Here is a 54,049-nt window from a genome sequence, read left to right as displayed (position 1 = left end):
TGCCCTTTGACCCGCAAGGCGGTGAGCGTCCGGCCCGATCAGCGCCAAAACGCAATGGTGAATGCGCTGGCCTCGGATCACCTGTGGCGTCATCGTCGAAATTGAGAACCGCGAGCGTCCGGTCTGGCATGGCCGTCCACTCCCGATGGACGAAGGGAGCATGGGCGGCCTTGTAAACGTCCCCAAGTAGAATCATAGCATTCAAAGGCCACCTTTTGTAAGCCGGATCATACGCCTTTTGAGTTTTTGACGGCCCGACCCTAAGGATGCAGGCTGGCGGTCTCGCGGGGAAGTGCAACGATGGTCGTGGATCGTGAACTGTTCAGACAAGCCCTCAATGAGCTCGTCCGGTTGAAACGCAGCGCGGACAATCCGACGCGTTTCCGAGCCCAGCTCTATGGTTGCGCACTCACGGAATGGGCCGGACAGCTTGGCGTGAACCAGCTTAGGCTCGACAGGCTGGTTCACGTCAGGGAGACGGCCGCGGGCCGCTAGTCTGGATTTGAATCTCATTGAGCAGGCCTGCTCACAGATTAGATCTTACCTGCACAGAGCCGAGGCTGGAACTCTCGATGCGCTCTGGCGTGCCATCGTCGACATCTGCGGCCCGGCGCAGGTTGTAGGCGCGCCCGACCAGGTTGGCCTTGTTGGTCCCGGCATTGATTGTGCCGCAGCTCCCGCTCAGCCTTAGGACAGCGGCATGACGCTGTCGATCCCCTTCACCGCCATGGTCGGCGTCTGAGATACACGGTCGCCTGCATGCACGTCCATGTCGATAGCACCCGGAACTCGTACCACTCGCCGTCGGGTGCCAAATGCCGTCGCACGTCATAGTCGGCGGCGGCATTGCAGCCACGTGCTGCGATGGCAGACGGATCCAACTCTCCTCGCCCTAGGTGTTGAGCATGCCGTCGCACGGACCTCCGACACAGCGATAGGTCCTCTCACCGTTGAGGCGGAATTCGGATCGGGTCGATCCGGTGGCATAAGAGTTCACAGGCTTGAGCGATTGCGCCATTCATCCCGACCTCGCTGTACGGAAAATAAACCGCCCGCCTCATCGTGACATGAGGTTCCGCGCGAGCATTACCGCCGCGGCGTCGGTAGAACCTCCCCGTGTTGTTGGCATGTGGTTCCCAGCTTTGAGCATGAGCTCAGTCATGACGCTAAGGATCTGCTCGTCCGACTGGATCACACCTGCGACGTCAAAGTCCTTGCGGATCTGGCTGAAGACGTCGCAGCGCTGGGGATCAACCGTGCCTCTGGCGAGGGCGTTCGAATAGGTTTCGGCGTCCTGGCCTTTCATGCCCAACTTTTCGGCGGCCCATCTGCCGAGGAGCTTGTTGCGGAGGATTGTCTTTCCTACTTCGTCGGAGCTGGTCATTCGCAATTCTCCGATTGCCGACCGCTACATGCCATCTGGTCAGCGAGTTCTATGGCCTGAATGAGTTGCGCCGTCGGGATCGATTCAAGTCCAGATTATGGTACTCCAACGGAGTCGCCAACGACAGCTGAAACGGGGTTGTCACGTTAACCCGCATCGGCCGCATAACGGTTTCAAGAGGCAACACCGGCTCATTGCCTGTGCACCACTGCAAGCAGCCTTCCTATGAGCAACCTACCGGCTATACAATTCGGATTGGCTCGCTGCTCGGGTACGAACGGCGGGTGGAGACTTCAGTGGGGTGGGGATATTGCCAGTCGCAATGAAGCCATCCAGCTGTAAAGCTAGCGATCCGCGACAGTCTGTCTGCGTCCGACCAAATCCGAGGATAAATATTTCACGACCTGAACCACAATCGAGCTAAGTGCTTGATTTTGTGGCGCTCCCTAGGGCAGCATGAATTTTATTTAATTTCAATGACTTACTAGAGGTTAGCCAACGAGAGTTTCCCGTATGTTTCCGTATCATGTGGCTAACCTTTAGGTCTATTTGCTAAGCTACTGCCTAGTCGCAATTGCATAATTTTTGTACTACATTAATTAGCGTCATGGCTAAAGTGAAACCTAACCCTGCTGTTATCAGCAAAGATAACCCAGAATGGACCGAAGCGAATTTCGCTCGCGCGAAGCCTCTAGCCGAAGTACTGCCCGAACTCGCAGCAGTGGCCAAACGGCCTGGCCGTCCGCGGTCCGAAAACCCAAAAGTGCTGGTGTCGCTCCGTCTCGATCCCGATGTGGTTGCAGCTTACAAAGCGACTGGCCCTGGCTGGCAGGCCCGGATCAACGAAATACTGCGCAGAGGCATGCCCGAGCCTCCATCTATCGAGCGGAAGAAAACCTAATGGTGATCTGAGCTTCTAAACGTCTAGCTGCTTGATGACTCAGATGGTCCACGCTCCTCATTCACTTTAACACCCGCCCCACCTTTGCTCCCTCCATCAAGTCGAAATCTCGGTTTGAAAGGCGGGTAGAGAGAAGCTAGCCGTTCAAGACAAAGGTTTAGAAGTTTCACGATGTCAGGAACTGCATCCTGAGTGAACTCTCGTGGAGGAAGGGGAATTCTGTGAAATCTATGAAGCGGGTTAAGACACTCTCCAAAAACAGAATGCCGGACGGCCATCCAGTTCCCATGAACATACCCAGATAAGGTGTCATAGTAGCGATCGTAAACGTCCTTTACACCGGCCTCTTCTGCCATCTTCCGCAGGTTCTTATCAGACCAAGCCCCGAGTTTGATGTCTTGGAATTCGATCCACATGTCCTCATTAGCTATGCTTTCCAACAACTCTAATGTCAGAAAGCTCGGTATATCAGTGACGCTGATATTTTTCAGATACGCCAACTTTGTCTGGCCATAGCCATAGTTTCTGTACTGAAGCCATACGGTCTCATCATCCTTAGCCACTAGGAAGCTCAGCGTGATATAAACTTCAAGGCAAGTTCTAAGCAGCGACCTGCTGGCGACTGTCTGTCCAGTTGAGGCTTTGATGGCATACATCAAATGATGGATCGCATAAAATACTAGACCAAAGCATCCATCATGACGAGAATCGACTGCTGTTGTTTTAACCGTTTTGAAGAAGTGGTCCGTCAGACTATTGTGAATTTCGACTATTTGATCGAATAAGTAGCGGTAGTTTGCACGCTCGATATCCTCGTCTCTGTGAAACGGCATGCATAGCGTGTTCTTCCAACACTCGTCCCAGAAAGCCTCAGACCAAGGTGGAGGCGCTTCCTTGTTGAACTCTGGATTCCTAGTGGTCATTTCAATTGAACGAATGCTTGGACGCACTGATCTCATATCCCCTCGATTGGGGTACTCGATGATCTCCTGAACCCTCTCCTCGAACTTCTCTGCAAAAAAGAGCTTCTCCTGAGCGAGTAGGGTCATCACACGCAGCCAGCGACAGTCAGTCGCTTCCTGGGATTGATGATCGAAACAATGGGCAATCGCCGCAGCTAAGCGCTCACCGTGTTCTGTCCAGGGTGCAGTTTCAGTTCCGATTACACGTTGCCAATGATGGCGATCAGGGAGGGTTTCAAAAACCAGCAAAGCGGACAGGATTTCACGGGTTTCATCATCTTGGCACAAAGGCTGAAACAGCAGATCAAATAGATCTGGTGTAAGCTGGGCAAGCTGGGAATGTACGAGCATTGTCGTACCAAATGCCTGATGATTTTTCTTATAGATCGTAAGCACTACGCGGAAAGTAGCCAAAGCTTTATCGCGAGGAAGCAACCCAGCGATCAATACAGACCAAAGCGCATCAGCGAGTACTTCATTCACCCAAGATGAAAAGCTCATCATGCCAATCTTTTTGAAGGGTGACTCAATGACGTTCTTATTCCGTTGAAGCTTATCTAGTGGTGTCGCTTGGATGCCCGACTTAGCTGGCTTCTTCTTCGATCTCCCCACCATGTCCCCCATCAGAATCCACAAGACATCTTTCTTATAGGAATGTTATTAAAGCGCATTCAGACGATCCTACAAGGCGATATAGGATGTGCAGGCTTACATCAGCCGATTTGGATTAGCGCAGTCTCTGGGATTTCTTTAGCTTATCAGATAGGTGCTGCACTGCAGTAGATTCAGAATTGAGCAGCGTTATCCTGGCACGTGAGAGTGAGTCTTTGGCTGCAAGCTGCAACAAAGGTGATTTAGAGTAATAAGCCCTGCGGAGGTTCGATAGATCTGCAAGCCTGCCAAATTGAGAGCTGCCGCTCAATCTACTTGGCAACATACCTTGCTAAGTCTTTGATAAATAAAGACTTTGGCGCTCCCTAGGGGACTCGAACCCCTGTTTTCGCCGTGAGAGGGCGACGTCCTAGACCGCTAGACGAAGGGAGCTAGCAAGGTGGAGGCCGCTCGTATAACCACCCTTATGATTTGCATCAAGCCCTTTTGCTGGAAAAAGCGAAGGACGACCGAAAATGAGGATGCGGTGAACGACGCGACACAGCATGAATGGACGGTGGAGGATGGTCTTGCGCCCGAGCGGCTCGATCGCGTGCTGGCGCGGCTCCAGGGAGACCTGTCGCGCAGCCGCCTGCAGGCGTTGATCCGCGATGGCCGGGTGACCGTCGACGGCGCGCCGGTGCTGGACTCCAACCGCAAGGTGGGCGGCGGCGCCCGCATCGGGTTGAGCGTGCCGCCGGCGGTGCCGGCGGAACCCGCCGGCGAGGTGATGGCGCTCAGCATCGTCTATGAGGATGACGACGTGATCGTCATCGACAAGCCCCCAGGCCTCGTGGTGCATCCTGCCGCTGGGCACGATTCAGGCACGCTCGTGAATGCGCTCATCGCCCATTGTGGCGAGAGCCTGTCGGGCATCGGCGGGGTCAAGCGGCCGGGGATCGTGCACCGGCTCGACAAGGATACGTCGGGCCTGCTGGTGGTGGCCAAGAACGATGTCGCCCATCAGGCCCTCTCGGCGCAGTTCGCCGACCATGGCCGCACGGGCCCGCTGGAGCGAGCCTATCTCGCCATCGTCTGGGGGGCGCCGGAGCGGCGGCGCGGGACCGTGGAGGCGGCGCTTGCCCGCTCCACCCACAACCGCGAGAAGATCGTGGTGGTGGGCGAGGAGCGCGGCCGCTATGCCATCACCCATTACGAACTCCTCGAGAGCCTGCCTGCGGCTCAGCCCCTCGCAAGCCTCGTCCGATGCGAGCTGGAGACCGGACGCACTCACCAGATCCGGGTCCACATGGCCCATCTCGGGCATCCGCTCTTGGGCGATGCAACCTACGGCTCCGGCTTCAAGACGAAGGCGAACCGCCTCTCGGAGCGGTCGCGGGAGGCGCTCACGGCTCTTGGCCGGCAGGCCCTGCACGCGACCATCCTCGGTTTCGAACACCCGCGAAGCGGTGAGTTCATGCGGTTTGAGAGCTCTCTCCCGGCCGATCTGGCGACCCTGCTCGAGGCTCTGCGGGCGGAAATTTAGCGTCAATGGGTCGCAAAATCCGGCCACGCTGGCACCCTTGCGATTCTGATGCGTTCACCACGTCTTGAAGCCTGACGCCTCTATTCGGACGAGATTGAACCGATTATATGAAGAGGTTGGGCGGCCAGCCATGGGAGGGGGTCGCCACAGGCTTGCCTCGCGGTGAGGGAGCCAAAGGAGGAGACACGATGGCTACAGCGCTTCCGGTGCTTGCCAATGAAGGAGGCCTTTCGCGCTATCTCGACGAGATCCGTCGCTTCCCCATGCTCGAACCGCATGAGGAATACATGCTCGCCAAGCGTTGGCGTGAGCATGGAGATCGCGAAGCCGCCCACAAGCTCGTTACATCCCACCTGCGCCTGGTCGCCAAGATCGCCATGGGCTACCGTGGCTATGGTCTGCCGATCGGCGAGGTGGTGTCGGAAGGCAATGTCGGCCTGATGCAGGCCGTCAAGCGCTTCGAGCCCGACAAGGGCTTCCGCCTCGCCACTTATGCCATGTGGTGGATCAAGGCGGCGATTCAAGAATATATCCTGCGATCCTGGTCCCTCGTGAAGATGGGCACCACTGCGAACCAGAAGAAGCTGTTCTTCAACCTGCGCAAGGCGAAGGGCCGCATCTCCGCCTTCGAGGAAGGCGACCTGCACCCTGACAACGTCAAGCGGATCGCCACACAGCTCGGCGTGACCGAGCAGGACGTGGTGGACATGAACCGCCGGCTCGGTGGTGACTCGTCCCTCAACGCTCCTTTGCGGGATGAGGGCGAAGGCGGCGGCGAATGGCAGGACTGGCTCGTCGACCAGGGCCAGACTCAGGAGCAGGTGCTCGTCGAGGAAGAGGAAGGTCAGAACCGGCTCAAGGCCCTGCGCAACGCGCTCTCCGTCCTCAACCCGCGCGAGCGCCGCATCTTCGAGGCGCGGCGCCTCTCGGATGATCCGATCACCCTGGAGGAACTCTCCACGGAGTTCGGCGTCTCCCGCGAACGAGTGCGCCAGATCGAGGTGCGCGCCTTCGAGAAAATCCAGGATGCGGTCAAGAAGAACCTGACCCAGATCGAGACCTCGGAGGCCGAGGCCTAAGCCTTCATAGGCATGCCCAACAAAAAAAGAGCCGCGCTTCCTGCGCGGCTTTTTGCTTTTTAGGAATTGCCTCGCCTACTGCCATTGGCTGAAGGCGTCGTTGATCACCTGTTCGCCGGAGCCGCCCTTCTCGAAGCTCAAGATAGCCCTCTGGCCCGACGCCATCCGCACCGGCAGGTCGATCCAGTTGCGGCGCACGAACAGCTGGGTGTTGCGCGCCACATCGGCCTGCAGGTTGGAAAGGCCGATCAGGAACAGGTTCTCGCGCACGGGCACCGGCAGGCCGGCGACCGGGGTGCCCCGTGCGGCCTCCTCGCTCTTGAACTGCAGCAGGCCCACGTCACGGATCACGCGGTTCGTATCGCTGGCGCGGGTCGTGAAGGTCAGCTCGACCGTGTGGGAGGCCGGAAGCGTGGAGTCGAGATTGCGCCGCAGCACCATCTTCATGGTGAGCCCCGCATCCGGGATGTCCACATTGGCGATCACGGCCCGCTCCAGGGGCTGGCCCTGGCCCGGATTGACGTCTTCGAGGCGCCACGTCACGCGCCCGACCTGGGCCTTGGGGGCTTGAGGATTGGCGGGATCTTCCTCGTAGAAGACCGCACGCTGCACGACGCCTGTTTCCTGGCGCGGTGCGGGGTTAGGGGTGGCGGCCGGGGGTGAGGCCTGCCCTCCGCCGACGCGTTCGTTGATTTTGGAATCGGCCGGCGGCGTTGCCGGCGCCTCCGCGACAGGGCTCTCGGGGGCGAGGTTCTCGGGCCTGTCGCGCCACAGGAACGCGAAGGCCGCAATGGCCGCGATCACGAGTGCCAGGACAGAGCCGAACACGATGGTGCGCGCCCGTCCCTTGTTCTGCATGGCCGGGTGAGGGCGGCTGTCGATCTTGGGCCGGGCCACGGCGGGCTCGGCATAAGACTCGTCGATGCCGTCATCCTGAGCCGCCTGAGGAGCAGGCGCCCGCAATCCATGAACTGAGGTGGCGCCCCGCGAGCCCTCAGATTCCGGCTGAGCTGGTTGCTCCTCTGTCAACATGGTCGAGAAGGCATCGGCATCGAACCCAGCCAGCGGCGCATAATCCGCCTCGACCCGGTTGATGGCGTCATCCAGGGAGCGGCTTTCCTTCTGGATCTCGGCCTCGGACAGGGGCGGGTTGAGCGAGCGGAGCTGCGCGATCAGCGCCGTACGGGCACGCTCGTAGACAGCGTGCCGCTTATCGGCGTTCTGCTCGGGCAGGCCTTCGACGGCTCGGGCGATGAGAGGGTAATAATCTGCCATTTCTCTTCGCAAATGGACCCGCTAAGGCCTCGCCGTCAACCCTCAAAGGGGTTCTTCATGAGGATTGTGTCGTCACGCTCCGGCGAGGTGGAGAGCACCGCGACGGGCGCGCCGATCAACTCCTCGACCCGGCGGACATACTTGATGGCCTGCGCCGGCAGGTCCGCCCAGGAGCGGGCACCCGCGGTCGAGCCGCTCCAGCCCTCGAACTCCTCATAGATCGGCTCGACGCGCGCTTGCGCGCCCTGACTCGCCGGGAAGTAGTCGATGGTCTGGCCATCGAGTTTGTAGCCGACGCCGATCTTGATCGTCTCGAAGCCGTCGAGGATGTCGAGCTTGGTGAGCGCGATGCCGTCGATGCCCGAGGTGCTAACAGTCTGGCGCACCAGGGTGGCGTCGAACCAGCCGCAGCGGCGCTTGCGCCCCGTGACCACGCCGAACTCCTTGCCCTTCTGGCCGATCAGCTCCCCGGTCTCGTCGAAGAGCTCGGTCGGGAACGGCCCCTCGCCCACGCGGGTGGTATACGCCTTGGCGATGCCGAGCACGTATCCGACGGCGCCGGGGCCGAGGCCCGAGCCGGTCGCCGCCTGGCCGGCCACCGTGTTGGATGAGGTGACGAAGGGATAGGTGCCGTGATCGACATCCAGCAGCGCGCCTTGCGCGCCTTCGAACAGGATGCGCTTGCCGGCCCGGCGCTCGTCGTCGAGCAGGCGCCATACGGCATCCATGTAGGGCAGCACCTTGGGAGCTACGGAGGCCAGCTCCTCGTAGATCGCCTCAGGCTTGAACTCGTCGAGGCCAAAGCCCCGGCGCAGGGCATTGTGATGGGTCAGCAGCCGGTCGATCTTCTCCGGCAGGGTGTTCAGGTCAGCCAGATCCATGAGGCGGATGGCACGGCGGCCCGCCTTGTCCTCGTAGGCCGGACCGATGCCGCGCTTGGTGGTGCCGATCTTGGTGCCGGCGCTGCCGCTTTCCCGCAGAGCATCGAGCTCGCGGTGGATGGAGAGAATCAGCGTGGCATTCTCGGCGACGCGCAGGTTCTCGCGGCTGATCGAGACGCCCTGCTCGGCCAGACGCTCCACCTCGCCGGCCAAGGCATGCGGGTCGAGCACGACGCCGTTGCCGATGACCGACAGCTTGTTGGGGCGCACGACGCCGGAGGGCAGGAGCGAGAGCTTGTAGACCTTGTCGCCGATCACAAGTGTATGGCCGGCATTGTGGCCGCCCTGGAACCGCACGACCACATCCGCCTGTTCGGACAGCCAGTCGACGATCTTGCCCTTGCCCTCGTCGCCCCACTGGGCGCCCACGACAACCACGTTCGCCATCGCTCAAACCCTCACATGAAAAAGCCCCGGCGCAAGGCCAGGGCTGGGTTAAAAACCTTGCAAACCCTCATGGTGGATCATGCGCCTCAGGTCAAGGCGGAATGAGCCCTGCATCCCCGCATCATAAACACCGGAAAGGCGGGAATGTGGTTCTCCACTGTCATGTCAAAGAGCCAGCACCTTGGGGCCCGCAGCGTGAGCTGCGAGCCTAAAGTTAAGATCGAGGGTGGCGCGACTGGCAGCCCGGCTCGATGATGGATGGTGAGAAGGAAGAGCCGGAGTGCCTCTTCGCGCACGGCTTCTTTAGGCGTTCAGGCGAGACCAGCCCGGTGACCGTTCCAGGCGTTGCCCGTCTGCTCGACGGGGGCCTGGAACCGATTCCGACCACCGGCCCACAGCCTGGGCCTCCTGTCGCACAGGTTTGCGAAACCTCTGCACAGGACCGTGTCTGCCCCCACACTGCGACGCCTCGCGAGCGCGCCCCTCGACAGGAGCAGATCTACACAACGATATAACCCAGGTTAGGAGAATTGTCAAGAACAAAATAGGAACATTCTTTGAATTACGAAACAGAGTTCCGAAGTTCGAACCGGAGCTGTATGAGTCGGGGAAAGGACGCTTCAATGAACCGGCTTATCTCTGCACCCGTTCTCGTTCTGCTCGCAGCCGGCCTTTCAGGCTGTGTAACTGCGGGAAACCCCCGCGCCGACCTCATTCCGATCTTCATTGATCAGTTCATGAAGTGTTACGCCGTTCCTCAACAAGCCCTAAGCAGCGAGGCGCCGGTGGTTGAGATAAGGTTGAACCTGGATGGTTCACTCGCACAGGAACCTAGGGTGGTCCGTGGAGATCCTGCTTCCGTAAATGCTCAGGCAGCCTTGAAGGCCGTGAAACGCTGTGCGCCTTTCCACATTCCTGCGAGCATCACCCACCGCTATGCGCAGTGGAAGGTGATGCAGGTGACTTTCGACCCTTGATGAGTCCCTGAGGCCGCGCCCGATGCCGGTATCGACGCGCCTTCGCGATCCTTTCCAAAGGCGGAAAGTCAGCCTCATGCCCGCCCGCGCGCGCTCTTCTCCGTCCGCACCCGGTGCTCGATGAAGTTGCGGATTTCGCGGGTGCGGCGGGCAGGCTCGAGAACCTCCGCATCGATGCCGTGGCGCCAGGCGAGATCGAACCGCGCCGGATCCTTGTCGAGCGTTGCGAGATCCTCCGCATAGGCCAGGGCCTCCTCGGGCGTGCGGCAGAAGCCCTCCCGCACGAGGATGTCGGTGCGGCGGCTCAAGATGGCGGCGAGTTCGCCGAGCGAGAACTCCGGGTGATATTGCACGCCCCAGAACGTGCCGCCGTCGCGACGGATCTCGGCGGCCTGCACGGGCGACAATGCGTTGCTCGCAAGAACCGTGCAGTCCTCCGGCACGGCCGCGACCATGTCGAGATGGATGGCGGGCGCGTCATAGGCGGCCGGGCGGCCGTCGAGCAGCGGATGCGCCCTGCCCGCTTCCGTCCGCGTGAGCCTACGGGCGATGCCGACTTCGCGCCCGAGGGGGTTCTGACGCACGTCCCCGTCGGCCGCGACCGCTGCCACCTGTAGCCCCCAGCAGGAGCCGAAGGACGGCGTGCGGGAGGCGAACGTCGCCCGCATCAAGTCGATCTGGCGCAGGATTTCGGGGGTGCGATCGTAGATGTTGAGGTGCGAGCCGGTGAGCACGATGCCGTCATAGGATTCGAGCCCCGCCGCATCGGGCAGGTTCGCGCCCTCATCGGTCGGGAAGGCGATGTCGCAGACCGCATCCTGGGCGATCCCCTGGATCACCTCCGCGTAGGACTCGGAGAGCGTGAGTCCATAGGCGTCCCTGTGGGCCTGCCTTGCGCCCCGCGTATTGCCCTCAACCACCAGAAACCGTAAGGCCATGTGTGTCACCCGCCTGTCGTCATGCCGGTTTAGCCGAACGGCGCATGGCAGCAAGTGCAATAAGGTCTGGCCTCCGATGAAAATCCTGCACGCGCTTTGGAAGGGAACATGGGGGCAGGCCTATGTGCTCCTGACCCTGACCACGCTGATGTGGGGCGGCAATGCCATTGCCGGGCGGCTCGCCGTGGGCGAGGTGTCGCCCATGATGCTCACCTGCCTGCGCTGGGTCATCGTGGTGGTCGTGCTGCTGCCGCTCGTCGGCCGGCAGGTGATTGCGGCATGGCCGCAGATCAGGGAGCGCTGGGTCTTCACGATCCTCATGGGAGCCTTCGGGTTCACCGGCTTCAACGCGCTGTTCTACGCAGCCGCGCATTACACGACCGCCGTCAATCTCACGATTTTTCAGGGTTCGATCCCGGTTCTCGTGCTGCTTGGCACCGTGCTGTTCTTCGGTGCGCGCGTCATCCCGCTGCAGATCATCGGCATGATCGTCACGATCCTCGGAGTCATCCTGGTCTCAGTGAAGGCCGATTTCGAGATTCTCCGGACCCTCGCGCTCAACATCGGCGATGTGTGGACACTGATCGCCTGCGTGTTCTATGCGGGCTACACACTCGGCCTGCGCCACCGCCCGGCCATTGCGGGCCTGACCTTCTTCGCAGCCCTGGCGGCCGTGGCCTTCACGACATCGCTGCCCCTCCTCTGGATCGAAGCCGCACAGGGCAACCTGCAATTTCCAACCCCCAAAGGATGGCTGATCCTGCTCTATGTGGGCCTCCTGCCCTCGCTGCTGTCGCAGGTCTTCTTCATGCGCGGCGTGGAGCTCATCGGCCCGGCCAGGGCGGGCCTCTTCGTCAATCTCGTGCCGGTCTTCGGCGCCCTGCTTGCGGTGGTGCTGCTGGGCGAGCCTTTCGCGCTCTACCATGCCGGAGGCCTCGTGCTGGTGCTCGGCGGCATCTGGCTCTCAGAGCGGCGGCGGTAGAGACCCGCCACTGTCGTTCCCGGAAGGACGCGTCAGCGGAGGGGAAGGGAATCCACTCATACGCTCGTTGCTATGGATCCCCTTCCCGCACTTCGTGCGCCGGGGATGACACCCTCCTCGTCATGGCCGGGCCTGTCCCGGCCATCTCGATTCTCTGAGATTCTGCGCTTCATGTAATCGGGATCACCGGCACAAGGCCGGTGATGACGTGGCAAGTGCGGTGATCCGCGGCGCTAATCCGCAAACACCACCGTCTTGCGCCCATTGAGCAGGATGCGGTCTTCAAGGTGGTAGCGCACGGCGCGGGCCAGCACGCGGCGTTCGATGTCGCGGCCCTTGCGCACGAGATCGTCGGCCGTGTCGCGGTGCGTGATCGACTCCACGTCCTGGGCGATGATCGGGCCTTCGTCGAGGTCCGAGGTCACATAATGCGCGGTGGCGCCGATCAGCTTCACGCCGCGGGCATGGGCCTGATGGTAGGGCTTGGCACCCTTGAAGCTGGGCAGGAACGAATGGTGGATGTTGATGCAGCGCCCGGCGAGCTTCGCGCTCAACCCGTCGGAGAGAACCTGCATGTAGCGTGCGAGCACCACGAGATCGGCCTTCGACTCGCGGATGATTTCCCAGACCTTCGCCTCCTGCTCCAGCTTCGTATCCTTCGTGACCGGCAGGTAGTGGAACGGGATGTTGCCGAGGCCCACATGGGTGTAGGTCTCGACCGGATGATTGGCGATGATTCCGGCGGGCTCGAAATCGAGCTCATCGATGCGCCAGCGGTAGAGAAGATCCGCCAGGCAATGGTCGAACTTCGACACCAGCAGCACGACCCGGCGCTTCACGGCCGGATCACGCAGAGTCCACGTCATGGAGAAGCGCTGGCTGAGCGGCACGAAGCCGCTCTTGAGCGCATCGAGATCGGCCTCACCCGACACGGGATCGAACACGACACGCATGAAGAAACGATCCGTCTGCGTGTCGTCATATTGCTGGGCATCGAGAATGTTGAGGCCGGCATCCGACAGATGCCCCGCCACCGCGGCCACGATGCCTGGACGGTTCGGACAGGCGAGCGTCAGGACGAAGCGTTGCGACGGGGATGCTGTCATCACGGTGGCCCTTCTAGAACCGCACGGCGCGGGCGCGCTTGACCTGCGGGATGTCCTCGATCCGGCGCAGCAACTCGTCGGAGACGGGCTGGTCCACGGACACGAAGCAGATGGCATCGCCGCCGGGCTTATCGCGGCCGAGCGCGAAGGTCGCCACGTTCACGCCTGACTCGCCGAGCAGCGTGCCGAAGCGGCCGATGAAGCCGGGCTTGTCGTCGTTGCGCACATAGATCATGTGCGGGGCGAACTCGGCATCGACCGCGATGTCGCGGATGTCGACGACGCGTGGCTTGCCGTCCTGGAACACGGTTCCGCCCGCGTGGCGCGCCATATCCTCCGCGTCGACGATGATGCGGATGAAGCTTTCGTAGTCGCGCGCCGCGTTCTCGCGCTTGACCTCTTCCACCATGATGCCGCGATCGCGCGCGACGAGCGGCGCCGACACCATGTTGATGTCCTGCAGGAACGGGCGCAGCACGCCGGTCACCGCAGCCGAGGTGAGCGCGCGGGTGTTCATCTCGGCGACATCGCCCTCGTACTCGATGCGGATGCCCTTGATCGGGGCTTCCGTAAGCTGGCCGAGGAACGAGCCGAGCTTTTCGGCCAATGCCACGAAGGGCTTCAGGCGCGGCGCTTCCTCGGCGGTGATCGACGGGAAGTTCACGGCGTTCTGGATCGCACCCTGCAGCAGGTAATCCGACATCTGCTCGGCCACCTGCAAAGCGACGTTCTCCTGCGCTTCCGTGGTGGCGGCGCCCAGATGCGGCGTGCAGACCACGTTGGGATGGCCGAAGAGCGGATTGGAGGTTGCCGGCTCCTCCACGAATACGTCGAAGGCCGCACCCGCCACGTGGCCGGAATCGAGCGCTGCGCGAAGGGCGACTTCATCCACGAGGCCGCCACGGGCGCAGTTGATGATACGCACGCCCTTCTTGGTCTTGGCGATGTTTTCGGCCGATAGCACGTTCTTCGTCTTCTCGGTCATCGGCACGTGAAGCGTGATGATGTCGGCGCGGCGCAGAAGGTCGTCGAGCTCCACCTTCTCGACGCCGAGCTCAACGGCACGCTCCGGCGACAGGAATGGGTCGTAGGCGATCACCTTCATGCGCAGACCGATGGCGCGGTCGGCCACGATGGAGCCGATATTGCCGCAGCCGATCACGCCGAGCACCTTGCCCGTGAGCTCGACGCCCATGAAGCGATTCTTCTCCCACTTGCCGGCCTGGGTCGACGCATCAGCCTGCGGGATCTGGCGCGCGAGCGCGAACATCATCGCGATGGCGTGCTCGGCCGTGGTGATGGAGTTGCCGAAGGGCGTGTTCATGACGATCACGCCGCGTGCCGTGGCGGCGGGGATCTCGACATTGTCGACGCCAATGCCGGCGCGACCTATCACCTTCAGATTCGTGGCCTGTTCGAGGATCTTGGCCGTGACCTTGGTGGCAGAGCGGATGGCCAGACCGTCATACTGGCCGATGATGGCGGCGAGTTTCTCTTTGTCCTTGCCGAGATCCGGCTGGAAATCGACTTCGATGCCGCGATCCTTGAAGATCTGCACGGCGGCGGGAGAAAGAGCGTCGGAAATGAGTACGCGTGGAGCGGGCATGGTGCACCTGTTGTTTGCCGCCCCCTTTACCCTCCCCTTGAGGGGGAGTGTCGGCTCGAAGAGCCGGGGTGGGGTGAACGGCGCTGTCGGTTTGATTGTCTGTGCGTTGCGTCCGAGGGCGACGATGGCAGGCAGTGTTTCCACCCCGCCCCGCCGCCCTTACGGGCGCCGACCCTCCCCCTCAAGGGGAGGATGAAGAGCGTTACGCCGCTTTCGCGAGCTTCGCCTTTTCCTGCACGAAGGCCCAGTCGAGCCAGGGCGTGAGGGCTTCGAGATCGGATTGCTCCACCGTCGCGCCGCACCAGATGCGCAGGCCAGGAGGGGCATCGCGATAGGCGCCGATGTCGAGGGCCACGCCCTCCTTCTCAAGCGAAGAGACGATCCCCTTGGCGACCTGCGTCACGGCCTCGGGCCCCTTCGCGACTACGTCGGGATCCGCGATCACAAGGCACACGCTGGTGTTGGACGCAGTGGCCGGATCCTTGGCGAGGTTGGCGATCCAGGGCGTGCGAGCAACCCAATCGGTGATGACCTTCGCATTGGCGTCGGCCTTGGCGACGAGCGCGTTCAACCCGCCGATGGACTTCGCCCATTCGAGCGCGTCGATGTAATCCTCGACCGCGAGCATCGACGGCGTGTTGATGGTCTCGCCCTCGAAGATGCCCTCGATGAGCTTGCCGCCCTTGGTCATGCGGAAGATTTTCGGCAGCGGCCATGCGGGCTTGTAGGTCTCGAGCCGCTCGACCGCACGCGGCGAAAGAATGAGCATGCCGTGGGCCGCCTCGCCGCCGAGCACTTTCTGCCAGGAGAAGGTGACCACATCGAGCTTGGCGAAATCGAGCTTCTGGGCGAAGGCCGCCGAGGTGGCGTCGCAGATGGTCAGGCCTTCGCGGTCGGCCGCGATCCAGTCGGCGTTCGGGACGCGCACGCCGGAGGTGGTGCCGTTCCAGGTGAAGACCACGTCGCGGTTTTTTGTGTCGACCTGCGCGAGATCGGGCAGTTCGCCGTAGGGCGCGGTGATCACGCGGGCATCGCTAAGCTTGAGCTGCTTGACCACATCCGTGACCCAGCCTTCGCCGAAGCTTTCCCAGGCCAGCATGTCGACCGGACGGGCGCCGAGCATCGACCACAGCACCATTTCCACCGCGCCGGTATCGGAGGCGGGCACAATGCCGATGCGGTAATCGGCCGGCACGTCCAGCACCTCGCGGGTGAGGTCGATGGCGAGCTTCAGGCGCGCCTTGCCGAGCTTGGCGCGATGCGAGCGGCCGAGGCTGTCGGTCTTCAGGTTTTGGAGAGACCATCCGGGGCGCTTCGCGCAGGGGCCGGACGAAAAGAAAGGCGCGCGCGGACGCGCGGCGGGCAGACTTGTCATGATATCCATCCTCTCAGATGGGCGCCTCTCGGTGGGGAGAGGTGTCCCGCCGACCGGTATGACGGACGCGAAAGCCATGGTCAAGGCGAATGCCGCCCCGATCTGTCGTTGCGGCAATCGTGCAGATTACGAAATCGTAATACAAAACATCGTGTTCAGAAGGATCCGATCCAGGTAATTGGCCTATATTGTGCTAGGACGAAGTCCGATCTTCCGAACGATAAAGACTGAGTGCAAGGAGTGAGCATGCGTGTGTCCGGTCAACTCGCTGTCATAGCCATGCTGGGGGCGGCAGGCTTTGGCGGCTGGTACGCCTACAAGGGCGGCCACTTGGCCAATCTGCCCGTGATCGGCGCGTATGTGGGCCAACCGTCCGGCCAGCAGGCCGGCGCTCCAAGAGGTCCCGGCGGCCGCGGTGGTCCCGCCGGCCCGGCAACGGTCGAGGTCGACACGGTCAAGACCGGACGCATCGTAGACATCCGTGAGGCGGTGGGCACCGTGCGTGCCTATGAATCGATCACAGTGACCGCCAAGGTGGCAGGCATCATCGGCGAGATCGGCTTCGACGAGGGCCAGAAGGTCAAGGCCGGTGATACGCTGGTCCAGTTCGATGCCGCCGAGCGTCGCGCTGCCATCGAGCAGGCCGCCGCCGAGGCCAGCCGTGCCACGGCGCTCCGGAACGAGATCGCCATCAAGCTCGAGCGCGCCCAGGCCCTGAACCGGACCGGTGCCGGAACCGGCGCCCAGGTCGACGACCTGACGGCACAGATGAAGTCGCTCGAAGGCTCGATCGCCTCCGCGCAGGCGCAGCGCAAGGCCGCCGAGGCGCGGCTCGAGGAACTGACGATCCGCGCCCCCTTCCCCGGCCGCGTCGGCACCCGCTCCGTCTCGCTCGGCGCCTATGTGGCGCCCGGCACCCGGATCACATCCCTGGACGATCTATCGAAGGTCCGCCTCGACTTCGCCGTGCCGGAGAACCTCCTGGGCCGCCTCAAGCCGGGCCAGACGGTCAATGCCGTCTCCGCAGCCTATCGTGGCCGGACCTTCAAGGGCACGGTCGCGACCATCGATCCCCGCGTCGATCAGACGACCCGTACGGCGCGCCTGACGGCCGAGTTCGAAAACCAGGATGAGGCCTTGAAGCCCGGCATGTTCCTGTCCGTGTCTCTCGAAGTGTCCACGAAGGATGACGCTGTCGTTGTGCCGGAACAAGCGGTCGTCAGCGAAGGCCTGCGCCACATCGTCTATCCGGTGAAGGACAGCAAGGTGGAGCGTCGCGTCATCACCATCGGCCAGCGCCAGGGCGGCAAGGTGGAGGTGGTGGACGGGCTCAAGGCCGGCGAGACCATCGTCGTTTTAGGGGTCCAGCGCGTGCGGCCCGGCGCCGAAGTCATCGCGCGCCCGTTGGGTTCCGGCGCCCCCGCCGCGCCCGTTCCCGCCGCCAACCGCGAGCAGCCCTCCCGCTCCTCGCTGAACGTGCCGCAGGCCATCGGCAGCGCGCAGGCCGCCGAGCGGAAGTGAAGCCTTCTCCCTCCCCCTTGTAGGGAGGGATCAAGGGTGGGGGTGCCGGCGCTGGACTGGACCAGGGTAGCGCTCACCCCCACCTCCAACTCCTCCCCACAAGGGGGAGGAGCGTTGTGTCGAGTTTCGTTGCGAGTCTCTCGCCTAGTCCGGATCGCATAAAGCCATGCAGGTTTCAGACCTCTTCATCCGCCGCCCCGTCTTCGCTGTCGTGGTCAGCCTGCTGCTGATCGTGGGTGGCCTGGCCTCGCTCATGAACCTGCCGGTTCGCGAATATCCGCAGGTCGACCGCCCGGTCGTGTCGGTGTCCACCGTCTATCGTGGGGCCTCGAACGAGGTGATCGAGAGCCGGGTGACGGAGATCATCGAGGGCGCGGTTGCGGGCATCGAAGGCATCCGCCAGATCACGTCGCAGAGCCAGAACGACCGCTCCTCGGTGTCCATCGAGTTCGAGGTGTCCCGCGAGCCGGAAGCCGCCACGTCGGACGTGCGCGATGCCGTGTCCCGCGTGACCGGGCGCCTGCCGGAAGGCGCCGATACGCCGGTGGTACGTAAGGTCGATGCGAATGCCTCGGCCATCATGTGGGTGGGCGTCACGTCCACCTCGCTCGATGCCCTTGAACTCAGCGATTTCCTCAAGCGCGTCTATGTCGATCGCCTGTCGACCGTTCCGGGCGTTGCCAACGTGTACTTGAGCGGCGAGCGGCGCTTCGCCATGCGGGTCTGGGTCGACCGTCCGGCGCTGGCCGCCCGCGGCCTGACGGTGCAGGATCTCGAGACCGCGATCAAGCGCCAGAACGTGGAATTGCCCGGCGGCCGGATCGAGTCCAACCAGCGTGAGTTCACCGTCAAGACGGATTCCCGTCTCGCGACCCCTGAGGAATTCTCCCAGGTCATCGTTACCAACAAGAACGGCTATCTGGTCCGGCTCGGCGAGGTCGCTCAGGTCGAGGTCGGCGCGGAAGACACGCGCTTCGAATTCTACCAGTCGGGCGAGACCGCCATCGGCCTCGGGGTCGTGCGCCAGTCGACGGCCAACACGCTCTCCGTCGTCGAGGGCGTGCGCAAGGAACTGGAGGAGCTCAAGTCGTCGCTTCCGCCCGGCACCGTGGCCGAGGTGGCCTATGACGAAAGCCAGTTCATCCGCGCGTCCATCGACGGCGTGCTGAAAACGCTGCTGGAAGGCGTGGCGCTGGTCATCCTCGTCATCCTGGTCTTCCTGCGCGACTGGCGCTCGACCATCGTGGCCATGGTGGCGATCCCGGTCTCGATCACCGCAGCCTTCATGGTGATGGCCTTCTTCGGCGCGTCCATCAACGTGCTGACGCTGCTTGCCATCGTGCTTGCCATCGGCATCGTGGTGGATGACGCCATCGTGGAGATCGAGAACGTGCACCGGCGCATCGAGGAAGGGCAGCCGCCGCTGCTCGCTTCCTTCGACGGCGCGCGCGAGATCGGCTTCGCGGTGATCGCCACGACCGCCACCCTGATGGCGGTGTTCGTGCCGCTGGCCTTCATGACCGGCAACACCGGCAAGCTCTTCCGCGAATTCGGCATCACGCTCGCGGCCGCCATCTTCTTCTCGGGCGTCGTGGCGCGCACGCTTACACCGATGATGTGCTCCAAGCTGATGGTGCCGGCTCATGGCCGCATCCAGCGCATGACCGAGCCGGTCTTCGAGAAGATGAACAGCGGCTATCGCTGGCTGCTCTCCCGCGCGTTGAAGATTCCGGTCGTCATTCTCTTCGTCGGATTCCTGGTGTCGCTCTCGGCCTACGGTCTGTTCCAGTCCCTGCCGAAGGAATTCGCCCCGCAGGAGGATCGCGGCGCCATCATCGTCAGGCTCCAGGCACCGGAAGGCGCAAGCCTCGACTACACCCGCGACCGGGTGAAGGAGGTCGAGAAGGCCATCCTGCCCCTGCAGGAGCAGGGCGTTATCGCGTCCATGCTGAGCCAGGTCGCGCCGGGCTTCGCCCGCCCCTCCCCGGTCAATGAAGGCATCGTGATCGTGCGTCTCGTGCCCTGGGAGGAGCGGACCCAGAGCCAGCAGGATATCGTGCGCCAACTGACCCCGAAGGTGTCGAACTTCCCCGGCGCGCGCGTGTCAGTGGTCAACCCGCCGGCCTTCGGCGGCGCCGGCGGCTTCGGGCAGCCGATCCAGTTCGTGCTCGGCGGCCCCGACTACGAGACCATTCGCGGCTGGCGCGACATCGTCATGCAGAAGGCCCAGGAGACGGGCAAGTTCATCAACATGGACTCGAACTACCGCGAGTCGCAGCCGGACATCCGCGTGCAGATCGACCGCCAGCGTGCCGCCGATCTCGGCGTCTCGGTGGAAGATATCGGTCGCACGCTCCAGCTGATGTTCGGCGAGACCGAGGTCTCGACCTTCGTCAGCCGTGGCGACGAGTATCCGGTGATCATGCGGGCCCGCGCCCAGGATCGCGCGACGCCGAGCGACCTCACCAACACCTTCATCCGTGCCGCCAACAGCGAGTTGGTGCCTCTGTCGTCCTTCGTCACCCTGACGGAATCGGCCGCTCCCCAGGCGCTGAACCGGTTCGACCGCCTGCGCTCGATCACGATCCAGTCCTCGCTGACGCCGGGCGTTTCCATCGGCGAAGGCCTGGAGATTCTCCAGCAGATCGTGCGCGACAACCTGCCGGCGGAAGTGCGCATCGGCTATACGGGCCAGTCCAAGGACTTCCTGGACTCCACCGGAGCGATCTACCTGACCTTCGCCATGGCGCTGCTCGTGGTGTTCCTGGTGCTGGCGGCGCAGTTCGAGAGCTGGATCAACCCGTTCATCATCATGCTCACTGTGCCGCTCGCGGTCACGGGCGGTCTGCTGGCGCTGTTCGTCACAGGACAGACGCTCAACATCTACAGCCAGATCGGCATGATCCTGCTCATCGGCCTCATGACGAAGAACGGCATTCTGATCGTCGAGTTCTCGAACCAGCTGCGCGAACGCGGATACTCGGTCAGGGATGCGGTTCTCGAAGCATCGGTGATGCGCCTGCGGCCGATCCTGATGACCTCCATCGCCATGATCGGCGGCGCCATTCCGCTCGCCTGGTCCACGGGCGCCGGCGCCGAAGCGCGCAACGCCATCGGCACGGTGATCGTCGGCGGCGTGACGGTCTCCACCATGCTCACCATGCTGGTGGTGCCGTCGATCTATCTCCTCATCGGCGGCTTCACCAAGCCTTCGACCTATGTGGGCGACATGATCGATCGTCTGCGCGCGCAGACCGGACTGCGAGCCCATGGCGAGGATCTGCCGTCACGGACGAAGGAAGTTCCTCCGGCTCATCCGGCGGAGTAATCGGCTCAAACAAGAACCCCGGCATTGATGCCGGGGTTCTTGTTTGAGGTCAGCGACCTTATAACGAGCCTGCTTCAGCTTTGTGCTTCTCGAAGTGATCGACAGCAATCATGATACGGGAGCGATCTGTTGGAACGACATCGGTCGGAAGATTGCGCACATCGACGAAGTCACCCAGATCATCCGCATCATCAACCTCAACCCAGTGGATAAGCGATATCTCTCGACCTCGGACGATCAGATCATAGACCTTATCGACAAAGACTGGCGCCTGTTTAGCAGATACTCCGGGGATCTCTGCCTGCACAAGTCTCTCATATACAGCCGCTAGATCTTCATCGTTGGCGCGAATGATGGTCCCAGGAACATTGAGCATTGAAGGATAGTAAAGGTCGTTAGAGCTACGACGAGGCAGAAGTGCAAGCGTTCGGCCGCGCCGCTGAACCAAGGGAACGACGACAAACGTCGTCGTCACCATGACACGAGCGATTGCGTGGAACACCTCACGAGGCAAAAGACCGGGCGTCAATCGATTCAAGAGACGGCAAAGCTCCTGATGCTCGCCGTCACCTTCAACATTTATCACGCCAAGTCCTATTTTCGGCTCAGGCTGGATATCAAGCAGCAACCTTCGAAGCCGCCTGAGTCACGGCGGCCACCACATCGTCCACCACGCGGTTGACGAGATCCTCGTTGTCGCCCTCGCCCATGACGCGGATGACCGGCTCGGTGCCGGAGGGGCGGATCACGAGGCGGCCTGCTTGGCCGAGCGTCTCGCGGCCAGCTTCGATGGCTTTGATCACGGATGCTTCCTGAAGGGGCTTGCCGGCCTTGTAGCGCACGTTCTTGAGCACCTGCGGCAGTGGCTCGAAGCAATGGCAGACCTCCGAGACCGGCTTGCCGAGGCTCTTGACCACGGCAAGAAGCTGGAGGGCCGCCACGAGGCCGTCGCCCGTGGTGGTGTAGTCGGACATGATGATGTGCCCGGACTGCTCGCCACCCAGGTTGAAGCCGTTGGCCCGCATATGCTCGAGCACATAGCGGTCGCCCACTGCGGTACGCACGAGGCCGAGGCCCATGCCACCCAGGAAGCGCTCCAGGCCGAGATTCGACATGATCGTGGCGACGATGCCCGGCTGCGACAGGCGGCCGTCATCCTTCCACGAGCGAGCGACCACGGCCATGAGCTGGTCCCCGTCGACCTTGTGGCCCTTCTCGTCGACGATGAGGACACGGTCCGCATCGCCGTCGAGGGCGATGCCCACATCGGCGCGCAGTTCCCTGACCTTCTGGATCAGAGAATCGGGGGCGGTCGAGCCGACATCGTGGTTGATGTTGAAGCCGTTCGGCTCCACGCCGATCGACATCACCTCGGCGCCCAGCTCCCACAGGGCTTCCGGCGCCACCTTGTAGCCGGCACCATTGGCGCAGTCGATCACGACCCGCATGCCTTCGAGATCAACCTGCCGAGGCAGGGTGCGCTTGGCAAACTCGATGTAGCGGGCCTGGACGCTCTCGATGCGCTTGGCACGACCGAGCGCGGCGGAGCCGGACAGGCGGCGGGTGAGATCGGAATCGATCAGGGCTTCGATCTCGCGCTCCATGTCGTCGTTGAGCTTGAACCCGTCCGGGCCGAACAGCTTGATGCCGTTGTCCTCGTAGGGGTTGTGCGAGGCCGATATCATGACGCCGAGATCACAGCGCATGGAACGGGTCAGCATGGCGACCGCCGGGGTGGGGATCGGCCCGAGCAGGAGCACGTCCATGCCCACCGAGGTGAAGCCTGCCTGTAGGGCCGACTCGATCATGTAGCCGGACAGCCGCGTATCCTTGCCGATCACGACCCGGTGGCGGTAATCGCCGCGCTGCTGAAACATGAGGCCTGCGGCCTGCCCGACCCTGAGGGCGAGGTCCGGCGTGATGATGCCGTTGGCGCGGCCCCGAATGCCGTCGGTCCCGAAGTATTTCCGCACGTGCTTTGTCTCCGCATTCCTTTGCGCCGATCCGCGCTTTTGCTTTTTCAAAGCAACCTCCCCCACGTCGGTCAAGGCATGGAGGCCAATTCGCACATCACAAGTGATAAGCGATTGTTACAAACCTTACGCCTGGCTCATGTGTAGTATTAGTACTTTGAGGTAAACAAAAAAGAACGCCCGCTTTCCAACGGGCGTTCTTGAATTTCACAGATGCTGGCGTTTTAAGCCTGCGGTTGGGGCTCCATGCCCCCATCGCTCTCGCGCGGACGGCCCGGGCGGGTGGTCGGAACGGCCGAGCCGCGGGTCGGGGTCGCCGTGTCGCCGGTATCCCGGACCGGAGGCTGGCCGTCGAGGAGATTGCGGATCTCGTCGCCGGATAGGGTCTCGTATTCGAGCAGGCCACGGGCCAAGGCCTCGAGCTCGTGCGCCTTCTCGGTGAGGATGCGGCGGGCATCGTTGAGCCCGTCCTCGACCAGACGGCGAACCTCGGAGTCGATCTTCTGGGAGGTGGACTCGGAGATGTTCTGCTGGCGACCCATGGACATGCCCAGAAACACCTCGTCCTGGTTCTCGCCATAGGCGACGGTGCCGAGTTCGGGCGAGAAGCCCCACTTGGTCACCATCATCCGGGCAAGGCGCGTCGCCTGCTCGATATCCGACTGGGCACCGGAGGTGACCTTCTCCTTGCCGAAGATCATCTCCTCGGCAATGCGGCCGCCCATCATGATGGCCAGACGCGAGGTCATCTGCTCGTAGGACATGGACAGCTTGTCCCGCTCGGGCAGCTGCATGACCATGCCGAGGGCACGGCCGCGCGGGATGATCGTGGCCTTGTGGACCGGATCGGTGGCGGGCACGTTGAGCGCCACCACGGCGTGGCCGGCCTCGTGATAGGCAGTCAGGCGCTTCTCGTCGTCGGTCATGACCAGGGTGCGGCGCTCGGCGCCCATCATCACCTTGTCCTTGGCGTCCTCGAACTCCTTCATCGTCACGATGCGCTTGCCGCGGCGGGCAGCCAGGAGAGCAGCCTCGTTGACCAAGTTCATCAGGTCCGCGCCCGAGAAGCCGGGGGTGCCGCGAGCAATCACCTTCAGGTCCACGTCGGGAGCCAGAGGCACCTTGCGCACATGGACGCGCAGGATCTTCTCGCGGCCGACCACGTCGGGGTTCGGAACGACGATCTGGCGGTCGAAGCGGCCCGGACGCAGGAGCGCTGGATCGAGCACGTCGGGACGGTTGGTGGCAGCAATAATGATCACGCCCTCATTGGCCTCAAAGCCGTCCATCTCAACCAGCAGCTGGTTGAGGGTCTGCTCGCGCTCGTCGTTGCCTCCGCCGAGGCCGGCGCCGCGATGGCGGCCGACCGCGTCGATCTCGTCGATGAAGATGATGCACGGCGCGTTCTTCTTCGCCTGCTCGAACATGTCGCGCACGCGGGAGGCGCCGACGCCAACGAACATCTCGACGAAGTCGGAGCCCGAGATGGTGAAGAACGGCACATTGGCTTCGCCCGCCACCGCACGGGCGGTCAGCGTCTTACCGGTGCCGGGAGGGCCGACGAGCAGCACGCCGCGGGGAATGCGGCCGCCGAGGCGCTGGAACTTCTGGGGATCGCGCAGGAACTCCACAACCTCCTGCAGGTCTTCCTTGGCCTCGTCGATGCCTGCCACGTCATCGAAAGTGACGCGGCCATGGGCCTCTGTCAGGAGTTTCGCCTTGGACTTGCCGAAGCCCATGGCCCGGCCGGCCCCGCTCTGCATCTGGCGCGACAGGAACACCCAGGCGCCGATGAAGAGCGCGATGGGCAGGATATTCATGAGCACCGCAATGAACCACGGGGTCGAATCCGACTGCGGACGGGCCGTGATCGAGACGCCCTTCTGCTGCAGCTTCGTGACCAGCATCGGGTCGCTCGGCGCGTAGGTCGTGAAGGTGCGGCCATCCGTATAGGTGCCGCTGATCTCAGGACCGGAGATGACTACGCTGGTGATGCGCCCGGCATCGGCCTCGCTGAGAAGCTGGCTATAGGCGATGTCGCTGCCGCCGCCCCGTTGGCCGGGGCTCTGGAACAGCGTCACGAGCGCCAGCACCAGGAGGAAGATAACCACCCACAGGGCGAAGTTGCGGAAATTTGAATTCATTTGATCAGGTTCTGCCCCAGAGGGAGAAAAGCACGAGGAGGTCTCCCCGCGCGGCTAAACTCAATGTAGGCATACCGTCCCGCCTTGCCAAGGGAATGCGGCATGTATGCGGCATCATCCGATAGCCTGAGTCAGGAGATTTGGCTAACGGCCCCGATGACGTGGCGGTTCCGGCCTGACCGAAAGCCGTCCAGTTTGGGTGAGGCGCAGGTGGGCGCCCGCGAGGGTGAGGCTCAACGTCTCCCCTGCTTCGGCGGCCCGCCGCAGGCGCTCCGTGCAGGCCTCGAGCCGGTGAAGACGGCTGTTGTCCAGATCCATGCCAGCCTCCGCCAAGACCAGTTCCAGCACCCGCAGGGCAATCTCGAATGGCTCATCAGTCAGGATCTGCGCATGGAACGACAGGGTTCCGGCATCGCGACGGGGTTCGCCCCGGTCGAATGCTGCTCTGGCCTTGAGGCTGAGCGCCTCATCGGCTTGGGCGGCCCTTTCCGCAAGACGGGCCAGCCGCCCGGCGGTGAGCCCCTCCGCGGCAAGAAGGGGCATCAGCTTGCGCCAGCGAACACGGGCATAACGCTCGTCCGCGTTCGACGGATCGGTGACGAAGCGCCAGCCGTGATGCCGGCATTGATCGAGAAGATGTGACTTCGGAAGGCCGAGGAGCGGCCGCACATGACGGATGCCCTGCCGGTCCGTCTCCCGGCGCATGCCGGCAAGGCCCGACAATCCCGAGCCGCGCGACAGGCGCATCATCACCGTTTCGGCCTGATCGTCGAGAGTATGTGCGGTGACGAGATGGGAGGCTCCCACCTCGCGGGCATATTCGACCAGGAGGCGGTAGCGCGCCTCGCGGGCGGCCTCCTGGATTCCGGCCACGGGTTTTTGCTCAGTCCAGGCGAGCGTCCGATGCGACAGACTTAAGAGGCCGGCTTCGCGCGCCGCGAAGGCGGCTTCACCGGCGGCCTCGGGCCGGAGGCCATGATCGACGGTTGCAACGTGAATGGGAGGGCGCCGGCCAAGGGACGTCCAACGGGCGAGGCCATGCATCATGGCTATAGAATCCGGCCCGCCAGACACGGCGGCGAGGATGCCGGAGGCTTGGTTCAGAGAGGAAAAAAGACGCTCGAGCCCTTCATCCGAGAGCGGATCATCGGGGGGCGAGACGGGGGCCACGGCGCGGGCCTTCAAAAGGTCAGCGGATCAGCTGCACTTGATCCGCTTCTGCTCGCGCTCGGAGGCCTGGCGAACCGGCGCGGAGGCCTGCGGATACTTGCGGTCGAGTTCGGAGAAGACCGCGCAGGCGCGATCCTTGGCGCCGAGGCCGTTCAGGGAGATGCCGAGCCGCAGCAGGGCATCGGGCGCCTTGGGCGCGTCGGGATGCTCGGCCGAGACGTTCAGGAATTGCTCGGCGGCCTCGCGATAACGGTTGCGCACGAGATAGGTCTCGCCCAGCCAGAAGGTGGCTTCCGGCACGAGCTTGTCGCGGGGGTTCGATTGCAGGAAGCGGCGGAAGCTCATCTCGGCCTGATCGTACTGCTTCGAGGTGAAGGACGCATAAGCCGTATCGAAATCCGACCGGGGATTGCCGACGCTGGTGGCCGCCACGCTGGGGTTGGCGCGCTCGGTGATAGCGCCCTGAGGCAGGGTTGCCTGGACCTCGGCATGCTGGTCGAGCGGGGCACCCTCGGCGTCATCCTGCTCGATCAGCTCCCCGATCCCGGCAAGCTGCCCGCCCGGGAGCTGCATCGGACGTCCCGCATCCGCCTCGGCAAGAGGAGCCGACGGCGGGGTCGAGCCGAGCGGACGGGGTGCGCCGGGCGCGCTTGGCGCCTCCGACGGGTCGAAGACGTCGCTGCGCCGCTGGGGCTGGGCCGGCGTCGGCTGCGCCGGGGGCGCGGCAGGCCGTGAGGGCGTCGCGGTGGACGGCGCCGGAGCCGACCTGGAGCCGCTGCCGCCACGTCCTTCCTGGAACCGGAACTCCACGTCCTCCTGGAACTTGCGCAACTGTTCCTTCAGCTGGCGGTTCTCGTACTGGAGTTGCTCCATCTGGCCGGCGATCTGCCGGAACTGGCTCTCGAGGCGGTTCAGGCGCACGATCGCATCGGCCGCATCCTGCGCGGCGGCAGGGAAAACCGAAGTGGCGGCCAGAGCCAAGGCAAAGGCGAAAAAGACAAATAAGCGTCGGAACATGCTGGGAATACCGTAAGGATCCTCGACGGAGGGGCCGATAACACAAAAGCGCCGCCACGGCGAGAATGTGGCGGCGCTTTTGATTTCACGAGAGTCTGAGCCTTATGAGGCTTTATGCCCCGGCGCCGTTGCCGAGCACCGTCACCGCGCGCCGGTTCTGCGACCAGCAGGAGATGTCGTTGCAGACCGCCACCGGGCGCTCCTTGCCGTAGGACACGGTGCGGAAGCGGTTGCCCGGGATGCCGCGGGAGATCAGGTAGTCGCGGACGACCTGGGAGCGGCGGGCGGAGAGCGAGAAGTTGTACTCGCGGGTGCCGCGCTCGTCCGCATGCCCTTCGAGGATGAAGGTGTATTGCGGGTAGCGCTGGAGCCACTGGGCCTGCTTGTCGAGGGTGGCCACCGCCGTGGGGGTCAGATCGGTCGAGTCGGTCTCGAAGAACACGCGGTCGCCCACGTTGACGACGAAGTCCTGGGCGCTGCCCGGGGTGGCGGCGCCACCGGCGCCGAAGCCGCCGGCTCCGCCAGCCATCTCATCTTTGTTGGACGAACACGCCGCCGCCCCGAGGGCGAGGACGAGGGCAGCGGCGAATTTGACGGCGCGCAACGTCATCATGGGCAATACTCCTTACACATACGTTTGCCGAACGTTGTGTCTTTCATATCGGGAGGATGGTTAAGGGAGGGTTCCGTCAACCGAGGAGAGAGACCCGGGATTAAGGTGAATTATGGCCAAGTTGTGGAAGTTTGGATTAGGGTAAATCAACCGTGAATGAATTCCGGCCGGAAGCCTTATATCTTTGGGGAGGCGAGCTGACGGAAGCTAGACTGCTGCCAATTGTCTATCTCACGCGTTGAGAGGTCATGAATATCGTGACGACCCCACCCGGCACCCTTGGACAGCCCTACCGCAAGGCTCTCGACGACCTGCGTCTGGAGCGGGCTTTCGCGCGCATCGCCGACAGCGACCTGCGGCACGGGAATGCCATATCGCTGCTTAAGGATTCGCGGGAGAACTATCCGGCCTGGCTCGAGGCCATCCGCTCGGCGAAAGAGGTCATCCATTTCGAGAACTTCATCATCGCGGACGACGAGAGCGGCCGCGCATTTGCCGATGCGCTCATGGAGCGGTCGCTCGCCGGCGTGCGGGTGCGCGTGCTCTACGATTGGCTGGGCTCCTCCGCCCGCGCCCTCCCCTCCTATTGGCGGCGCATGCGCGAGGCCGGGGTACAGGCGAAGGTCTTCAACCCGCCCCGCCTGACGGATCCGTTCTGGATTCGCCGCAACCACCGCAAGCTGATCACGGTCGACGGGCGCATCGGCTTCGTCTCGGGCCTCTGCATCTCGGATAACTGGGTCGGCAGGAACGGCCTTGAGCCCTGGCGCGACACGGGAATTTCCGTGGAAGGTCCGCTGGTCGCAGATCTCGATGCCGCCTTCGCCGAGAGTTGGTCGCTGGCCGGCATGAAGGCGATCCCGAAAACCGAGCTGCCCCATGCCGACCTGATCCCGCATGCGGGTTCGGTGGCGGCCCGGCTCATCAGCGGCGAACCCGGCATGTTCCGCACCTACCGGGTCGACCAGTTCATCGCCGCCACCGCGCAGCGCAACCTCTGGCTCACCGACGCCTATTTCGTCGCCACGACCTCCTACGTGCAGGCCCTGGGCGAGGCCGCGCGCGATGGCGTCGATGTGCGCATCCTCGTGCCCGGATCGAGCGACGTGCCGGCGCTGCAGCCGGTGGTGCGGGCGGGCTACCGCTCGCTGATCGAGGCGGGTGTCCGCGTCTTCGAATGGAACGGCACGATGCTCCACGCCAAGACCTGCGTGGCGGACGGGCGCTGGGCCCGGGTGGGCTCCACCAACCTCAATCTGGCGAGCTGGGCCACCAACTGGGAGCTCGACGTGGTGGTCGAGGATACGGGCTTTGCCGAGGCCATGGAGGCCATGTACCTGGAGGATCTCGCCAACGCGACGGAGATCGTTCCCGGCTGGCAATCCCGCCGCCGGCAGGCGCGAAACATGCGCTCGCGCCGCGGTCACCGATACACGAAGGGTGGGGTGCGCAGGCTCGCCGCCGGCGCCCTGGCGCTGTCGAGCACGTTGAGCCGTGCGGTCGGGTCCGGATCGCGCTCGCTCACCGCCACGGAAGCCAGCAGCATCGCCATCATCGGCTTCGCGCTTCTGGCCCTCGCCGCCCTGATCAGCTTCTTCCCGGTCCTCATCATCTCGCCGATAGTGATCGCCCTCGTGTGGCTCGGCCTTGCGCTGCTCATCCGCGCGTTCCGGCTCAAGCGGCGCGTGCGCCTGCGCCGTCGCAAGCTCGCGCTGCGGCGGAAGCTGGCCAGGATCCGGGAGAACGAGACGTCTCCGGGAGAATAAAAGGGAAGAAGAATAAAAGGAAACCCGCGTTCAAGCTTGGCGTTGACCCAGAGCATCGGACCCAAAAGTGGGGTCCGATGCTCTTTCTCTTGGCTGGCGCATCGTTGATGCGGAAAACCGGGACCACTTTTCCGCACGATTCGCTGGCGCAGGGCAGACGCATCCCGATTGGCGAGGAGTTTCCCATGGCATCAGGCACCCTCAATTCGACCCCTTCCCCCGACCGCATTCAGACCATGAGCTCGCTGCTGGCTCAGAACTGGTGGGCCGTGGCCCTACGCGGCGTCTTCGCCATCATCTTCGCGCTCATCGCCCTCTTCTCGCCGGGCGCGACGATCCTGTCCCTCGTGCTGTTCTTCTCAGCCTACATGCTGGTCGACGGAGTGTTCGGCATCGTCTCGGGCATCAGGGCCGCATCCAACAACCAGCGCTGGGGCCTGCTGATCCTGGAGGGCATCCTCAACATCCTCGTCGGCATCATTGCCTTCGCCATGCCGGGCCTGACGGTCCTGTTCTTCGTCACCCTGGTCGCCGTATGGTCGCTGATCACCGGCATCCTGATGATCGTCGCCGCCTTCAAGCTTAACCCCGAATACGGTCGCGGCTGGCTCATCTTCAGTGGCATCGTCTCGGTGCTGTTCGGGATCGCGCTGCTGATTGCCCCCCTCGTCGGGGCCGTGGTGCTGACCTGGTGGCTCGGCGCTTATGCGCTCGTCTTCGGCATCGGTCTTCTCGTGCTTGCATTCAAGCTGAAAGGCCGCAGAGACACCACCAGCGGCACAGCCTCGCTGCGGGCCTGAATGAAAAGGGCGCTAAAGCATCGATCCCAAAAGTGGAGTCCACTTTTGGGATCGAATCCGATGCTTTCTTCTTGGATGAGAGCATCGTTTGTGCGGAAAACCGGGTCCACTTTTCCGCACGATGCTCTATAGAAGCGCCCTTTTGTCTCTCGGTCAGTTGCTCTGCCGGCTCTCGCTCAAGAGCGGTGACCAGGTCGGGTCCGACGCGAAGGACGGCGTCGGGACGGGCTGCTCCACGCGGCCGGTGATGTCGACCATGTAGAGCTTGCCGCCGGCCTGTCCGCCCGGGTCGCGGAAGAACAGGATGTACTGGCCGTTGGGCGCCCAGGTCGGGCTCTCGTTGTGGAAGCCTTCCGTCAGGATGCGCTCGCCCGAGCCGTCCGGCTTCATGATGCCGATGGCGAAGCCTCCAGCGCGCTGCTTGGTGAAGGCGATGTAGTCGCCCCGCGGCGACCAGGCCGGCTGCGAGTAGGCGCCGTCGCCGAAGGAGATGCGGCGCTGGTCTGAGCCGTCCACGTTCATCACGTAGATCTGCTGCTTGCCGCCGCGGTCGCTCTCGAACACGATCTGCTTGCCGTCCGGCGAGAAGGACGGCGAGGTGTCGATGGCGGGCGTCGAGGTCAGGCGCGTCGTGGCCTGCGAGCCGAGGTTCATCATGAAGATGTTGGCGTTGCCGCCCTGCTGCAGGCTCATGACGATGCGGCTTCCTTCGGGTCCGAAGCGCGGCGAGGACGCCATGTCGGGGAAGTTGCCGAGCACCTGGCGCGAGCCGGTCTCGAGGTTGATCACCTGCACGCGCGGCTGCTGGCCTTCGACCTGGGACATGTAGGTGATGTCTTGGGTCGCCGGCGAATAGCGCGGCGCCACCACGGAGGTGTCTCCTTGAGTCAGGTAGCGCACATTGGCGCCGTCCTGATCCATGATGGCGAGGCGCTTGCGGCGGTTTTCCTTCGGGCCCGATTCATCGACGAACACCATGCGCGTGTCGAAGAAGCCGCCGAAGCCCGTGATCTTGGTGTAGACCGCATCCGAGATGATGTGGCCGACCCGGCGCCAGAAATTGGCATCCGTCACATATTGCTGGCCGGTGAGCTGCTGGCCGGTCTCGATGTCCCACAGGCGAAACTCGGCGCGAAGGCGCCCCGACGGATCGCGCGAGACGCGTCCCGTGACGAGCGCCTGGGCGCCCGCCATCTTCCACGCATCGAAGCGCGGCGCGGCATCGAACGACGGACGCTCCGGAAAGCGTGCCTTGTCCAGCGGCGCGAAATAGCCGGAGCGCTGCAGGTTGTTGCTGATGATGCCGGACACGCGCTGCCCCATGTCGCCCTCGCCGGAGAAATCGGCCACGGCAATCGGCATGGGCTGGAACTGCCCACCGGGGCCGACGCGGAACGAGAGCTGCGCCTGGGCCGAGGGGGCGAGTGCCGCCATCGGCAGGACGACGGCCAGCGCGATGAGAAGACGAGAGACGAAGCGAGTGATCATGGGTGTTCTAACTCGGCAGGTATGTGCGATCATGACAGATCGAAGGTGACATCAAGTTCTTTCCAACCCTCGTTGCCTGTGTAGTAGGGCATGAACTGAGCTGGAACTTGGAAAGGCGCACAACGCCGCACGGCGCGCACGATGGCTTCAGCCGTCGCCCGGTCGGATGGAGCGGCGCCGGCGCTGATAATCTGAGGCGAACCTGCCAGCGAACCATCCTTATTCAAAGGAATGCTGATTCGAGGCGGAATCACAGTGCCTGCAGACGCGCTCAAAGGCGGGCTGTAGCAGGGCATGATTTTTTCTTGGAAGAAGTTGATCAGGGCCGCTTTCGCGTTCGGACTCATCTTTGGAGCCGATCCCGTCGCCGTTCCGAGCGAGGCGGTCTTCTGGACCTCCGCGCCGGTCGCGCCCGTGGACTGGCTCTTGTCCTTGCTGTCGAGGAACTGCTTCAGGTCGCCCATGTCGAGCTTCTTGGCGAGTTGGGCTTCCTTGCGCGCCTTGGCCTCGGCCTCTTCCTTGGCTTTGGCTTCCGCGAGCTTCTTCGCCTCCGCTTCGGCCTTGGCCTTCGCGTCTGCCTCGGCCTTCGCTTTGGCCTCCGCGACCTTCTTGGCTTCGGCTTCGGCCTTGGCTTTCGCCTCCGCTTGCGCCTTTGCCTTGGTCTCAGCCTCGACTTTGGCCTGCTCGGCGGCCTTGGCCTTCTCGATAGCCTCGGCTTCAGCCTTTTCCTGCAGCTGCTTTTCCTCCGCGGCCTTGGCCTCGGCGGCTTTTTCTTCCTGCGAGCGGGTCGGCGGCGCGGGCGGTGGAGGCTGGGCGGCCACCGGCTCTTCCTTGTCGGCCACCTTCATCTCGGCCGGACGCTTCGGCGGAGCCGGCGCATCGCGCTTGTCCTCGCCAGGATCCTTCAATTCGGTCTTGTCGGCGACGCGCTCGGCGCGGGGCTTGGGCAGCACATCTTTCCCGCCTGTCTCACCCTTCATGATCTGCGAGAGCTGGGCATCGGTGATGACCTCGACCGGGATGCCTTCCTGCGCTTCGGGAAACTCGGCGACAGAAGACAGGCCGATCATGGCAGCCGTCAGCAGCGCCGCATGCGCGACGCCCGAGACCCAGAAGCCCGGCTCCGAAGTGCTGAATTTCAGCTTCAACGCCACGTGTGTTTGCCCCTTGCTCTCAATCGGCTCAGCGCTGGTCGACCTCGGTCACGAGGGCGACGCGCTTGTAGCCGGCCGTGGTCACGATCGACATCACTTGAGCGACGCGCCCGTAATCGACCTTCTTGTCACCGCGCACGAAGATCCGCTCGTCGAAGCCCGTCTTCGAGACTTCCGCGAGCTTGCCGACGATGGCTTCGTCCGTCAGCTCCGCCTCGCCGAGGAAGACCTGGCCGTTGGCCTTGATCGACAGAGTCACCGGCGTCGCATCGGAGTTGAGCGGCGCAGCCTTGGTCTGCGGCAGGTCGAGCGGCACGCCGGCCGTCATCATGGGTGCTGCCACCATGAAGATGATGAGCAGCACGAGCATGACGTCGATGAACGGCGTCATGTTGATCTCGTTGATCACGCCCGACTGCCGGGAGCGCCTGCGGCGGCGCCCGCCTCCTGCCGATCCTGCCATCATGGCCATGCCGGTTCTCCCTTAAGCCGCGTTGGCGGGGGAGCGGCCGGCGTGGCCGATGCGCTCGTCCACCTGACGGGACAGGATGGCCGAGAACTCGTCGGCGAAGCCCTCGAGGCGCGACTGCAGCTTGCCCACTTCCGAGTTCAGCTTGTTGTAGGCGAGCACCGCCGGAATGGCCGCGAAGAGGCCGATGGCGGTGGCGAACAGGGCTTCCGCTATGCCGGGAGCCACGACCGCAAGGCTCGTGTTCTTGGAGGCGGCAATCGACGTGAAGGAGTTCATGATGCCCACCACCGTGCCGAAGAGGCCGATATAGGGACCGGCCGAGCCGATGGAGGCCAGCACCGTCAGGCGGGCATTGAGACGCTCCACCTCGCGCTGGATGGTTACGTCGAGCACCTTGTCGATGCGCTGCGGCAGGGACTGGAACGACCGAGCCGAGCCCTCGAAGGAGCGCTTCCACTCGCGCATGGCGGCGACGAAGACGGCGGCCAGGCCCGTGGCCGGGCGGCCCTGGAGGTTGCGGTAGAGGTCCTCCAGCGATTGGCCGGACCAGAACACGTCCTCGAACCGGTCCATGGCGCGCTTCGTGCGGCTGTAGAGCAGCGTCTTGTCGACGATGATGGCCCAGCACCAGACCGAAGCCGCCAGCAGGCCGATCATCACGAGCTTGACGATGAAATGGGCCTGCCAGAACAGGCCAAAGAAGGACAGGTCGTGGGCCACAGGAGCGGCCTGGGCCACATCAGCCGGATTCATGAATCTCGTCCTCGCTCTTCGAGCAGCCTTGGATTGCCCCAAGGCCCACCGCAGATTGGTTCTAGGAATATCTGTTTCTGTATCACAGCTGGTTCGCCCCCGAATCTGTCGAAAATAAGGGCAGCCGGCGGATGAGCCTCAGATCGTCCCGGACCGTTACCTGTTAGGCACAGAGTAAGGTTAAGGTCTGGTTTAAGTGCGGCCGTCGCAGGGCGGAATTGACTGAAATTGATATGAAATCTTGGCTGGTATGCTTCTGAGGCGGGGCTGCTGCACCACCTATCGTTTGGGCAGGCTCCGCCCTACGGTTTTGATCCTAAGGCTGCCCGCAGCTCGTCCGGAATCCGCACGGCCCGCCCGCCCCTAACGGCCGCGACCATCACGTCGGCCGTGACCAGCACCTCGTCGCCGCGCCGAACCTCCTGCGCCAGCGTCATCGAGGCGCCGCGCATTTCCTTAGGCCTGGTCACGATGGTGAGCACGTCGTCCATGACGGCGCCGCCCAGAAAATTGATGTTCATCTTGCGGACCACGAAGGCGAGGCCGTCCATGCTCGCGTGAAGATCAGACTGCGCCACCTCGACGGCCCGCAGCAGCTCCGTGCGGCCCCGCTCCATGAAGCGGAGATAGCTCGCGTGATAGACGCGGGCCGAAAAATCCGTGTCCTCGTAATAGACACGGATCGGCAGAATATGAGCGTCATCCTGCATGAAGCCGGAGAGGTGGGGATAGCGCCCACCCTCCCCTTGAGGGGGAGGGTCGGAGCGCGTCAGCGATCCGGGTTGGGGTGGAAGCGCAACGTTCAGAGAGGGCGCGGTTCCCACCCCCTCCCGCGCCTCCGGCGCGACCTCCCCCCTCAAGGGGGAGGTGTTGGCGTCCCGCCGCTCACTCATCCGCATCTCCGCCGAACAGCCCGAACTGCGCCGCCGTCTCTCGGGTCGGCTCGGGGATGCCGAGGTGTTTGAAGGCGTGGGGGGTCAGCACGCGGCCGCGCGGGGTACGCTGCACGAAGCCCTTCTGAATGAGATACGGCTCGATGATGTCCTCGATGGCGTCGCGCGGCTCGGAGAGGGCCGCGGCAATGGTCTCGATGCCGACCGGACCGCCGCCGAAGGAATTGGCGACCAGGGTCAGGTACTTGCGGTCCATGAGGTCGAGGCCGATGGGGTCCACGTCGAGAAGGCGCAGGGACTTGTCGGCAAGGTCACGGGAGACGGTCTGCACACCCTCGACGATGGCGAAATCCCGCACACGGCGCAGGAGGCGGCCGGCGATGCGCGGCGTGCCGCGGGAGCGACGGGCGATCTCGTTCGCACCCTCCTCGCTCATGCCTAAGCCCAGCACCCGGGCGCCGCGCCGGACGATGAGCTCCAGCTCGTCGACGGTGTAGAACTCGAGCCGGATCGGGATGCCGAAGCGGTCGCGCAAGGGCGTGGTCAGTAGGCCCGCCCGAGTGGTGGCGCCGACAAGCGTGAATTTCGGCAGCTCGATCTTCACCGAGCGGGCCGCCGGGCCCTCGCCAATGATGAGGTCGAGCTGGTAATCCTCCATGGCCGGATAGAGGATTTCCTCCACGGCCGGGTTGAGGCGGTGGATCTCGTCGATGAAGAGCACATCACGCTCTTCGAGGTTGGTGAGCTGGGCCGCCAAGTCACCCGCCTTGGCGATCACCGGGCCGGAGGTGGAGCGGAAATTGACCCCGAGCTCGCGGGCGACGATCTGGGCCAGCGTGGTCTTGCCCAGTCCCGGAGGGCCGACGAAGAGCACATGGTCGAGGGCATCGCCCCGCGCCTTGGCGGCATTGATGAAGATCTGGAGATTGGCCCGCGCGGCCTTCTGGCCTGTGAAATCGTCGAGCGACAGCGGCCGGATCGATGCATCGACATCGTCCTCGCGCTTTTCGGGGCTGATCAGGCGGCGGGAATCGGTCAAAGAGACTTACCTTCCAAAGGCTTCATATAGGCGTTTTAGGTGTCATACGCCATCTTTAACGGGATCAAAACAGGAACATGCGTGCCGCGGGAGGACTACCGCGCCAGTTCCCGCAGTCCCAACCGGATCAGCGTCTTGGCCTCGGCCTCGTCGCCCGCCTGCTTCATGGCGGCGGCAACAGCTGCGGAGGCCTGGACCTGGGGGTAGCCGAGATTGACCAGGGCCGAGATGGCATCCGCCACGGGGCGCGGGGCGCTGTTGTCCTCGACCGCGCCGGTGAGGCGGATGAGGGCGGGATCGACGGAGGCGAAGGCCGGGGCCTTGTCCTTGAGTTCTGACACGATGCGCTGGGCGAGCTTGGGGCCGACGCCGGGGCCGCGGGCCACGGAGGCCTTGTCACCGGTGGCGATGGCGGTTGCGAGGGTGCCGGGGTCGAGCACCGACAGGATGCCGAGCGCCACCTTGGAGCCCACGCCCTGCACGCTCTGCAGAAGCCGGAACCATTCGCGTTCGGAGTCGGAGCGGAAGCCGAACAGGCGGATCATGTCCTCACGCACATGGGTCTCGATGGCGAGAGTCGCTGCCTCGCCGGTGGGCGGCAGGTTCTGGAGGGTGCGGGAGGAGCAGTGGACCACATAGCCGACCCCGTGCACGTCGAGGATCACGAAATCCTCGCCGTAGGAATCCACCGTACCTTTGAGTTTGCCGATCACGTTATTCGTTGCTCCTGCTTCCCTCCCCCTTGCGGGGAGGGATTGAGGGTGGGGGTCGGAAAGCCGGAGCGCTGCGCTTCGCGGTGAATTCACGCGTCTGCTGCAGCATCCGACGGGATCGGTCCCCACCCAGTCGAACCACCCCCACCCCTACCCCTCCCCGCAAGGGGGAGGGAAGAGGCGTTCAATCCGGATCACGACTCTGGACGGCTCACGCCGTCCGGGATGACGCTGTGGTTTTCTGTAACACCCTAATAGCTCGCCGCCAAAGCGCGGGCCTTGCGTTGGTGGGCGTGGGCGATAGCGATGGCGAGCGCGTCGGCGGCGTCGGCCTTCTTGAAGTCGGCCTTGGGCAGGAGGATCCTGATCATGGCCTGGACCTGGTTCTTATCGGCATGACCGACGCCCACCACGGTCTTCTTCACCTGGTTGGCCCCGTATTCGGCCACCGGCAGGCCGTGAAGGGCGGGCACCAGCAGGGACATGGCGCGGGCCTGGCCGAGCTTGAGGGTCGCCTGGGCGTCCTTATTGACGAAGGTTTCCTCGACCGACACCTCGTCGGGCGTCCAGGTCCGGATCACGTCCGTCAGCCGGTCGTAGAGCTGCTTGAGGCGAAGCGCCAGATCGAGATCGCCGTCGGAGGTCACGACCCCGCAGGCGACATACGAGAGCTTCGTCCCCTCGACCGTGATGACGCCCCAGCCGGTGTTGCGCAGGCCGGGATCGAGGCCGAGGATGCGGACGCGCTCAGTCACTGTTGTTCTCCACCGTCATGGCCGAATTGCTTTACGGCCATCCACGCTATCAACGGTTAAGATGACGTGGATACCCGGAACGGGCCCGGGTCTGACGCACAGCCAAAATCAGCCTGCCATCTTCTGCATGAGGGCATCGGACAGCTCGAAGTTGCCGTAGACGCTCTGGACGTCGTCGTGCTCCTCGAGCGATTCCATCAGCTTCATCAGCTTCTCGCCGGTCTCGTCATCCACGGCGACCGGGGTCTGGGGCTTCCAGACGAGCTTCGACGCCTTGGGCTCGCCGAACTTGTCTTCCAGCGCCTTGGTCACCTCGTTGAGGTTGCCCTGGTCGCAATAGACCTCGTGGCCGTTCTCGGAGGACGCGACGTCGTCCGCGCCTGCATCGATGGCGGCTTCCAGCATGGCATCGGCATCGGCCACGTCCGGGCCGAACTCGATATAGCCGACCCGGTCGAACATGAAGGAGACGGCCCCGGTCTCGGCGAGGTTGCCGCCGCTCTTGGTGAAGTAGGAGCGGATGTCGGAGGCCGTGCGGTTTCGGTTGTCGGTCATGGCTTCGACGATGATGGCAGCACCCCCGGGACCATAGCCCTCGTAGCGGATCTCGTCATAGTTCTCCGCGTCGCCGCCGGAGGCCTTGTTGATGGCGCGCTGGATGTTGTCCTTGGGCATGTTCTCGGCCCGGGCGGCGAGGATCGCGGCGCGCAGGCGCGGGTTCATGTTGGGATCGGGCATGCCCATCTTGGCCGCCACGGTGATTTCGCGGGCGAGCTTGGAAAACACCTTGGACCGCACCGCGTCCACCTTGCCCTTGCGGTGCATGATATTCTTGAACTGTGAATGCCCGGCCATCGGGGCCTCCGGATTTTCGGCCGAGAGCCGCTTCCATGGAAAGCGCCCGTCAGGCCGGAGAAGTTGACGATGGCCCGCTTATAAGGCGGCGAAGGGCTTCAGGCAAAGCCCCTTTGGGCTTGCCCATCCTCAATCCGGTCCAGAGCCCGCCGGAGCGCATCCACGCAGGCCGGGTCGAAGGCCGTCCCGGTCTCTGCCTCCAGGATTCCCATGGCTTTCGAGACCGGCATAGCAGCGCGGTAAGGGCGATCCGCCGTCAGGGCATCGAACACATCGGCCACCGAGATGATCCGGGTCTCGCGGCCGATCTCCTCACCCGTGAGCCCTCTGGGATAGCCCTTGCCGTCGAGGCGCTCGTGATGAGCTCCGCCGATGCGGGCGAGATCATCGAAGGCCTTGATCCGCGACAGGATGGTCTCGCTGTAAAGGGCGTGATGGCGCATGGCGGCAAACTCCGCCTCGTCCAGCTTGCCGGGCTTGTCGAGGATCTCGTTGCTGACCCCGAGCTTGCCGATATCGTGGAGTAGTGCTGCCCGCCGCAGGCGCCGCCGCCCGGCCTCGTCGAATCCCATTTCGCCGGCGATCAGATCGGCGAAGAATGCGACCCTGTCGCTATGGCCGCTGGTATAGGGGCTCTTGGAATCGACCACCCGCGCGAAGGCCGCCGCAATGTCGTCGAGATAATCCTCGTCGGCGATCTCGATCCTCTGGGCCGGTTCCAGGGCGAAGATCGCCGTCTCCACGTCATCGGAGCCCAGAACCTTCCAGAAAGTATGGCTTCCGGCGACACGCTCGAAAGCCTCGACGACCTGCGGGTCAAACCACGTTCCTGACCGCGCCCTCACCTCATGCCGGGCAGCCGCCTCTCCGGTGCTGGTGTGAAAGACGTCCACCACCTGGGCGAGAAGCGCGATGCGCGAATAGACAGGGATATCGGCTCCGACAATTCCCAAAGGCTTGCCGCCGCCGTTCCAGTGCTCGTCGAGCGATTGGATCCCATGCGCCACGCCCTCCGGAAAGCGGAGCTGGCGGGCGATCTCGGCGCCGCGCTGACAGCGGGTCTCGATAAGCTCACGGGCGATCTCGCCGCCGTTCTGGACGATGTTGACGACCGCACGGAAGCGCTCCGCCAGCCCGGACTTCAACCCCGTATGGGACAACACGAACCCTAAGACCTGCGGAAGCCGGTCGCCGACTGTTTTGAAGTCCCGTTTGAAGGACAGATCATCGGTGAGATAAAGCTGGCAGATGCGGGCTGCGTTGCTGCTGCAGCCGAGATCCTTCAGGAGAAGCGTGTAATAGAGCTCCCACAGGGCAGTCTCGCTCAGGCCCAGCTCCCGCCCCACATGAACCCCGATCCAGCAGGCGCGGACGCAATGGCCGGCGGGCTGGCCCTCGGTCAGGTCCAGGGCATGGCTCAGTGCTCCGAGCACCTCGGACAGACGGATCGCCTTTGGAGCATCCGCTAGATGCTCCATCCATTCGCGTGATTGTACGCCCACTCGCCGCCCCAAGCTTCCCTTACGGAAGATTAGGCCGAAGCGCTTAAGATTGTGCTTAGAACCCGAGCCAGCCCGGCAGGTTGTGAATGGCCGCCAGGATGAGGTGGTAGGAGGCGCCCAGGATCGTCACCGTATAGGCGAGCCCGGCCAGGCCGATGAGATAGCCGACGATGAGCAGATAGCCGTCCTCCTCCATGATCGCGATGGACGCGATGACGAGGGCGATGGAGGGCGGGAAGTTGGTGCCCGGGAATGGGATCAGAACCGACACGGCGACCAGGAAGGCGAAGAGCCCCACGACCCGGTCGCCAATGGGGCCAAAGAGCTGGAGCAGCCGGGGCTTGCAGTAGCTCTCGAGCTTCTGGAGCTTGGGCTCGGCGATGTCGATGAGGCGCTTGAATTTCGAAACGGAAACCGTCTGGCGCAGGATGAAGCCCGGCAGCCAGGGGCGCTTGTGGCCCAGCATCATCTGGATGCCGAAGATCAGGACAGGCGTACCGACGATGCCGGCAATGCCGGGCACGTTCGGGACGCAGTTCGGCAGGGAGAACAGGATCAGCACGAAGCCGAAGGCGCGCTCGCCGAAGGCCTCGATGATCTCACGGATCGAGATCGTCTCGCCCTTGGCCTCGTCGATCACGGCGCGCAGGACGGCCGAGGCGCTCTGGTGCTCGTGCGCCTGATGGAACTCGCTCGTCTGCCGATAGACGTTGATCCTGCCGGCTCTGGTCGTCTTCGCGTCTGCGTCCACCGATCACCTCCGTGACGGGAGAGATGGGAACGGCGACGCTCAACGCCAAGGGAGCGCGCTTTCGAGCAATTCCCTTCTCTACACCTCCACGTCATCACCGGCCTTGTGCCGGTGATCCCGATTCGAAAAGCGCAACGCCTCACCGTATTGGGATGGCCGGGACAAGCCCGGCCATGACAGTAGAGGACAAAACTCAATCCCAAAACCGGGGCCAGGTCTCTTCCAGGTTCGGCCCGAGCCGAACCGCCGCCACCTGCTTGGCCAAGCCGGTGCGGTCGTCGGTCTCGACCGCGATCCCTGAGAGCGTGCCCTCGCCGAGGGCTGGCTCCATGCGGACGCCGGGGGTCTTCTGGATGAAGCGGCGGATCGATTCCTCCTTCTGCATCCCGAGCACGGAATCGTAGTCGCCGCACATGCCCGCGTCCGACATGTAGGCGGTGCCGCCGGACAGGACGCGGTGATCGGCCGTGGGCACATGGGTGTGTGTGCCAACCACGAGGCTCGCGCGCCCGTCGAAGTAATGGCCCATGGCCTCCTTCTCGCTGGTGGCCTCCGCATGCACGTCGATGATGACGGCATCGGCCACCTGGCCCATGGGGCAGGTCTCCAGCTCCCGGTCGACGGCCGCGAACGGATCGTCCAGCGGGTCCATGTAGAGGCGGCCCATGACATTGACCACGAGCACCCGGTGGCCGGAGCGGGTGTCGATGAGATTGGCGCCCCGGCCCGGCGTACCGGACGGATAATTCACGGGCCGCAGGAGCCGCGGCTGGCGCTCGATGAACACGAGCGTCTCGCGCTGATCCCAGGAATGGTTGCCGAGCGTGATCGCATCGGCCCCGGCACCTAGGATCTCGTCGCAGATCGTCTCGTTGATGCCAAAGCCCCCGGCGGAATTCTCGCCGTTGATGACCACGCAGTCGAGCCGCCAGCGGTCGCGAAGGCCGGGCAGGCGCTCGACCACCGCGTTGCGGCCGGGCCGCCCGACGATATCGCCCAGGAAGAGAAGACGCATGATGGACCTTTAAGCGGATTTCGTCCGAATGAGTTCGGCCTCGGTGATGATAACGTCGAGGAGACGGTCGTGGGGTTCGACCGGAACCTCGTCGATCTCCTGAACCGCATAAGCCAGGCCGATGGTCAAGACCGGATGCTGCTCTTCTAGCGCCGCAATGGCCCGGTCGAAGTGTCCCTTGCCGTAGCCGATGCGCCCTCCCCGGCGGTCGAAGGCCACGAGGGGAACGAGCAACGCTTTCGGAAAGACCTCCGGCGCATCGGGGCCGGGCTCGCGCACCCCGAAGCCGCCTTTGACCAGCACGTCGCCGGGCTGCCAGAGGCGCCAGCTCAGATGGGGATGGAGGATTTGTGAGAGGGCCACATCATGCCCGCAGTCCAGCAGCGCTTCCATGAGGGGACGCGGATCGACCTCGGTGCGGATCGGCCAATAGCCGCCCACCGGCGTGACATCCTGAAGATCGGGGAGGTCGAGGGCTTGGGCCATGATCCGCTGCGCAGCCTCATGGCGAAATTTCTTGTCGAGCCCGTCGCGCCGGGCGAACCCCTCGCCGCGCAGGCGCTCTTTCAGTTCAGGAGGGGGAAGAGATGTCATAAAGTGCGGAGCCACAGAAACCGTCGAAGAAGCGATCCCGGGAACCTACAAAGTAGGTGGGCGCCGTGTGTTCCGGTCCACGGACCGGGCAGGGACAGCTCCCGTTGGGATCGATAAGGCCCCGGGGAATATGAACTCCTAACGCGCCCCGCAGCCCCGCCTTTCCTATGTAGGGATCGGGACGCGCCGGGGAAAGGGGAAAAGTGAGAAACCCGACATCTTTCGGCGGCCCGTCATAGAGCCACCTCCTCTTCGCTCCGCTACGTCCGGGATGACGAATGAGGACCCGCATCAACCTGCCCTACCCCGTTCAGGCTGCGGGCAAGCTCCTCGATGCGCTCGGCTGCCCGCTGGATGCCTTCGGCGAGCCTCGCCTCGATTTGTTCGAGGCGCTCGTCGCGGTAGATATGGACGCTGTTGAGCATCGCCACTTCCTCGGTCAGCGCCGTGATCTGCTTCCTGGCTTCGTGCAGTTCATCGGCCTGAGAGACGGCCGCCATGACATGGAGGCGCAGGTCGTCGACCTGCCCGAAGGTAGCGCGCATCTCCTCAATCCGGGCGTTGAAGGAGGCCGCCAGCCCCTCCAGGTGCCGCTCCTCGCCCTCGGCGCAGGCGATCCGGTAAGTTCTGCCGGCGATGGTCACCGTCACCTGGGACATGCCTCTAGCCTTCCTCAGGTTCGAATTGCCCGGCCGGAGCCCCTTGACCGGCCTGGACCAGAACGGCCTCGACGGCCCCGATGGCCTGGCGGACCCGCCGGCTCACGTCGTCCGTGGCGGCTTCGAAGCGGTGCAGGCGGGTAAGCGCCCCGTCGAGTTCCACGGCAAGACGGGCGCGGTCGTCCTGCATGAGCTGAAGCTCGGTCTCCAAGCCGCCGCGCCGCCTGTCGGCTTCCACGCGCCGTGATACGGACGCTTCGAGCAGCCCCAGGGCCATGTCCAGCCGTTTCATCGCTTCGTCGAGTGTTGGCGCCATCATTCCTCCGGGATTCGGGCACGAGACTAGCGCATCGCGCGGAAAAGTGGACCCGGTATTCGGCGGAGAACGATGCTCTCCTTCGAGGAGGGAGCATCGGTCCGGAAGGGGATTACGCCCCTTCGAGCCTTTGACTCCCCCCTGCCCCGTGTTAAGGAGCCCGCACCTTTCCCAGACAGACCGCCCCGTTGCGGGGCCCTCAAGATTTGTGGATCCTGCCGTGCAAGATACCGTCTCCGCCGATCGCGTCACCCATTCCGATCTGGCGAACGCCGTGCGCGTCCTCGCCATGGATGCCGTCGAAACAGCAAAATCCGGCCATCCGGGCCTGCCCATGGGCGCTGCCGACATCGCCACGGTGCTGTTCACCAAATTCCTGAAATACGACGCCGCCGACCCGACCTGGCCCGACCGCGACCGGTTCATCCTCTCGGCCGGCCATGGCTCGATGCTGCTCTATTCGCTCCTGCACCTCACCGGCGTGAAAGGCATGACGGTCGAAGAGCTGAAGAACTTCCGCAAGCTCGATTCCAAGACCCCGGGCCACCCCGAGAACTTCATGACGCCGGGCGTCGAGACCACCACGGGCCCGCTCGGCCAGGGCATCGCCACGGCGGTCGGCTTCGCGCTCGCCGAGCGCATGCTCAACGCCGAGTACGGCAGCGATCTCGTCGACCATTACACCTATGTGCTCGCCTCCGACGGCGACCTGATGGAGGGCATCAGCCACGAGGCCATCGCGCTCGCCGGCCATCTGAAGCTCAACCGCATGATCGTCCTGTGGGACGACAACGAGATCTCCATCGACGGCCCTCTGTCGCTTTCCGATTCCGTCGATCAGGTGAAGCGCTTCCAGGCCTGCGGCTGGAACGCCGTGCGCGTGGACGGCCACGACGAGAAGGCGATCCAGCGCGCGATCTCCCGCGCCCAGAAATCGGACCGCCCGACGCTCATCGCCTGCAAGACCACCATCGGCTATGGCGCCCCGAAGAAGGCCGGCACCTCCAAGGCTCACGGCGAGCCGCTCGGCGCTGAGGAACTAGCGGGTGCCAAGGCCGCCTACGGCTGGAGCCATGAACCCTTCGTGATTCCGGAGGGAATCAAGGCCGCCTGGGCCAAGGCCGGCAAGAAGGGTAGCCGCCAGCGCAAGGCTTGGGCCGAGCGCCTGAAGGCCCTGCCAGCCGACAAGCGCGCCGAGTTCGAGCGCCGCGTGAAGGGCGTACGCCCGCAGGGGCTTGCTGACGCCGTCGCCAAGCTGAAGGACCGGCTCATTGCCGAGCCGCAGAACGTCGCCACCCGCAAGGCCAGCGAAATTGCCCTTGAGGTGATCACCGAGGCCGTGCCAGAGCTGGTGCTGGGCTCGGCGGACCTGACGCCGTCCAACAACACCAAGACCAAGAACCTCACCGCCATCTCGCCCGGCAACTATGCCGGCCGCTACATCCATTACGGCATCCGCGAGCATGGCATGGCGGCCGCCATGAACGGCATCGCGCTCCATGGCGGCTACGTGCCGGCCGGCGCAACTTTCCTGGTGTTCACGGATTATGCCCGTCCTGCCATGCGCATCGCGGCGCTCGCGGGCATTCCGGCCGTCTACGTGATGACCCACGACTCCATTGGTCTGGGCGAGGACGGCCCAACCCACCAGCCGGTGGAGCATCTGGCGGCGCTTCGCTCCATGCCGAAGATGCGGGTGTTCCGCCCGGCCGACGCCATCGAGACCGCCGAGTGCTGGCAAATGGCGCTCGAGCGCACCGACGGCCCGTCGACCCTGGCGCTGACCCGTCAGAACCTGCCGCAGGTCCGCAAGCAGGGTGGCGCTGAAAATCTGTCCGCGACTGGCGCCTACGAGCTGTCGCCCGCCAACGGCAAGGCCCGCGCCACGATCTTCGCTTCGGGTTCCGAGGTGGAGATCGCTCTCGCGGCCCAGAAGCTTCTGGCCGAGAAGAACTTCGAGGCCCGCGTGGTCTCGGTCCCGTCCCTCGACCTCTTCCTGGCCCAGCCCGAGAAGGTGCGCCACGAGATCATCGGGGATGCACCGATCAAGGTGGCGGTGGAGGCAGCCGTGCGCTTCGGCTGGGATTCGGTCATCGGCCCCGATGGAATTTTCGTCGGCATGCATGGGTTTGGCGCCAGCGCGCCCTACAAGGACCTTTACAAGCACTTCGGCATCACCGCCGAGGCGATCGCGGAGAAGGTTCTCCGGACACACAATCTCTGAGGCTCGAGAAGAACCGAGGCCTCGTTACACAAGGGAGCTAAAGCTATGACGGTGAAGGTCGCGATCAACGGATTCGGTCGCATCGGACGCAACATCCTCCGCGGCATCGTGGAGAGCGGCCGCAAGGACATCGAGGTGGTTGCCATCAACGATCTCGGCCCCGTGGAGACGAACGCTCACCTTCTCCGCTTCGACTCCGTCCATGGCCGCTTCCCGGCGGACGTCGCGGTCGATGGCGAGTTCCTTGTCATCAACGGCCAGAAGATCCGCGTCACGGCGATTAAGGATCCGGCGACCCTGCCGCACCGGGAGCTCGGCGTCGACATCGCCATGGAATGCACCGGCATCTTCACCTCGAAGGAGAAGGCCTCGGCGCACCTCACCGCCGGCGCCAAGCGTGTCATCGTGTCGGCTCCCGCCGACGGCGCCGACCTGACGGTCGTCTACGGCGTCAACCACGACAAGCTGACGAAGGACCACGTGGTCATCTCGAACGCCTCCTGCACCACGAACTGCCTCGCCCCCGTGGCGAAGGTGCTTCACGATGCGGTCGGGATCGAGAAGGGCTTCATGACCACGATCCACTCCTACACCAACGACCAGCCCACCCTCGACCAGATGCACAAGGACCTCTACCGCGCCCGCGCGGCGGCCCTGAACATGATCCCGACCTCGACCGGCGCCGCCAAGGCCGTAGGCCTCGTTCTGCCCGACCTCAACGGCAAGCTCGACGGCTCGTCGATCCGCGTGCCGACCCCGAACGTGTCGGTGGTCGACTTCAAGTTCGTGGCCAAGAAGAACACCACGAAGGAAGAGATCAACCAGGCGATCAAGGCTGCCGCCGACGGCCCGCTCAAGGGCATCCTCGGCTACACGAATGCCCCGAACGTCTCGTCGGACTTCAACCACGACCCGCACTCCTCCGTGTTCCACATGGATCAGACCAAGGTCATGGAAGGCAACTTCGTGCGCGTGCTGTCCTGGTACGACAACGAGTGGGGCTTCTCGAACCGTATGGCGGACACCGCCATCGCCATGGCGAAGCTGATCTAAGGGAGGCTGCCGATGACCGCCTTCCACACGCTCGACCAGGCCGACGTCAAGGGAAAACGCGTTCTCGTCCGGGTGGACCTCAACGTCCCCATGGAGAACGGCCGGATCACGGACGCGACGCGCATCGAGCGCGTCCTGCCCACCATCCGGGAAATCGCCGACAAGGGCGGGAAGGTGATCCTTCTCGCCCATTTCGGACGTCCGAAGGGACGCGACCCGAAGGAGTCCCTGAAGCCGGTTGCGGAAGCGGTCTCGCAGCACCTCGGCAACCCCGTGGCCTTCGCCGATGACTGCATCGGCGAAGCCGCCAGCAGTGCCGTGAACGCCATGAAGGATGGCGACGTGCTTCTTCTCGAGAACACCCGCTTCCATGCGGGTGAGGAGAAGAACGACCCGGCCTTCGTCCAGGAGCTGGCGAAGCTCGGCGACCTCTATGTGAACGACGCGTTCTCGGCGGCGCATCGCGCTCACGCCTCCACCGAGGGCTTGGCCCGCGCGCTGCCCGGGTACGCCGGCCGCACCATGCAGGCGGAGCTCGACGCCCTGACCAAGGGGCTTGAGGCGCCGAAGCGCCCAGTCGTCGCCATCGTGGGCGGTGCCAAGGTGTCGACCAAGATCGACTTGCTCGAAAACCTCGTCACCAAGGTGGATGCCCTGGTGATCGGCGGCGGCATGGCCAATACCTTCGTGCATGCGACGGGCCTTGGCATCGGCAGGTCGCTGGCCGAGAAGGACCTCGCCGCCACCGCGATGCGGATCATCGAGAAGGCGCGTGAGTCGAACTGCGCCATCATCCTGCCCGTCGACGGCGTCTGCGCCTACGAGTTCAAGGCTGGCGCCGTGAACCACACCTACGGTATCGACGCGATCCCCGAGGACCAGATGATCCTCGATGTGGGCTCGCAATCCATCGAGCGCATCCAGGCGGCCATCAACGATGCAGCGACACTGGTGTGGAACGGCCCGCTCGGCGCCTTCGAGATCGCTCCTTTCGACCAGGGTACCGTGGCGGCAGCCCGCCATGCCGCCCAGCGCACCAAGGACGGCAAGCTCGTCTCGGTCGCCGGCGGCGGCGACACGGTCGCGGCCCTTAACCATGCCGGCGTGGCTGACAGCTTCACCTATGTGTCGACGGCCGGCGGCGCCTTCCTCGAATGGCTGGAAGGCAAATCGCTCCCCGGCGTGGAAGCCCTGCGGGCTTGAGGCCTGCCCTGGCAAAGGGGGTAGCCACTTTGCCAGGGAAAAACGTGGCCTAGATGCTTAAGCTGAGGTTCAGCTTCTGCGCTGTTTAAAAGCAAAACCAATACGGAGGACCAAATGGCCCGCATCACGATGAGGCAGCTTCTGGATCACGCAGCCGAGCAAGGCTATGGCGTGCCTGCTTTCAACATCAACAACATGGAGCAGGCGCTGGCGATCATGGTGGCGGCCAGCGAGGTCGATGCCCCGGTGATCATCCAGGCATCCCGCGGCGCGCGCTCCTACGCCAACGACGTCATGCTCAAGCACATGATGGATGCGGTCACCGAGATCTACCCGCAGATTCCGGTCTGCGTGCATCTCGACCACGGCAACGAGCCCGCCACATGCATGACGGCGATCCAGGCCGGCTTCACCTCGGTGATGATGGACGGTTCCCTGAAGGCCGACGGCAAGACCCCGGGCGACTGGGACTACAATGTGGGCGTCACCAGGAAGGTGGTCGAGATGGCCCATCTCGGCGGCATCTCGGTGGAAGGCGAACTCGGCGTGCTCGGCTCCCTCGAAACCGGTGAGGGCGAGGCCGAGGACGGCCACGGCGCCGAGGGCAAGCTCTCCCACGACCAGCTCCTGACGAACCCCGACGAGGCCGTGAAGTTCGTGGCCGAGACCAAGGTCGACGCGCTCGCGATCGCCATGGGCACCTCGCATGGCGCCTACAAGTTCACCCGCAAGCCCGACGGCGCGATCCTGGCCATGCACATCATCGAGGAGATTCACAAGAAGCTCCCGAACATGCACCTGGTGATGCACGGCTCGTCTTCGGTGCCGCAGGATCTGCAGGACATCATCAACCAGTATGGCGGCCAGATGAAGCCGACCTGGGGCGTTCCGGTGGAGGAGATCCAGCGCGGTATCAAGCACGGCGTACGCAAGATCAACATCGACACCGACAACCGCATGGCCATGACCGGCCAGATCCGCAAGGTTCTGAGCGAGAACCCGGGCGAGTTCGATCCGCGCAAGTACCTGAAGCCCGCCATGGACGCGATGACCAAGCTCTGCAAGCAGCGCCTGCAGGAGTTCAACACCGCCGGCCAGGCCTCGAAGATCAAGCGGGTCTATACGCTCGCCGAGATGGCCAAGCGCTACGCCTCCGGCGAGCTTGACCCGACCTTCGGCACGACCCGCCAGGCGGCGGAGTAAATCGGGACTTCGTCCTTCGATTTCCTTCCCCACGTCATCACCGGCCTTGTGCCGGTGATCTCGTTTCGAAAGGCGCCGAGCTCTTCAGCATCGGGATGGCCGGGACAAGCCCGGCCATGACGGGAGTAGGGGCGCCATTCGTCGCTCAACATTCGCCTTAATCATGATCGACAAGCGGGGCCTCGCAAGATGGCCCCGTTTTCGTTATGGGAAGGCTGTCTTTCTTTTTCGTGACCTTGGATCCATGGCTGATACCGCCGCCCGCCTCTATCTCATCACCCCCATCCTGGAGGATTCCTCCTTCGCGCCGCAGCTTTCCGAGGCCTGCGCGACCGGTGCCGTGGCCGCCGTGCTGCTGCGGCTGGCGCCCGCCGACGAGCGCACCTTGACCAACCAGGTGAAGGCGCTGGCTCCCGCCGCTCAGGAGCATGGGGCGGCCGTCATCGTCACCACGCAGGCCAAGGCGGATCTCGCCGCCATCGCGGCGCGCGGCGGGGCCGACGGCGCTCACGTCGCGGGCGATCCGACTCTGGTGCGCGAGCTGCGCGACCGGTTGAAATCGGAGCGGGCGCTTGGCGTCGGGGCGATCCGCAGCAAGGACGATGCCATGACCTTCGGCGAAGCCGGGGTCGATTACCTGCTCTTCGGCGAGCCGCGCCCGGACGGGTCCCTCCCCTCCCTCGAGAGCGTCGTGGAGCGGGCCTCCTGGTGGGCCGAGATCTTCGAGACGCCCTGCGCGGCCTATGCCCCGAGCCTTGAGGCGGTCGAGCCGCTTGCTGCCACCAACGCCGAGTTCGTGGCGCTGGGCGATGCGGTCTGGTCCCATCCGGACGGGCCTGCCGCTGCGGTGAAGGCAGCGGCCGAAATCCTCAAGCGCCAGGAGGCGTCGCGCTGATGCGTCTGCCCTGGATCATCGGCGGCGCGCTCCTGCTGGCATCCGCCAACGCGGGCGCCGCGGCCCAGCCCGATGCGGCTTATGGCGCCTATCAGCGCGGCCTCTACCAGACGGCCTTCCGCGAGGCGAATCTGCGGCTGGAAAAGAACAACAACGATGCCGCCGCCATGACCCTGCTGGGCGAGCTCTACAACCAGGGCCTGGGCGTTACGGTGGATCCCAAGAAGGCGTCCGAATGGTACCGGCTTGCGGCGCAGCAGGGCGACGCCCATGCGCTGGCAGCCCTGGGCCTCATGGCCCTCGATGGGCGCGGCATGCCGAAGAACCAGGTACAGGGCCGCGCATGGTTGGAAGAGGCGGCCGCCAAGGGGAATGCGCTGGCCTCCCACAACCTCGCCCTGCTCCTGCTGACGAGCGAGGCGAATGCAGATCTGCAGAAGGCGGTCCAGCTCCTGAGAAGGGCGTCCGAGGCTGAGATCCCGGATGCGCAGCACGCGCTCGGCGTGCTTTACCTCAAGGGCCGCGGCGTCGAGCGCAACGCCACGGAGGCCGCGCGCCTGTTCGAGCGCGCCGCGCGCAACGGCAGCTCGGTCGGCGAGGTGGAATACGCGATCCTGCTCTTCAACGGCGACGGCGTTCCGGCAAGCGAATCCCAGGCCGCCCGTCATTTCCGCCGCGCGGCCGCCAAGGGCAACGCCATCGCCCAGAACCGCCTCGCCCGCCTTCTCGTGGCAGGCCGGGGCGTGCCGGCCAACAAGGTCGATGCGGCCGCCTGGCATATCCTGGCCGCGGCCCAGGGGCTGGCCGACCCTTGGCTCGACAACGCGTTCAAGGATCTCACCGCCGACGAGCGCACCCGGTCCGAGAAGCTGGCGGCAGAACGTCTCGGCATGCGCTGACCGCATCAAATCGCGGACCCGGTGGATCAATTGATCACGCAGCCCGGTTAATCCATCGCTTGACGCCGCCCCTTGTGTGGTCCATCGACCACCTTCCTCTTTGAAAACCGCTCTTTGTCAGGACCTGTACGATGATCCGCTCGCCCCTCATGACCGTTATGACCGATGCCGTGATGAAGGCATCACGCTCGCTCAAGCGCGATTTCGGCGAGGTCGAGAACCTGCAGGTCTCGCGCAAGGGCCCGGGTGACTTCGTGTCCGCCGCCGACCGCAAGGCGGAGAAGATCCTGCGTGAATCCCTCGAAAAGTCCCGCCCCGGCTACGGCTTCGTCATGGAGGAGGAAGGCGTTATCGTTGGAACCGATACCAGCCACCGCTGGCACATCGACCCGCTCGACGGCACCACGAACTTCCTGCACGGCCTGCCGCAATTCGCCATCTCGGTCGGCCTGGAGCGCGACGGCCAGATCGTGGCCGGCGTGATCTATGACCCGGCTAAGGACGAGCTCTTCATCGCCGAGCGCGGCAAGGGCGCCTATCTCAACAACCGCCGGATCCGCGTCGCGGCTCGCGGCGACCTCGCCGATGCGGTGGTGGCCTGCGGCCTGCCCCATATCGGCCGCGGCGACCACGGCCTCTTCCTGCGCGAGACAGCAGCCGTCATGGGCTATGTGGGCGGTATGCGCCGCTGGGGCGCAGCCGCCCTCGACCTCGCCTACGTGGCCTGCGGGCGCTTCGACGCCTATTGGGAGCGCGGCCTGAACACTTGGGACATGGCCGCCGGCATCCTCATGGTGCGCGAGGCGGGCGGCTTCGTGTCCGACGCCGACGGCGGCAGCGACCCGATGGCCAAGGGCTCCATCGCCTGCGGCAACGAGATCATGCAGCGGGAACTGCTCAAGCTCCTGAAAAAGGCCAAGGGCTGATATTTCTGTTCGTGCTGGGCAGAGGGGACCATGGTCGCGCTTGATCCTTCAGGCGGGCGCGGTCACATTGGAGCCGTCCCGAAGCACGAATGCACAGGATAACAATGGCGGACCAACCCCTTACCCCACCGCGGATTTACCTGATCCGCATGGCGGTCTTCCTTATTCTGGCAGGGTTTGTCGCCTTCATCCTCTATCGGCAGATCTGGGAGGCGTTCCAGGCCAATCCGGGTCTCAACGCCCTGATTCTCGGTGTCATGTTCATCGGCATCGGGCTGGCCATCCGGCAGGTGTGGCGCCTGCGGCCTGAGGTGCGCTGGGTCAACACACTCCAGCGAACCGAGGAAGGGCTGGTCGCCCCCGAGCAGCCGGCGCTTCTCGCCCCCCTCGCCGCTCTCCTGGGCAGCCGGCCCGGCCAGTCCGGCTTCTCGGTCGCGGCTACCCGCTCGGTGCTCGACTCCATCGGCGCCCGTCTGGACGAAAGCCGGGAGATCGTGCGCTATCTCGCAGGCCTCCTGGTCTTCCTCGGCCTGCTCGGCACCTTCTGGGGCCTCATCGACACGGTGGGCTCGGTCGGCCGCATCATCTCGTCGCTGCGCACGGGCCAGGACTCGGCGGTTCTCTTCGATGAGTTGAAGAATTCGCTCGCCGGCCCGCTCCAGGGCATGGGCCTGTCCTTCTCGGCCTCCCTGTTCGGCCTGGCGGGCTCGCTCGTCCTCGGCTTCCTCGATCTTCAGGCCGGTCAGGCACAGAACCGGTTCTACACGGAGCTGGAGGACTGGCTTGCCACCTCCACCCTGGATACGCCGGCCGAGCCCTCCCTCCGCCCCGGTGCCACGCCGGATCTGGCGATCGCGCTCAACCGTCTCACCGCCGCGGTCAATGACGGCGGGGGCGGACGGGCGGCCACGCAGGCCATGGCAAACCTCGCCGAAGGTGTGCAGGGCCTCGTGCAGCACATGCGAGCCGAGCAGCAGATGATTCGCGACTGGGTGGAGGCTCAGGCCGCCCGCGAGAAGGAGCTGAAGCAGGTGCTCGACCGCCTCTCCCGTGAAAGGCTGCCCTGATGCCTGTTTCGAGCGCAGGCGGGCGGCGGCGCGGGCGTAACAGCCAGATCAATTACTGGCCGGGCTTCGTGGATGCCCTGTCTACGTTGCTGCTCGCCATCATCTTCCTGATCTCCGTCTTCACCGTCGGGCAGTTCTTCCTGTCCCGCGAGCTGTCCGGCCGCGACACGGTGCTCGACCGTCTCAATCGCCAGATCTCCGAACTGACCGACCTCCTCTCCCTCGAACGCTCGAGCCGGCGCACCATCGAGGAGACGGTCACGTCCCTCCAGACGACGTTACGCGCCAACGAGGCCGAGCGGACGCGCCTTCAGGGCCTTCTCGACAGCGGCGGCGCGGTGCAGGCCGAAGCCCAGCAGCTGAACACGCAGCTCGAGTCCGAGCGACAGGCGACGGGCCGCGCGCTGAGTCAGGTCGAGATCCTCAACCAGCAGATCGCCGCCATGCGCCGCCAGCTCGCGGCGCTGGAGGATGCGCTTTCGGCTTCCGAGAACCGGGACAAGGAGAGCCAGGCCCGCATCGCCGATCTCGGCAGCCGCCTCAATGTGGCGCTGGCCCAGCGGGTTCAGGAACTTGCCCGCTATCGCTCCGACTTCTTCGGCCGCCTGCGCCAGATCCTCGGCAACCGCCAGGACGTGCGCATCGTCGGCGACCGCTTCGTGTTCCAGTCCGAGGTGCTGTTTCCGGGAGGCCAGGCCTTCCTCCGGCCTGAGGCTTCCGGCGAGCTCGACCGCATCGCCAGCGCCCTGGTCGAACTCGAGCGCCAGGTGCCGCCCGATATTCCTTGGGTGATCCGTGTCGACGGCCACACCGACCAGCGACCCATCAACACCGCGCAATTTCCGTCGAACTGGGCCCTCTCGTCGGCCCGTGCCATTGCTGTGGTACAGGCGCTCATCGCGCGCGGCGTCCAGCCCCAGCACCTCGCCGCCGCAGGCTTCGGCGAGTTCCAGCCGCTGGACAACGGTACGACCGAAGAGGCCTATGCCCGCAACAGGCGCATCGAGCTGAAGTTGACCGAGCGATAGTCCGGGTCGGGATGCGAAACGCAAAGGAGCCGCTGTTTCCAGCGGCTCCTGCTTTGAGAATATTTCCCATTATGAGGGCGCGAGCTGCGTGGGGCTGGCCCGCATCCGGCTCGGAAAGCTCCCAATCCCTTAAGCGGCTTTGACGCCTGTGAGGAAGTCGGTGACCTCGCGGGAGAGGTCGTTGGAGTGGCGCGACAGCTCCTGGGCGGC

At 64.2% G+C, this 54,049-nt stretch carries 47 protein-coding genes, 1 tRNA gene and 1 other RNA gene; 18 read left to right on the top strand and 31 right to left on the bottom strand.

The features are described 5' to 3' along the window. Positions 1–1,057 precede the first annotated feature (1,057 nt). Positions 1,058–1,384, bottom strand: coding sequence for an ATPase inhibitor subunit zeta (locus tag I2H36_RS18970; RefSeq protein WP_196265465.1), 327 nt, complete (start codon positions 1,382–1,384; stop codon positions 1,058–1,060). Positions 1,385–1,991: 607 nt separating this feature from the next. Here I2H36_RS18970 and I2H36_RS18965 point away from each other — a divergent pair. After that, on the top strand, positions 1,992–2,285 hold the full coding sequence (locus tag I2H36_RS18965; RefSeq protein ID WP_196265464.1) for a BrnA antitoxin family protein: 294 nt from the start codon (positions 1,992–1,994) through the stop codon (positions 2,283–2,285). A gap of 23 nt (positions 2,286–2,308) precedes the next feature. Here the strand turns inward: I2H36_RS18965 and I2H36_RS18960 are convergent, their stop codons facing one another. Beyond that, the gene (locus tag I2H36_RS18960; RefSeq protein WP_210331148.1) at positions 2,309–3,871 is read right to left on the bottom strand and encodes a DUF5677 domain-containing protein; all 1,563 of its coding nucleotides are present in this window, start codon (positions 3,869–3,871) and stop codon (positions 2,309–2,311) included. Between the two features lie 344 nt (positions 3,872–4,215). Beyond that, positions 4,216–4,291, bottom strand: a tRNA-Glu gene (locus I2H36_RS18955). Between the two features lie 94 nt (positions 4,292–4,385). Between I2H36_RS18955 and I2H36_RS18950 the strand changes: the two genes are divergently transcribed. Both I2H36_RS18950 and rpoH read left to right on the top strand, forming a co-directional pair. Next, a complete protein-coding gene (locus tag I2H36_RS18950; RefSeq protein ID WP_343234480.1) occupies positions 4,386–5,384 on the top strand; it encodes an RluA family pseudouridine synthase in 999 nt (332 codons plus the stop codon). 188 nt (positions 5,385–5,572) lie between these two features. Further along, complete coding sequence (gene rpoH / locus I2H36_RS18945) at positions 5,573–6,463, top strand: RNA polymerase sigma factor RpoH (protein WP_196265461.1); 891 nt, start codon at positions 5,573–5,575, stop codon at positions 6,461–6,463. A 75-nt stretch (positions 6,464–6,538) separates the two neighbouring features. On the opposite strand, the gene I2H36_RS18940 is transcribed toward rpoH, so the two are convergent. Together I2H36_RS18940 and I2H36_RS18935 are read right to left on the bottom strand one after the other, a co-directional pair. Next, positions 6,539–7,738 carry a histidine kinase gene (locus I2H36_RS18940; RefSeq protein ID WP_196265460.1) on the bottom strand — a complete coding sequence of 400 codons (1,200 nt, stop codon included), beginning with the start codon at positions 7,736–7,738 and terminating at the stop codon, positions 6,539–6,541. A gap of 35 nt (positions 7,739–7,773) precedes the next feature. Beyond that, positions 7,774–9,066 (bottom strand): adenylosuccinate synthase, encoded by a 1,293-nt coding sequence (locus I2H36_RS18935; protein ID WP_196265459.1) that lies wholly within the window; start codon positions 9,064–9,066, stop codon positions 7,774–7,776. A 623-nt stretch (positions 9,067–9,689) separates the two neighbouring features. Here I2H36_RS18935 and I2H36_RS18930 point away from each other — a divergent pair. After that, entirely contained in the window at positions 9,690–10,043 is a 354-nt protein-coding gene (locus tag I2H36_RS18930) for a cell envelope integrity protein TolA (RefSeq protein ID WP_196265458.1), read from the top strand. A gap of 74 nt (positions 10,044–10,117) precedes the next feature. On the opposite strand, the gene I2H36_RS18925 is transcribed toward I2H36_RS18930, so the two are convergent. Continuing rightward, positions 10,118–10,981 (bottom strand): type 1 glutamine amidotransferase, encoded by an 864-nt coding sequence (locus I2H36_RS18925; protein ID WP_196265457.1) that lies wholly within the window; start codon positions 10,979–10,981, stop codon positions 10,118–10,120. 76 nt (positions 10,982–11,057) lie between these two features. On the opposite strand from I2H36_RS18925, the gene I2H36_RS18920 reads away from it, so the two are divergent. Continuing rightward, positions 11,058–11,963, top strand: coding sequence for a DMT family transporter (locus I2H36_RS18920; RefSeq protein ID WP_196265456.1), 906 nt, complete (start codon positions 11,058–11,060; stop codon positions 11,961–11,963). A gap of 233 nt (positions 11,964–12,196) precedes the next feature. Here the strand turns inward: I2H36_RS18920 and purU are convergent, their stop codons facing one another. From purU to I2H36_RS18905, 3 genes are all read right to left on the bottom strand, one after another. Beyond that, positions 12,197–13,069 (bottom strand): formyltetrahydrofolate deformylase, encoded by an 873-nt coding sequence (gene purU, locus I2H36_RS18915; RefSeq protein ID WP_196265470.1) that lies wholly within the window; start codon positions 13,067–13,069, stop codon positions 12,197–12,199. Positions 13,070–13,082: 13 nt separating this feature from the next. After that, positions 13,083–14,675 (bottom strand): phosphoglycerate dehydrogenase, encoded by a 1,593-nt coding sequence (gene serA / locus I2H36_RS18910; RefSeq protein WP_196265455.1) that lies wholly within the window; start codon positions 14,673–14,675, stop codon positions 13,083–13,085. A 202-nt stretch (positions 14,676–14,877) separates the two neighbouring features. Further along, entirely contained in the window at positions 14,878–16,050 is a 1,173-nt protein-coding gene (locus I2H36_RS18905) for a phosphoserine transaminase (RefSeq protein ID WP_196265454.1), read from the bottom strand. Between the two features lie 246 nt (positions 16,051–16,296). On the opposite strand from I2H36_RS18905, the gene I2H36_RS18900 reads away from it, so the two are divergent. Together I2H36_RS18900 and I2H36_RS18895 are read left to right on the top strand one after the other, a co-directional pair. Further along, on the top strand, positions 16,297–17,571 hold the full coding sequence (locus I2H36_RS18900) for an efflux RND transporter periplasmic adaptor subunit (protein ID WP_196265453.1): 1,275 nt from the start codon (positions 16,297–16,299) through the stop codon (positions 17,569–17,571). Between the two features lie 166 nt (positions 17,572–17,737). Beyond that, the gene (locus I2H36_RS18895; protein WP_196265452.1) at positions 17,738–20,899 is read left to right on the top strand and encodes an efflux RND transporter permease subunit; all 3,162 of its coding nucleotides are present in this window, start codon (positions 17,738–17,740) and stop codon (positions 20,897–20,899) included. Positions 20,900–20,957: 58 nt separating this feature from the next. On the opposite strand, the gene I2H36_RS18890 is transcribed toward I2H36_RS18895, so the two are convergent. From I2H36_RS18890 to pal, 6 genes are all read right to left on the bottom strand, one after another. After that, a complete protein-coding gene (locus I2H36_RS18890) occupies positions 20,958–21,527 on the bottom strand; it encodes a hypothetical protein (protein WP_196265451.1) in 570 nt (189 codons plus the stop codon). Next, the gene (glmM, locus tag I2H36_RS18885; RefSeq protein ID WP_196265450.1) at positions 21,517–22,872 is read right to left on the bottom strand and encodes a phosphoglucosamine mutase; all 1,356 of its coding nucleotides are present in this window, start codon (positions 22,870–22,872) and stop codon (positions 21,517–21,519) included. Before glmM ends, I2H36_RS18890 begins: the two co-directional genes overlap by 11 nt. A gap of 224 nt (positions 22,873–23,096) precedes the next feature. Further along, the gene (ftsH, locus tag I2H36_RS18880) at positions 23,097–25,016 is read right to left on the bottom strand and encodes an ATP-dependent zinc metalloprotease FtsH (RefSeq protein WP_196265449.1); all 1,920 of its coding nucleotides are present in this window, start codon (positions 25,014–25,016) and stop codon (positions 23,097–23,099) included. Positions 25,017–25,160: 144 nt separating this feature from the next. After that, positions 25,161–26,186, bottom strand: a complete 1,026-nt coding sequence (tilS, locus tag I2H36_RS18875; RefSeq protein WP_196265448.1) for a tRNA lysidine(34) synthetase TilS — start codon at positions 26,184–26,186, stop codon at positions 25,161–25,163. Positions 26,187–26,213: 27 nt separating this feature from the next. After that, positions 26,214–27,203 (bottom strand): tol-pal system protein YbgF, encoded by a 990-nt coding sequence (gene ybgF, locus I2H36_RS18870; protein ID WP_196265447.1) that lies wholly within the window; start codon positions 27,201–27,203, stop codon positions 26,214–26,216. 112 nt (positions 27,204–27,315) lie between these two features. After that, positions 27,316–27,816, bottom strand: a complete 501-nt coding sequence (gene pal / locus I2H36_RS18865; protein WP_196265446.1) for a peptidoglycan-associated lipoprotein Pal — start codon at positions 27,814–27,816, stop codon at positions 27,316–27,318. Positions 27,817–28,064: 248 nt separating this feature from the next. Here pal and I2H36_RS18860 point away from each other — a divergent pair, with 248 nt between their 5' ends. Further along, the gene (locus I2H36_RS18860) at positions 28,065–29,582 is read left to right on the top strand and encodes a phospholipase D-like domain-containing protein (RefSeq protein WP_196265445.1); all 1,518 of its coding nucleotides are present in this window, start codon (positions 28,065–28,067) and stop codon (positions 29,580–29,582) included. A gap of 185 nt (positions 29,583–29,767) precedes the next feature. Then, positions 29,768–30,382, top strand: coding sequence for an HdeD family acid-resistance protein (locus I2H36_RS18855; protein ID WP_196265444.1), 615 nt, complete (start codon positions 29,768–29,770; stop codon positions 30,380–30,382). 153 nt (positions 30,383–30,535) lie between these two features. Here I2H36_RS18855 and tolB read toward each other — a convergent pair whose 3' ends face one another. From tolB to I2H36_RS18775, 16 genes are all read right to left on the bottom strand, one after another. Then, complete coding sequence (gene tolB, locus I2H36_RS18850; protein WP_196265443.1) at positions 30,536–31,870, bottom strand: Tol-Pal system beta propeller repeat protein TolB; 1,335 nt, start codon at positions 31,868–31,870, stop codon at positions 30,536–30,538. Positions 31,871–31,899: 29 nt separating this feature from the next. After that, positions 31,900–33,024 (bottom strand): cell envelope integrity protein TolA, encoded by a 1,125-nt coding sequence (tolA, locus tag I2H36_RS18845; protein WP_343234479.1) that lies wholly within the window; start codon positions 33,022–33,024, stop codon positions 31,900–31,902. A 28-nt stretch (positions 33,025–33,052) separates the two neighbouring features. After that, positions 33,053–33,496, bottom strand: a complete 444-nt coding sequence (locus tag I2H36_RS18840; protein WP_196265442.1) for an ExbD/TolR family protein — start codon at positions 33,494–33,496, stop codon at positions 33,053–33,055. A 12-nt stretch (positions 33,497–33,508) separates the two neighbouring features. Next, positions 33,509–34,249, bottom strand: a complete 741-nt coding sequence (tolQ, locus tag I2H36_RS18835; protein WP_196265441.1) for a protein TolQ — start codon at positions 34,247–34,249, stop codon at positions 33,509–33,511. A gap of 302 nt (positions 34,250–34,551) precedes the next feature. Continuing rightward, complete coding sequence (gene ybgC, locus I2H36_RS18830) at positions 34,552–34,959, bottom strand: tol-pal system-associated acyl-CoA thioesterase (RefSeq protein WP_196265468.1); 408 nt, start codon at positions 34,957–34,959, stop codon at positions 34,552–34,554. Positions 34,960–35,134: 175 nt separating this feature from the next. Beyond that, positions 35,135–36,181: a Holliday junction branch migration DNA helicase RuvB gene (ruvB, locus tag I2H36_RS18825; protein WP_196265440.1), complete on the bottom strand. Its 1,047-nt coding sequence runs from the start codon at positions 36,179–36,181 to the stop codon at positions 35,135–35,137. Between the two features lie 95 nt (positions 36,182–36,276). Next, entirely contained in the window at positions 36,277–36,894 is a 618-nt protein-coding gene (gene ruvA, locus I2H36_RS18820) for a Holliday junction branch migration protein RuvA (protein WP_196265439.1), read from the bottom strand. 251 nt (positions 36,895–37,145) lie between these two features. Next, positions 37,146–37,649: a crossover junction endodeoxyribonuclease RuvC gene (ruvC, locus tag I2H36_RS18815; protein WP_196265438.1), complete on the bottom strand. Its 504-nt coding sequence runs from the start codon at positions 37,647–37,649 to the stop codon at positions 37,146–37,148. Between the two features lie 108 nt (positions 37,650–37,757). Beyond that, on the bottom strand, positions 37,758–38,504 hold the full coding sequence (locus I2H36_RS18810; protein ID WP_196265437.1) for a YebC/PmpR family DNA-binding transcriptional regulator: 747 nt from the start codon (positions 38,502–38,504) through the stop codon (positions 37,758–37,760). Positions 38,505–38,602: 98 nt separating this feature from the next. After that, complete coding sequence (locus I2H36_RS18805) at positions 38,603–39,982, bottom strand: HD-GYP domain-containing protein (RefSeq protein WP_196265467.1); 1,380 nt, start codon at positions 39,980–39,982, stop codon at positions 38,603–38,605. A gap of 79 nt (positions 39,983–40,061) precedes the next feature. Beyond that, complete coding sequence (locus I2H36_RS18800) at positions 40,062–40,757, bottom strand: exopolysaccharide biosynthesis protein (RefSeq protein ID WP_196265436.1); 696 nt, start codon at positions 40,755–40,757, stop codon at positions 40,062–40,064. Positions 40,758–40,950: 193 nt separating this feature from the next. Further along, positions 40,951–41,772: a TIGR00282 family metallophosphoesterase gene (locus tag I2H36_RS18795; RefSeq protein ID WP_196265435.1), complete on the bottom strand. Its 822-nt coding sequence runs from the start codon at positions 41,770–41,772 to the stop codon at positions 40,951–40,953. Positions 41,773–41,781: 9 nt separating this feature from the next. Continuing rightward, complete coding sequence (locus tag I2H36_RS18790) at positions 41,782–42,366, bottom strand: 5-formyltetrahydrofolate cyclo-ligase (protein ID WP_196265434.1); 585 nt, start codon at positions 42,364–42,366, stop codon at positions 41,782–41,784. A gap of 4 nt (positions 42,367–42,370) precedes the next feature. Further along, positions 42,371–42,526: non-coding RNA, 6S RNA (gene ssrS / locus I2H36_RS18785), on the bottom strand. Between the two features lie 100 nt (positions 42,527–42,626). Continuing rightward, positions 42,627–43,025 (bottom strand): cell division protein ZapA, encoded by a 399-nt coding sequence (locus I2H36_RS18780; RefSeq protein WP_196265433.1) that lies wholly within the window; start codon positions 43,023–43,025, stop codon positions 42,627–42,629. A gap of 4 nt (positions 43,026–43,029) precedes the next feature. After that, positions 43,030–43,341, bottom strand: coding sequence for a DUF4164 domain-containing protein (locus tag I2H36_RS18775; RefSeq protein WP_196265466.1), 312 nt, complete (start codon positions 43,339–43,341; stop codon positions 43,030–43,032). A 220-nt stretch (positions 43,342–43,561) separates the two neighbouring features. Here I2H36_RS18775 and tkt point away from each other — a divergent pair, with 220 nt between their 5' ends. The 9 genes from tkt (at position 43,562) to I2H36_RS18730 (ending at position 53,839) form a co-directional block, all read left to right on the top strand. Then, positions 43,562–45,565, top strand: a complete 2,004-nt coding sequence (gene tkt, locus I2H36_RS18770; RefSeq protein ID WP_196265432.1) for a transketolase — start codon at positions 43,562–43,564, stop codon at positions 45,563–45,565. 45 nt (positions 45,566–45,610) lie between these two features. Beyond that, positions 45,611–46,618 carry a type I glyceraldehyde-3-phosphate dehydrogenase gene (gene gap / locus I2H36_RS18765; protein ID WP_196265431.1) on the top strand — a complete coding sequence of 336 codons (1,008 nt, stop codon included), beginning with the start codon at positions 45,611–45,613 and terminating at the stop codon, positions 46,616–46,618. A 12-nt stretch (positions 46,619–46,630) separates the two neighbouring features. Then, the gene (locus tag I2H36_RS18760; RefSeq protein WP_196265430.1) at positions 46,631–47,821 is read left to right on the top strand and encodes a phosphoglycerate kinase; all 1,191 of its coding nucleotides are present in this window, start codon (positions 46,631–46,633) and stop codon (positions 47,819–47,821) included. Between the two features lie 114 nt (positions 47,822–47,935). Beyond that, complete coding sequence (fba, locus tag I2H36_RS18755; RefSeq protein ID WP_196265429.1) at positions 47,936–49,024, top strand: class II fructose-bisphosphate aldolase; 1,089 nt, start codon at positions 47,936–47,938, stop codon at positions 49,022–49,024. A 244-nt stretch (positions 49,025–49,268) separates the two neighbouring features. Further along, the gene (locus I2H36_RS18750) at positions 49,269–49,919 is read left to right on the top strand and encodes a thiamine phosphate synthase (protein ID WP_196265428.1); all 651 of its coding nucleotides are present in this window, start codon (positions 49,269–49,271) and stop codon (positions 49,917–49,919) included. Further along, positions 49,919–50,818 (top strand): tetratricopeptide repeat protein, encoded by a 900-nt coding sequence (locus I2H36_RS18745; protein ID WP_196265427.1) that lies wholly within the window; start codon positions 49,919–49,921, stop codon positions 50,816–50,818. The genes I2H36_RS18750 and I2H36_RS18745 overlap by 1 nt, the downstream gene beginning before the upstream one ends. A 131-nt stretch (positions 50,819–50,949) precedes the next feature. Further along, entirely contained in the window at positions 50,950–51,744 is a 795-nt protein-coding gene (locus tag I2H36_RS18740; protein WP_196265426.1) for an inositol monophosphatase family protein, read from the top strand. 104 nt (positions 51,745–51,848) lie between these two features. Continuing rightward, complete coding sequence (locus tag I2H36_RS18735; RefSeq protein ID WP_196265425.1) at positions 51,849–52,811, top strand: flagellar motor protein MotA; 963 nt, start codon at positions 51,849–51,851, stop codon at positions 52,809–52,811. Next, positions 52,811–53,839: a peptidoglycan -binding protein gene (locus I2H36_RS18730; RefSeq protein ID WP_196265424.1), complete on the top strand. Its 1,029-nt coding sequence runs from the start codon at positions 52,811–52,813 to the stop codon at positions 53,837–53,839. Before I2H36_RS18735 ends, I2H36_RS18730 begins: the two co-directional genes overlap by 1 nt. The last annotated feature ends 210 nt before the right edge of the window (positions 53,840–54,049 follow it).

Source organism: Microvirga terrestris (genome assembly GCF_015694425.1).
Taxonomy (GTDB): Bacteria; Pseudomonadota; Alphaproteobacteria; order Rhizobiales; family Beijerinckiaceae; genus Microvirga; species Microvirga terrestris.
Note: the sequence above shows the minus strand (reverse complement) of the source record. Positions and strands in the feature narration are given on the sequence as shown.

What these genes read in the sequence shown, in the direction of transcription:
- I2H36_RS18930 (WP_196265458.1), top strand. Translation starts at nt 9,690, where the DNA reads ATGAACCGGCTTATCTCTGCACCCGTTCTCGTTCTGCTCGCAGCCGGC.
- I2H36_RS18860 (WP_196265445.1), top strand. Translation starts at nt 28,065, where the DNA reads ATGAATATCGTGACGACCCCACCCGGCACCCTTGGACAGCCCTACCGC.
- I2H36_RS18900 (WP_196265453.1), top strand. Translation starts at nt 16,297, where the DNA reads ATGCGTGTGTCCGGTCAACTCGCTGTCATAGCCATGCTGGGGGCGGCA.
- I2H36_RS18735 (WP_196265425.1), top strand. Translation starts at nt 51,849, where the DNA reads ATGGCGGACCAACCCCTTACCCCACCGCGGATTTACCTGATCCGCATG.
- I2H36_RS18810 (WP_196265437.1), bottom strand. Translation starts at nt 38,504, where the DNA reads ATGGCCGGGCATTCACAGTTCAAGAATATCATGCACCGCAAGGGCAAG.
- tolB (WP_196265443.1), bottom strand. Translation starts at nt 31,870, where the DNA reads ATGATCACTCGCTTCGTCTCTCGTCTTCTCATCGCGCTGGCCGTCGTC.
- I2H36_RS18960 (WP_210331148.1), bottom strand. Translation starts at nt 3,871, where the DNA reads ATGGGGGACATGGTGGGGAGATCGAAGAAGAAGCCAGCTAAGTCGGGC.
- gap (WP_196265431.1), top strand. Translation starts at nt 45,611, where the DNA reads ATGACGGTGAAGGTCGCGATCAACGGATTCGGTCGCATCGGACGCAAC.
- serA (WP_196265455.1), bottom strand. Translation starts at nt 14,675, where the DNA reads ATGCCCGCTCCACGCGTACTCATTTCCGACGCTCTTTCTCCCGCCGCC.
- I2H36_RS18745 (WP_196265427.1), top strand. Translation starts at nt 49,919, where the DNA reads ATGCGTCTGCCCTGGATCATCGGCGGCGCGCTCCTGCTGGCATCCGCC.
- I2H36_RS18790 (WP_196265434.1), bottom strand. Translation starts at nt 42,366, where the DNA reads ATGACATCTCTTCCCCCTCCTGAACTGAAAGAGCGCCTGCGCGGCGAG.
- ybgF (WP_196265447.1), bottom strand. Translation starts at nt 27,203, where the DNA reads ATGTTCCGACGCTTATTTGTCTTTTTCGCCTTTGCCTTGGCTCTGGCC.
- I2H36_RS18750 (WP_196265428.1), top strand. Translation starts at nt 49,269, where the DNA reads ATGGCTGATACCGCCGCCCGCCTCTATCTCATCACCCCCATCCTGGAG.
- I2H36_RS18775 (WP_196265466.1), bottom strand. Translation starts at nt 43,341, where the DNA reads ATGGCGCCAACACTCGACGAAGCGATGAAACGGCTGGACATGGCCCTG.
- I2H36_RS18805 (WP_196265467.1), bottom strand. Translation starts at nt 39,982, where the DNA reads ATGGAGCATCTAGCGGATGCTCCAAAGGCGATCCGTCTGTCCGAGGTG.
- I2H36_RS18920 (WP_196265456.1), top strand. Translation starts at nt 11,058, where the DNA reads ATGAAAATCCTGCACGCGCTTTGGAAGGGAACATGGGGGCAGGCCTAT.
- rpoH (WP_196265461.1), top strand. Translation starts at nt 5,573, where the DNA reads ATGGCTACAGCGCTTCCGGTGCTTGCCAATGAAGGAGGCCTTTCGCGC.
- I2H36_RS18925 (WP_196265457.1), bottom strand. Translation starts at nt 10,981, where the DNA reads ATGGCCTTACGGTTTCTGGTGGTTGAGGGCAATACGCGGGGCGCAAGG.
- I2H36_RS18780 (WP_196265433.1), bottom strand. Translation starts at nt 43,025, where the DNA reads ATGTCCCAGGTGACGGTGACCATCGCCGGCAGAACTTACCGGATCGCC.
- I2H36_RS18855 (WP_196265444.1), top strand. Translation starts at nt 29,768, where the DNA reads ATGGCATCAGGCACCCTCAATTCGACCCCTTCCCCCGACCGCATTCAG.
- I2H36_RS18740 (WP_196265426.1), top strand. Translation starts at nt 50,950, where the DNA reads ATGATCCGCTCGCCCCTCATGACCGTTATGACCGATGCCGTGATGAAG.
- I2H36_RS18795 (WP_196265435.1), bottom strand. Translation starts at nt 41,772, where the DNA reads ATGCGTCTTCTCTTCCTGGGCGATATCGTCGGGCGGCCCGGCCGCAAC.
- I2H36_RS18970 (WP_196265465.1), bottom strand. Translation starts at nt 1,384, where the DNA reads ATGACCAGCTCCGACGAAGTAGGAAAGACAATCCTCCGCAACAAGCTC.
- ftsH (WP_196265449.1), bottom strand. Translation starts at nt 25,016, where the DNA reads ATGAATTCAAATTTCCGCAACTTCGCCCTGTGGGTGGTTATCTTCCTC.
- I2H36_RS18895 (WP_196265452.1), top strand. Translation starts at nt 17,738, where the DNA reads ATGCAGGTTTCAGACCTCTTCATCCGCCGCCCCGTCTTCGCTGTCGTG.
- I2H36_RS18760 (WP_196265430.1), top strand. Translation starts at nt 46,631, where the DNA reads ATGACCGCCTTCCACACGCTCGACCAGGCCGACGTCAAGGGAAAACGC.
- ybgC (WP_196265468.1), bottom strand. Translation starts at nt 34,959, where the DNA reads ATGCAGGATGACGCTCATATTCTGCCGATCCGTGTCTATTACGAGGAC.
- I2H36_RS18935 (WP_196265459.1), bottom strand. Translation starts at nt 9,066, where the DNA reads ATGGCGAACGTGGTTGTCGTGGGCGCCCAGTGGGGCGACGAGGGCAAG.
- I2H36_RS18965 (WP_196265464.1), top strand. Translation starts at nt 1,992, where the DNA reads ATGGCTAAAGTGAAACCTAACCCTGCTGTTATCAGCAAAGATAACCCA.
- I2H36_RS18940 (WP_196265460.1), bottom strand. Translation starts at nt 7,738, where the DNA reads ATGGCAGATTATTACCCTCTCATCGCCCGAGCCGTCGAAGGCCTGCCC.
- I2H36_RS18730 (WP_196265424.1), top strand. Translation starts at nt 52,811, where the DNA reads ATGCCTGTTTCGAGCGCAGGCGGGCGGCGGCGCGGGCGTAACAGCCAG.
- tolQ (WP_196265441.1), bottom strand. Translation starts at nt 34,249, where the DNA reads ATGAATCCGGCTGATGTGGCCCAGGCCGCTCCTGTGGCCCACGACCTG.
- pal (WP_196265446.1), bottom strand. Translation starts at nt 27,816, where the DNA reads ATGATGACGTTGCGCGCCGTCAAATTCGCCGCTGCCCTCGTCCTCGCC.
- I2H36_RS18840 (WP_196265442.1), bottom strand. Translation starts at nt 33,496, where the DNA reads ATGGCCATGATGGCAGGATCGGCAGGAGGCGGGCGCCGCCGCAGGCGC.
- I2H36_RS18905 (WP_196265454.1), bottom strand. Translation starts at nt 16,050, where the DNA reads ATGACAAGTCTGCCCGCCGCGCGTCCGCGCGCGCCTTTCTTTTCGTCC.
- fba (WP_196265429.1), top strand. Translation starts at nt 47,936, where the DNA reads ATGGCCCGCATCACGATGAGGCAGCTTCTGGATCACGCAGCCGAGCAA.
- purU (WP_196265470.1), bottom strand. Translation starts at nt 13,069, where the DNA reads ATGACAGCATCCCCGTCGCAACGCTTCGTCCTGACGCTCGCCTGTCCG.